At 41.0% G+C, this 57,671-nt stretch carries 58 protein-coding genes, 1 tRNA gene and 1 pseudogene (1 of these 60 running past the window's edge); 51 read left to right on the top strand and 9 right to left on the bottom strand.

The features are described 5' to 3' along the window. Positions 1-31 precede the first annotated feature (31 nt). The gene (locus tag CCK98_RS28085; protein ID WP_088089604.1) at positions 32-631 is read left to right on the top strand and encodes an NADPH-dependent FMN reductase; all 600 of its coding nucleotides are present in this window, start codon (positions 32-34) and stop codon (positions 629-631) included. Between the two features lie 91 nt (positions 632-722). Here CCK98_RS28085 and CCK98_RS28080 read toward each other — a convergent pair whose 3' ends face one another. Both CCK98_RS28080 and CCK98_RS28075 read right to left on the bottom strand, forming a co-directional pair. Next, positions 723-1,067, bottom strand: a complete 345-nt coding sequence (locus CCK98_RS28080; RefSeq protein WP_256942474.1) for a spore coat protein — start codon at positions 1,065-1,067, stop codon at positions 723-725. Positions 1,068-1,091: 24 nt separating this feature from the next. Next, on the bottom strand, positions 1,092-1,367 hold the full coding sequence (locus CCK98_RS28075; protein WP_088089603.1) for a rubrerythrin family protein: 276 nt from the start codon (positions 1,365-1,367) through the stop codon (positions 1,092-1,094). Positions 1,368-1,676: 309 nt separating this feature from the next. On the opposite strand from CCK98_RS28075, the gene CCK98_RS28070 reads away from it, so the two are divergent. Continuing rightward, complete coding sequence (locus CCK98_RS28070; protein ID WP_088089602.1) at positions 1,677-3,173, top strand: RNA-guided endonuclease TnpB family protein; 1,497 nt, start codon at positions 1,677-1,679, stop codon at positions 3,171-3,173. Positions 3,174-3,264: 91 nt separating this feature from the next. Here CCK98_RS28070 and CCK98_RS28065 read toward each other — a convergent pair whose 3' ends face one another. The 3 genes from CCK98_RS28065 to CCK98_RS28055 form a co-directional block, all read right to left on the bottom strand. Next, on the bottom strand, positions 3,265-4,323 hold the full coding sequence (locus tag CCK98_RS28065; protein WP_088089601.1) for an ABC transporter permease: 1,059 nt from the start codon (positions 4,321-4,323) through the stop codon (positions 3,265-3,267). Next, positions 4,320-5,045 carry an ABC transporter ATP-binding protein gene (locus CCK98_RS28060; RefSeq protein WP_088089600.1) on the bottom strand — a complete coding sequence of 242 codons (726 nt, stop codon included), beginning with the start codon at positions 5,043-5,045 and terminating at the stop codon, positions 4,320-4,322. The genes CCK98_RS28065 and CCK98_RS28060 overlap by 4 nt, the downstream gene beginning before the upstream one ends. Positions 5,046-5,206: 161 nt before the next feature. Next, complete coding sequence (locus CCK98_RS28055; RefSeq protein WP_088089599.1) at positions 5,207-5,815, bottom strand: TetR/AcrR family transcriptional regulator; 609 nt, start codon at positions 5,813-5,815, stop codon at positions 5,207-5,209. Positions 5,816-6,254: 439 nt separating this feature from the next. On the opposite strand from CCK98_RS28055, the gene CCK98_RS28045 reads away from it, so the two are divergent. The 11 genes from CCK98_RS28045 (at position 6,255) to CCK98_RS37130 (ending at position 16,304) form a co-directional block, all read left to right on the top strand. Continuing rightward, complete coding sequence (locus tag CCK98_RS28045) at positions 6,255-6,848, top strand: putative ABC transporter permease (RefSeq protein WP_088089597.1); 594 nt, start codon at positions 6,255-6,257, stop codon at positions 6,846-6,848. A 307-nt stretch (positions 6,849-7,155) separates the two neighbouring features. Then, positions 7,156-7,854 (top strand): response regulator transcription factor, encoded by a 699-nt coding sequence (locus tag CCK98_RS28040; protein WP_088089596.1) that lies wholly within the window; start codon positions 7,156-7,158, stop codon positions 7,852-7,854. A gap of 2 nt (positions 7,855-7,856) precedes the next feature. After that, a complete protein-coding gene (locus CCK98_RS28035; RefSeq protein WP_088089595.1) occupies positions 7,857-9,245 on the top strand; it encodes a HAMP domain-containing sensor histidine kinase in 1,389 nt (462 codons plus the stop codon). Next, entirely contained in the window at positions 9,242-9,946 is a 705-nt protein-coding gene (locus CCK98_RS28030) for a polysaccharide deacetylase family protein (RefSeq protein WP_256942473.1), read from the top strand. Before CCK98_RS28035 ends, CCK98_RS28030 begins: the two co-directional genes overlap by 4 nt. An 8-nt stretch (positions 9,947-9,954) precedes the next feature. After that, positions 9,955-10,554, top strand: a complete 600-nt coding sequence (locus CCK98_RS28025) for a DedA family protein (protein ID WP_088089594.1) — start codon at positions 9,955-9,957, stop codon at positions 10,552-10,554. Between the two features lie 194 nt (positions 10,555-10,748). Beyond that, positions 10,749-11,915 carry a galactosyldiacylglycerol synthase gene (locus CCK98_RS28020; protein WP_088089593.1) on the top strand — a complete coding sequence of 389 codons (1,167 nt, stop codon included), beginning with the start codon at positions 10,749-10,751 and terminating at the stop codon, positions 11,913-11,915. A gap of 36 nt (positions 11,916-11,951) precedes the next feature. Further along, entirely contained in the window at positions 11,952-12,554 is a 603-nt protein-coding gene (locus CCK98_RS28015; RefSeq protein ID WP_088089592.1) for an undecaprenyl-diphosphatase, read from the top strand. Between the two features lie 187 nt (positions 12,555-12,741). After that, a complete protein-coding gene (locus tag CCK98_RS28010) occupies positions 12,742-13,572 on the top strand; it encodes a cytochrome c oxidase assembly protein (RefSeq protein ID WP_088089591.1) in 831 nt (276 codons plus the stop codon). Between the two features lie 247 nt (positions 13,573-13,819). Continuing rightward, the gene (locus CCK98_RS28005) at positions 13,820-15,166 is read left to right on the top strand and encodes a cytochrome ubiquinol oxidase subunit I (protein ID WP_088089590.1); all 1,347 of its coding nucleotides are present in this window, start codon (positions 13,820-13,822) and stop codon (positions 15,164-15,166) included. Beyond that, positions 15,163-16,191 (top strand): cytochrome d ubiquinol oxidase subunit II, encoded by a 1,029-nt coding sequence (locus tag CCK98_RS28000; RefSeq protein ID WP_088089589.1) that lies wholly within the window; start codon positions 15,163-15,165, stop codon positions 16,189-16,191. Before CCK98_RS28005 ends, CCK98_RS28000 begins: the two co-directional genes overlap by 4 nt. A gap of 11 nt (positions 16,192-16,202) precedes the next feature. Beyond that, positions 16,203-16,304 carry a hypothetical protein gene (locus tag CCK98_RS37130; RefSeq protein ID WP_373408512.1) on the top strand — a complete coding sequence of 34 codons (102 nt, stop codon included), beginning with the start codon at positions 16,203-16,205 and terminating at the stop codon, positions 16,302-16,304. 174 nt (positions 16,305-16,478) lie between these two features. Here the strand turns inward: CCK98_RS37130 and CCK98_RS27995 are convergent, their stop codons facing one another. From CCK98_RS27995 to CCK98_RS27985, 3 genes are all read right to left on the bottom strand, one after another. Beyond that, positions 16,479-17,222 carry an amino acid ABC transporter ATP-binding protein gene (locus CCK98_RS27995; RefSeq protein WP_088089588.1) on the bottom strand — a complete coding sequence of 248 codons (744 nt, stop codon included), beginning with the start codon at positions 17,220-17,222 and terminating at the stop codon, positions 16,479-16,481. A gap of 15 nt (positions 17,223-17,237) precedes the next feature. Next, positions 17,238-17,897: an amino acid ABC transporter permease gene (locus CCK98_RS27990; protein WP_088089587.1), complete on the bottom strand. Its 660-nt coding sequence runs from the start codon at positions 17,895-17,897 to the stop codon at positions 17,238-17,240. A gap of 63 nt (positions 17,898-17,960) precedes the next feature. After that, positions 17,961-18,737 (bottom strand): amino acid ABC transporter substrate-binding protein, encoded by a 777-nt coding sequence (locus CCK98_RS27985; RefSeq protein WP_179195947.1) that lies wholly within the window; start codon positions 18,735-18,737, stop codon positions 17,961-17,963. Between the two features lie 251 nt (positions 18,738-18,988). Between CCK98_RS27985 and CCK98_RS27980 the strand changes: the two genes are divergently transcribed. From CCK98_RS27980 to CCK98_RS27825, 34 genes and pseudogenes are all read left to right on the top strand, one after another. Next, positions 18,989-19,357, top strand: coding sequence for a metalloregulator ArsR/SmtB family transcription factor (locus tag CCK98_RS27980; protein WP_088089585.1), 369 nt, complete (start codon positions 18,989-18,991; stop codon positions 19,355-19,357). After that, positions 19,350-21,485 (top strand): heavy metal translocating P-type ATPase, encoded by a 2,136-nt coding sequence (locus CCK98_RS27975; RefSeq protein WP_088089584.1) that lies wholly within the window; start codon positions 19,350-19,352, stop codon positions 21,483-21,485. Before CCK98_RS27980 ends, CCK98_RS27975 begins: the two co-directional genes overlap by 8 nt. 95 nt (positions 21,486-21,580) lie before the next feature. Further along, the gene (locus CCK98_RS27970; protein ID WP_088089583.1) at positions 21,581-22,525 is read left to right on the top strand and encodes a cation diffusion facilitator family transporter; all 945 of its coding nucleotides are present in this window, start codon (positions 21,581-21,583) and stop codon (positions 22,523-22,525) included. A 21-nt stretch (positions 22,526-22,546) separates the two neighbouring features. Then, positions 22,547-22,633: pseudogene (locus CCK98_RS34990) on the top strand (sulfite exporter TauE/SafE family protein); the annotation flags it as partial. A gap of 287 nt (positions 22,634-22,920) precedes the next feature. Then, positions 22,921-23,205, top strand: a complete 285-nt coding sequence (locus CCK98_RS27965) for a YhdT family protein (protein ID WP_088089582.1) — start codon at positions 22,921-22,923, stop codon at positions 23,203-23,205. Continuing rightward, complete coding sequence (gene panF, locus CCK98_RS27960; RefSeq protein WP_088089581.1) at positions 23,202-24,653, top strand: sodium/pantothenate symporter; 1,452 nt, start codon at positions 23,202-23,204, stop codon at positions 24,651-24,653. Before CCK98_RS27965 ends, panF begins: the two co-directional genes overlap by 4 nt. 106 nt (positions 24,654-24,759) lie before the next feature. After that, positions 24,760-24,999 (top strand): CsbA family protein, encoded by a 240-nt coding sequence (locus CCK98_RS27955; RefSeq protein WP_256942472.1) that lies wholly within the window; start codon positions 24,760-24,762, stop codon positions 24,997-24,999. 221 nt (positions 25,000-25,220) lie between these two features. Continuing rightward, entirely contained in the window at positions 25,221-27,200 is a 1,980-nt protein-coding gene (gene uvrB, locus CCK98_RS27950) for an excinuclease ABC subunit UvrB (RefSeq protein ID WP_088089579.1), read from the top strand. Between the two features lie 7 nt (positions 27,201-27,207). Then, positions 27,208-30,081, top strand: coding sequence for an excinuclease ABC subunit UvrA (gene uvrA / locus CCK98_RS27945; RefSeq protein ID WP_088089578.1), 2,874 nt, complete (start codon positions 27,208-27,210; stop codon positions 30,079-30,081). Between the two features lie 128 nt (positions 30,082-30,209). Beyond that, positions 30,210-30,347 carry a hypothetical protein gene (locus CCK98_RS35670; RefSeq protein WP_179195946.1) on the top strand — a complete coding sequence of 46 codons (138 nt, stop codon included), beginning with the start codon at positions 30,210-30,212 and terminating at the stop codon, positions 30,345-30,347. A 63-nt stretch (positions 30,348-30,410) separates the two neighbouring features. After that, a complete protein-coding gene (locus CCK98_RS27940) occupies positions 30,411-30,725 on the top strand; it encodes a DUF4870 domain-containing protein (RefSeq protein ID WP_088089577.1) in 315 nt (104 codons plus the stop codon). Between the two features lie 40 nt (positions 30,726-30,765). Next, positions 30,766-31,875, top strand: a complete 1,110-nt coding sequence (locus CCK98_RS27935; protein WP_088089576.1) for a DUF4097 domain-containing protein — start codon at positions 30,766-30,768, stop codon at positions 31,873-31,875. Positions 31,876-31,890: 15 nt separating this feature from the next. Further along, positions 31,891-32,256 carry a phage holin family protein gene (locus CCK98_RS27930; RefSeq protein WP_088089575.1) on the top strand — a complete coding sequence of 122 codons (366 nt, stop codon included), beginning with the start codon at positions 31,891-31,893 and terminating at the stop codon, positions 32,254-32,256. A gap of 166 nt (positions 32,257-32,422) precedes the next feature. Beyond that, positions 32,423-33,358, top strand: a complete 936-nt coding sequence (gene hprK / locus CCK98_RS27925; RefSeq protein ID WP_088089574.1) for an HPr(Ser) kinase/phosphatase — start codon at positions 32,423-32,425, stop codon at positions 33,356-33,358. A gap of 21 nt (positions 33,359-33,379) precedes the next feature. Continuing rightward, positions 33,380-34,198, top strand: a complete 819-nt coding sequence (gene lgt / locus CCK98_RS27920) for a prolipoprotein diacylglyceryl transferase (RefSeq protein WP_088089573.1) — start codon at positions 33,380-33,382, stop codon at positions 34,196-34,198. Between the two features lie 30 nt (positions 34,199-34,228). Then, positions 34,229-35,173, top strand: coding sequence for a nucleoside recognition domain-containing protein (locus CCK98_RS27915; RefSeq protein ID WP_088090567.1), 945 nt, complete (start codon positions 34,229-34,231; stop codon positions 35,171-35,173). Continuing rightward, complete coding sequence (gene ppaX, locus CCK98_RS27910; RefSeq protein WP_088089572.1) at positions 35,166-35,810, top strand: pyrophosphatase PpaX; 645 nt, start codon at positions 35,166-35,168, stop codon at positions 35,808-35,810. The genes CCK98_RS27915 and ppaX overlap by 8 nt, the downstream gene beginning before the upstream one ends. A 5-nt stretch (positions 35,811-35,815) precedes the next feature. After that, a complete protein-coding gene (locus CCK98_RS27905; RefSeq protein ID WP_088089571.1) occupies positions 35,816-36,343 on the top strand; it encodes a DapH/DapD/GlmU-related protein in 528 nt (175 codons plus the stop codon). A 302-nt stretch (positions 36,344-36,645) separates the two neighbouring features. Further along, positions 36,646-40,362 carry a bifunctional 2',3'-cyclic-nucleotide 2'-phosphodiesterase/3'-nucleotidase gene (locus CCK98_RS27900; protein ID WP_088089570.1) on the top strand — a complete coding sequence of 1,239 codons (3,717 nt, stop codon included), beginning with the start codon at positions 36,646-36,648 and terminating at the stop codon, positions 40,360-40,362. A gap of 510 nt (positions 40,363-40,872) precedes the next feature. Next, the gene (locus CCK98_RS27895) at positions 40,873-42,045 is read left to right on the top strand and encodes an ATP phosphoribosyltransferase regulatory subunit (protein ID WP_088089569.1); all 1,173 of its coding nucleotides are present in this window, start codon (positions 40,873-40,875) and stop codon (positions 42,043-42,045) included. Continuing rightward, a complete protein-coding gene (hisG, locus tag CCK98_RS27890; protein WP_088089568.1) occupies positions 42,038-42,676 on the top strand; it encodes an ATP phosphoribosyltransferase in 639 nt (212 codons plus the stop codon). Before CCK98_RS27895 ends, hisG begins: the two co-directional genes overlap by 8 nt. Before the next feature lies 1 nt (position 42,677). Next, the gene (hisD, locus tag CCK98_RS27885; protein ID WP_088089567.1) at positions 42,678-43,958 is read left to right on the top strand and encodes a histidinol dehydrogenase; all 1,281 of its coding nucleotides are present in this window, start codon (positions 42,678-42,680) and stop codon (positions 43,956-43,958) included. Between the two features lie 27 nt (positions 43,959-43,985). After that, the gene (gene hisB, locus CCK98_RS27880) at positions 43,986-44,573 is read left to right on the top strand and encodes an imidazoleglycerol-phosphate dehydratase HisB (protein WP_088089566.1); all 588 of its coding nucleotides are present in this window, start codon (positions 43,986-43,988) and stop codon (positions 44,571-44,573) included. Positions 44,574-44,658: 85 nt separating this feature from the next. Next, positions 44,659-45,285: an imidazole glycerol phosphate synthase subunit HisH gene (gene hisH / locus CCK98_RS27875; RefSeq protein WP_088089565.1), complete on the top strand. Its 627-nt coding sequence runs from the start codon at positions 44,659-44,661 to the stop codon at positions 45,283-45,285. Then, positions 45,282-46,004 carry a 1-(5-phosphoribosyl)-5-[(5-phosphoribosylamino)methylideneamino]imidazole-4-carboxamide isomerase gene (gene hisA, locus CCK98_RS27870; RefSeq protein ID WP_088089564.1) on the top strand — a complete coding sequence of 241 codons (723 nt, stop codon included), beginning with the start codon at positions 45,282-45,284 and terminating at the stop codon, positions 46,002-46,004. The genes hisH and hisA overlap by 4 nt, the downstream gene beginning before the upstream one ends. Before the next feature lie 55 nt (positions 46,005-46,059). Further along, complete coding sequence (hisF, locus tag CCK98_RS27865) at positions 46,060-46,821, top strand: imidazole glycerol phosphate synthase subunit HisF (protein WP_088089563.1); 762 nt, start codon at positions 46,060-46,062, stop codon at positions 46,819-46,821. Continuing rightward, positions 46,818-47,435 carry a bifunctional phosphoribosyl-AMP cyclohydrolase/phosphoribosyl-ATP diphosphatase HisIE gene (hisIE, locus tag CCK98_RS27860; protein ID WP_088089562.1) on the top strand — a complete coding sequence of 206 codons (618 nt, stop codon included), beginning with the start codon at positions 46,818-46,820 and terminating at the stop codon, positions 47,433-47,435. Before hisF ends, hisIE begins: the two co-directional genes overlap by 4 nt. Before the next feature lie 137 nt (positions 47,436-47,572). Then, positions 47,573-49,066, top strand: coding sequence for a tetratricopeptide repeat protein (locus CCK98_RS27855; RefSeq protein WP_088089561.1), 1,494 nt, complete (start codon positions 47,573-47,575; stop codon positions 49,064-49,066). A 221-nt stretch (positions 49,067-49,287) separates the two neighbouring features. Beyond that, positions 49,288-50,244 (top strand): thioredoxin-disulfide reductase, encoded by a 957-nt coding sequence (gene trxB / locus CCK98_RS27850; protein ID WP_088089560.1) that lies wholly within the window; start codon positions 49,288-49,290, stop codon positions 50,242-50,244. A 415-nt stretch (positions 50,245-50,659) separates the two neighbouring features. Beyond that, complete coding sequence (locus tag CCK98_RS27845; RefSeq protein ID WP_088089559.1) at positions 50,660-51,118, top strand: 8-oxo-dGTP diphosphatase; 459 nt, start codon at positions 50,660-50,662, stop codon at positions 51,116-51,118. A gap of 19 nt (positions 51,119-51,137) precedes the next feature. Further along, positions 51,138-52,031, top strand: coding sequence for an RNase adapter RapZ (rapZ, locus tag CCK98_RS27840; protein WP_088089558.1), 894 nt, complete (start codon positions 51,138-51,140; stop codon positions 52,029-52,031). Beyond that, on the top strand, positions 52,028-53,011 hold the full coding sequence (gene yvcK, locus CCK98_RS27835; RefSeq protein ID WP_179195945.1) for a YvcK family protein: 984 nt from the start codon (positions 52,028-52,030) through the stop codon (positions 53,009-53,011). Before rapZ ends, yvcK begins: the two co-directional genes overlap by 4 nt. A 48-nt stretch (positions 53,012-53,059) precedes the next feature. Beyond that, positions 53,060-54,010, top strand: coding sequence for a DNA-binding protein WhiA (gene whiA / locus CCK98_RS27830; RefSeq protein WP_088089557.1), 951 nt, complete (start codon positions 53,060-53,062; stop codon positions 54,008-54,010). 135 nt (positions 54,011-54,145) lie between these two features. Continuing rightward, positions 54,146-54,403: an HPr family phosphocarrier protein gene (locus tag CCK98_RS27825; protein ID WP_066258757.1), complete on the top strand. Its 258-nt coding sequence runs from the start codon at positions 54,146-54,148 to the stop codon at positions 54,401-54,403. Between the two features lie 89 nt (positions 54,404-54,492). On the opposite strand, the gene clpP is transcribed toward CCK98_RS27825, so the two are convergent. Next, the gene (gene clpP, locus CCK98_RS27820; protein ID WP_088089556.1) at positions 54,493-55,104 is read right to left on the bottom strand and encodes an ATP-dependent Clp endopeptidase proteolytic subunit ClpP; all 612 of its coding nucleotides are present in this window, start codon (positions 55,102-55,104) and stop codon (positions 54,493-54,495) included. 204 nt (positions 55,105-55,308) lie between these two features. On the opposite strand from clpP, the gene CCK98_RS27815 reads away from it, so the two are divergent. From CCK98_RS27815 to CCK98_RS27800, 4 genes are all read left to right on the top strand, one after another. Next, positions 55,309-55,380 (top strand) — tRNA-Arg (locus CCK98_RS27815). A gap of 295 nt (positions 55,381-55,675) precedes the next feature. Then, positions 55,676-56,998, top strand: a complete 1,323-nt coding sequence (gene rpoN / locus CCK98_RS27810; RefSeq protein ID WP_088089555.1) for an RNA polymerase factor sigma-54 — start codon at positions 55,676-55,678, stop codon at positions 56,996-56,998. Between the two features lie 14 nt (positions 56,999-57,012). After that, the gene (locus CCK98_RS27805; protein WP_088090565.1) at positions 57,013-57,276 is read left to right on the top strand and encodes a glutaredoxin family protein; all 264 of its coding nucleotides are present in this window, start codon (positions 57,013-57,015) and stop codon (positions 57,274-57,276) included. 128 nt (positions 57,277-57,404) lie between these two features. Next, positions 57,405-57,671 carry the beginning of a sugar-binding transcriptional regulator gene (locus CCK98_RS27800; protein WP_088089554.1) on the top strand. Its footprint extends 756 nt past the window's final position, so only the first 267 of its 1,023 coding nucleotides appear in the window; the start codon lies at positions 57,405-57,407; its stop codon lies beyond the right edge, outside the window.

The raw sequence follows: 57,671 nt of genomic DNA, 5'->3' as shown, positions 1-57,671 counted from the left end.
AGATAAAAAATTTTTATAGGTGGTGTTGAAGTTGGGTTTTTTAGGTAGACTATTTGGTGATTCAACAACAAAGGAGGAAAAAACAATGACAAAATTAAACATTGGTATTATTTTAGGTAGCACACGTCAAGGACGAGTAAGCCCACAAGTAGGGGAATGGGTGAAAGGGATTGCCGACAAACGCGGCGATGCAAACTATGAAATCGTTGATATCGCGGACTTCAATTTACCATTCTTAGGTACAACTGACGGTTCAGAACCTGGGATCGCTGAATGGAATGGAAAACTTGCTAACTTAGATGGTTTTGTATTCATTGTTCAAGAATATAACCACAGCATCACTGGTGCATTAAAAAATGCCCTTGATTTTGCACGTGAAGCATGGAATGACAAAGCTGCTGGAATCGTAAGTTATGGTTCAACAGGCGGAGCTCGTGCAGCTGAACATTTACGTGGAATTCTAGGCGAATTGAAAGTGGCGGATGTTCGTACACACCCAACCTTGTCATTATTTACAGACTTTGAAAACGGCAGTGTATTCAAGCCAGCTGAATTACACCTTACAAATGTAAATAATATGCTGGACGAAGTGAATAGTTGGAGCGGAGCATTAAAAACAATTCGAAAATAACAAAGAGGGGGGATGATGAATCATCCCCCTTTGTTGTATTTTGAAAACAGTTGAATAGGGAAGAACCTGGCATCAAGGATGCCAGGTTGCGTTAATAAGGAAATTGGGTTGAATAATTGCTAAATTGTTGATATGCCTGGTCAAGCTTTTGCTGGTCTTCGGCTTCAAGTTTGTACCAGCCATTTTGGAACATCAGGGTATACAGCTCGCGGCAGCTTTGGTGCGTCTCGTTTAAAATTTGTAGGATATCAGCATGAAGTTGTTCATGACTTGCTTCACGAACGGCAATGTTCAAGCTATCCGTTAAATATTTACAAGTACTGAGCCCATCATTCAAGTAGTCACGGTCATTCATATTAGGTCCTTTAACTTTTGGCAATTGTCCGGTTTGCGGATTAGCGATTTGATTATTGTTTTGCGCTTGTTGGTTTTGCACGGTTGTACCTCCTCATGATGGTGTTTAGTTGACTTGTGAAGGACTTGGTATGTTCGCCATTGCTTGATTATTGTTCACTTGCAGGTGAGGAAGCAATCGATTAAAATGATTCTGGTGCATCCTTCCGGCCTTATCAAGCGCCTGCTTGAAGGTTGGATTTTCGGCGTTTTGTGCTAGGGAATGGAACTTTTTAAACGCCAGAAGCTCCCACGATAACGCATCTTTTATATACATTAGGTCTTTCGTTGTAATCGCTCGCGGCGGATTCGGAATAGGTATTTGTGTCTGTGTTTGATCCATGATAGTCTCCTTTAATTAGATTTATACTTCATTGTTTAGAATGAACAAACGGCTCATCCGTTATTCTGAAACCTTCTAGGGAGATACTTTTTTACATAAAAAAAACCAAAGGATGTGCGTCCTTTGGCTGTCAACTGATTATCAAAAAGCAACGTAAAACCCCTAGCTTTAGATATGGGGATATAAGCTGTATTTTTGTTTGTTTTTTTAGGATAATGCAAGTAATTTTACTATACATTCTTTGAAATTCTTTGGTATAATGAGAATATATATAGAACACTTGTTCTTTTTGAAGAGGGGGTGAATGATATGTATCGATCCTATAAAATTCAAATTCATCCGGAACATGTATTGTTCGACTACTGTGACTCACTCTGTTTTAAAGCGAAAAACTTGTACAATATCACCAACTACTATGTTAGACAGGTTTACACAGCTTTAAAAAATGAAACAAGAAATGAAAATCAACTTCAAGTTCTAACAGATATTCAAGTCCATTTACCTCAAATGAATAAAATTCGTCTAAAAAGTTTTGAGAGAGCCAAATCTAAGCCTCAAAAAGTCGATAATAATGGTCATGTTTTCGAGCCAAAACCAAAGCTATTTGAAATGCCTCATCCAGAGAAAGCGTTCCTTCCCTATACCTTTGTAGAAGCACTGTTTAAAGTGATGAAACAAATCGATTACCTTTCTATGCCCTCACAGTCCAATCAACAAACAATAAAAAAGGTATATGATGATTGGAAAAGTTTCTTCGAAGCCTCCAAGAAATATAAAATTAATCCTACTAACTTTTCCGGAAAGCCAAAGATTCCAAAATACAAACCGAAAAATGGACGCACGACCTGTTATTTAACCAATCAAATTACCAAAATTAAAAATGGAAATATGCTTTCATTACCAGGAACTCCTCTTACATTAAAACTGGGAAAAATCGCACATATAGATGGTAAACTACAACAAGTGCGGATTGTCCCGACTTATGGCCGGTATGTAATGGAAGTCGTTTTTAAAAGTGAACAGGAAAAGGAGATCAAACGATCAGAAAAACAATTAAATGAATGGCTTTTTGAGCCGAAGCGAGTAATGGGTATTGATTTGGGCGTAGATAACCTGGCAACTATCATCGATAACACGGGGCTAAAGCCTCTGCTTATCAAGGGCAAATGGTTAAAATCGATCAATCAATATTATAACAAATTAAGAGCGAAATACATGAGTATCCTTCGAAATGGAAAAGGACCAAAGGAAGGGAAGTTTAACAGCACAACATTAACTTCATTAGACCGAAAAAGGAACAATCGAGTCATGGATTTTTTACATAAGGCCAGCGCAAAAGTGGTGGAGATTGCGAAAGAAAGAACCATAGATACGATCATCATTGGAAAAAATAAGGGTTGCAAGATGGAGGTTGATATGCAAAAAACTAGTAAACAAACCTTCATACAAATCCCATATACCACTTTCATAGGAATGATTCGATACAAAGCAGAGCGACATGGAATACAAGTCATTGTTCGAGAAGAAAGCTATACCTCCAAGTCTAGTTTCTTGAACCATGACCCGATTCCAACATATGAGGAAGAGCACCAAACTAATTTTAGCGGGTATAGAAGCAGTCGAGCTTTTTACAAAATCAAAGGTTCTAAGATTTTGATCCATGCCGATGTGAATGGAGCTTTTAATATTGTCCGTAAACATACCAAGGATATCTTCGAAGGACTGGAGAGAAAACAGTTCCTCCAATCCCCACGAAAAATAATCATCATAAAGAAAAGAAATGCAAAGCTGAGAGCCTCGGTCTGATGTAGTAGCGGGACTTGTGGTAACCCTCGTAAAGACAATGCGGCTTTAAAGCCTATTCTTTCGAAACCCCTAGCTTTAGCTATGGGGATACTCATAAGGATCGATATTTTTTCAATGAAAAGATATTCAAAACAATGAAAATAGCGGCAAAGATTACTAAGGCAAGAAGGTCCCCGCTTATATCACTCAAACTAAACCCTTTATACATCACACCTTTTAATGCGTCACCTGCGTAGTACATTGGCATTACCTTTGCAACTGCCTGTAACCAATCGGCCATCCCTTCAAGCGGAAAAATTCCTGCAAAAAATATTTGTGGTATAACTGCAATCGGGATAAACTGAATCATTTGGAATTCTGAGGCTGCGAAGGTCGATAACAGGATTCCAAGCGAGAGTGCCACCAAAGCTAAGACTAAATTAATGAGGAGCACATTCCATATCGACCCGACAAGGACGATATCTAACACATTGATAGCATAGAATACAACAATAATTGTTTGAATCACCGCGAATAGTCCATAGCCAACCAAGTAGGCGGTAACGATTTCCCATCTCCGAATTGGAGTAGACATCAGCCGTTCCAATGTGCCCGTTGTCCGCTCGCGTAATAATCCAATTCCTGAAATAATAAAGACGAAAAAGAAGACAAAGAAACCAACTAAGATCGGACTTAACACATCAAAAAAGACGGTATCTGAATCACCATAAACGTAGGTTATATCGATACTTTTCGGTGTCATCGCTGGCGCCTTTCCGGAGCTTTGCATCATAATCTGTGCTTGGAACTGTGCCGAGATTACTTGGTTTACCTTCATTTGCAGCGCTTTCGCTTTTGTAGGATCGTCATTCCGAAGTATCAGCTTTATTTTTCCATTCTCCTGCTGCAGCAGTCCGTCAAGGTCGTCATCTAGAATGGTATGGTTTGTTACTGACTTGTATTCTTTAACGTTAATGTCTGCCTTTTTAAAGGCTGTTATTAACCCACTATCAACGCCCGTGACACCTAATTTTGGATCGACGGTGTTGCCATTGAATAAAAAGTACATCAGGGTCAGTATCAGTAGTGGTGCCACAAATAACAAGGCTAAGGTGCGTTTGTCCCGAAACATCTGCTGACAAATTCTTTTAATTAGCGCAAGTACTCTCATGATTGTTTCACCCCTGCCTTCAAAAATACCTCATCAAAATCGTCTGTCCCGTAGAACGCCTTTAATTCTGCGGGCGTTCCACTCGTTAAAATGCGGCCGTCGCGGACCATAGCAACATAATCGCATTTCACCGCTTCATCCATAACATGAGTGGTGACAATGATTGTTTTTTGCTCTTCATTTTTCAAACGTAAGAATTCTTTCCAAATAGACAACTTTAATTCGGGATCAATGCCGACAGTTGGTTCATCTAAGATTAATATTTTAGGGTCCTGAATTAAGGCAATCGCTAGGGATAAGCGCCGTTTCATCCCCCCAGAATAAGCAGCTACCCGTTTCTTTAGGTCATCTGTCAGGTTTACTAAGTTAGAAACATAAGTGATTCGCTTTTTCTGTGCTTCTTTATTTAACCCGAATAGCGCAGCGAAAAACTTCAGATTTTCTTCACCTGTTAATTCTCCATACAAGGCGTCGGCTTGGGCCATATAACCAATTTCCTGAAGTAAAGCAAGATTTGGCATTTTCTTATCTAATACATGAATCGATCCGGTATCCGCCTTATCCATGCCAACAATCATTTTAACAAGGGTCGTTTTCCCGGCCCCTGAAGGTCCAATCAACCCAAATAATTGCCCTTTCTCAATGGATAAGTTGACGTCATTTAAAACGGTTTTTTTTCCAAAGCTTTTGCTGACTTCTTCTACTTTTATGGTTGAATACATCAATCATTCCCCCTAGGATTGTTGACGCGGTTATGATTTTATTTTACAACTCAGTGAGAGATAAGCAATGAACAAAAAACAACAATGTGTTGATTATAGTTCACTAGTTAACAAAGTGTTCATTTACTTTTGAAAAAAGTGCTGCCATGAAAAATGTTATCCTAATTTTTTATCAACCCGGTAACATGCCTAGGTCCTAACAATGTGATCCGCGATAAGATCATCGCCATTTCCCGTGGCGGTTTATCCATCCCGCTTTCTAGCCAGTGCTGAATCACACCGAGGTGGGCAGAGCTGACATAGGAAAATAGATATTCAACTGGGACAAGCATTTCTTCCCCTTTTATCTTTGACGTAACATGTTGGAAAAAGGTCTTTTTAATGATATCTCGCAATTTTCCTTGAAAGGATGCGTCACCTTTGGGACCCAAAATCACTTTCATAAAACTTGAATTCTCATGGAAAAATTCAAATAGGTTAATGATGAAGGGAAATGGATCATTTTCACTATTAAAGTTCAAGAAATCATTTGGATTTATCTCAAGGGTCATTTTTTCAATTTCATTTAATATCTCAGCTTCGCTCTGCTCCAATAAATCATATTTATCACGATAGTGGAGATAGAAGGTACCCCGATTAATATCCGCTTTTTTCGTTAAATCACGAACCGTAATTCCTTCAAAGCCTTTTTCCTCCATTAGCTCTGTTAGAGCATCACGAATTAACCGCTTCGTCCGTAAGATCCGCCTATCTGTTGATTTTTCCGACATGTTAAATCCCTCCCTTTGTATAACTGTATATTGTTTAACGAATTATAATATACATCGTGAATAATAATCAACAATGTGTCTAATTAAATTCATCGGTAAACAGTGGGGACATTCATGAAATGATTTGGCGTAAAAAGTGCCAAATAGAACGGATATATGGAAACGAGAACAATTAAAAATGGTAACAAAAAGGGGTTTGGCGGAATCCCGAGGAGATTCGGCGGAATAAGTTCGGAGTTTGGAGGAAAAACTCACAGTTTGGCGGAAATCAATCCGATAGTTGGCGGAATCCCGGCCCAAGTAGGCGGAATCCTCAGTCCGAGAGTCTGCCTTAAAACGAAAAGCTGATTGTAATTAAGTAGGAATTTTTTTGTATATTTGGATGCATGGCTGTTAAACCTAAAGTGGGAAATTCTTATCCATGAAAGGTGGTTTAGCCATGATCATTAACTTGTTGAATGGTATTGAGTTTCAAAATCCGGATTTTTTTAATCTTGAAGGAGCAGCAACAATCGTTTTTTATTTTACAGTCTACTCATGGTTAGGCTGGCTGCTCGAAAACAGTTATAACTTCTTCACGAAACGGGAGTTTTTTAAGCCGAATTTTCTTTTTGGGCCATTTAAACCGATGTACGGCTTTACCCCTGTGCTCTTGGTTTATCTAATTTCACCAGAAACCAATTGGTTAGTCGTTATTCTCCTTTGCTTCATGATTCCAACCTTAGTGGAATATGTGACCGGAGCATTGCTGCAGAAACTTTTTAACCAAAAATGGTGGGATTATTCCGATTCACCCATGCAGCTTCATGGCCATATTTGTTTGCCTTTCTCGGCCTGCTGGAGTATCCTCTCCCTTCTTTGCATAAAATGGATCCATCCTGCGGTAGCAACAATGTACGGAGCAATTGAACCATATTGGGCCTGGGTCTGGTCTGCAGTAGGATTATACTTCCTTGCCGATCTTGTATTAGCCATCCGGAAACATTCATTGCAGGACCTTATTACCGATGAGCCAACCAATCCAATCCAATAGGGTGCCTGACACCCCAATACCATAAAAAACTCCTTCAACTAAAAAGAAGGAGTTTTTGGCTTGTATAGGTCAATCATAATACATGGCCATGGATGATGAATTTGGGCAAAGATTTGATGTTTTAATAGAATCGACGAATGATTGTGGCAAGTTTGATCTGAATAAAAGATTAAAATTCAATGAAAAAAAGAAAACTAAGCAGAAATCATGCTAAATTGAAGTAGATCATTCCTAGAAAAATAAGATGGGTTTAATAAAACACTTAGATTTGCGACCTATGTTAAGGCAATAAAAAGGAGGGCTGACGATGAAACAGCGGATTTTGGTTGTAGAAGATGAAAAACAAATCGCCAAGATATTAAAGATCGAACTGGAGTATGAGGGATACGAAGTAAATGTTGCTTATGATGGGAAATCGGGATTGCAGGCAGCCCTACATGAAAAATTGGATTTAATTTTATTGGATGTTATGCTGCCTGAAATGAATGGCATTGAGGTTTTAAGAAAAATACGAAAAGAGAATAACCTTATCCCTGTTATTTTATTAACAGCCCGTAATATGACCATGGACAAGGTAGCAGGACTCGATCAAGGGGCGAATGATTATATCACCAAGCCCTTTGAAATTGAGGAATTATTAGCAAGAATTCGCTCTTGTCTCCGGCAAAGTACCATTGCAGTAACGGCTTCACAATCGAATGACTCCTTATTAGAAATAAGGGATTTAACTGTTAATCTGGATACAAGAGAGGTCACCAGGGGAGAGACTTCCATCACGTTAACTCCCAAGGAATTCGACTTACTCGTTTATTTGCTATCCAATAAAAATCGAATTGTCACGAGGGAGAGCATCCTCCTTCATGTTTGGGGCTATGAATATGAAGGGGAAACCAATGTCATTGATGTGTTTATCAGACATTTACGAAAGAAAATTGAAGAAGGTTTTTCTGACCCAACGATTATTCAGACGGTAAGGGGCATTGGTTATACCGTAAGGGAGAATTAACAATGAAGATTACCACAAAAATCAATCTTATTACTACGGCTTGGATTTTATGTATGTTACTTGCTGTGAATGCGGTTGTCTTTTTTTCATTTATGAAGATTACTGTCAATATGGAAGATGGTGAACTACTTCAAAAGGCTGATTATTTGATAAACGAAATCAACAAGGAAGATTCTCTAGCGGTTATTAAAGAAAAATTAACCCCATACCTAACGAACCAGTCTTTTATAAGGATCGTTCAGCCAGATTCGAAAATAGTTAATCAAGTAACGAATGATCCGAAATTAGCTGCTAAAATAAAACCGCAATTCACTACTGAAAAAGGGACGCAAAGGCGGACCATTAGACTTAATCATCAGGAAGAACAAATTGCCATTGTCAGGGTGCCAATCCAATCAAATGGTCATGTAGTAGGAACACTAGAGTTTGGGGAGAAATTAGTAGGATTGGAAACAGGAAAAGACTTATTACTCTCCATTCTTGCCTTTTGTACCATTTTAGGTGCGGTATTATCACTGCTCGGTGGTAGATGGTTGTCCAATCTGATTATGAAACCTATCTCCAATATGATTAACACCATGGAGGATATTGAAAAAAGTGGGATCCCGAAAAAGATTATCATCCAACATGAGACAAAGGATGAATTGCAAAAATTGGCCGTTACGTTTAATCGGATGATTGGCAGATTAGAGGCAAATCTCGAAAAACAGCGGCAATTTATTTCTGATGCTTCACATGAATTAAAAACCCCGCTTACTGTGATCAAAAGTTATGCAGACCTACTGCTTAGACGGGGGTTAAAAAATGAAGAGGTTGCCCATGATGCGATTGAATCGATTCATTCAGAAGCAACAAGAATTCAAAAAATGACAGAAAGGTTTCTGGATTTAGCCGATACAGAATCAGGTAATCTTTTAGAACCAAAAGTAATCAATTTAGTTTCCTTGTGCGAAGATATCTTCAAGCAGCTTAAAAGTGCCTATAAAAGGGAAATTAACCTCCATTACCATGAACCAGCCATTAAGGTTATCGCGGATGAAGTCAAGCTAAAGCAGGCAATGATAATCTTAATCGATAACGCAATTAAATATAGTACAGATAAAATAGATGTGTACTTACAGGATAAAGAACAATTGACGATTATTACCGTAAAAGATTACGGAATTGGGATCCCAGAGTGTGAAATAGAGAATGTCTTTGAACGGTTTTACCGGGTGGACAAGGCACGAAGCAGGGAGACAGGCGGGACAGGGTTAGGCTTGTCGATTGCCAAAAATATTATGAAACAGCATCAAGGAGAAATTATCGTAAAAAGTACGGAGGGAGTGGGAACAGAGGTAGAGTTGTTCTTACCCAAACGGAAAGTTGGAAAGGAAATGTTTTTCGAGTGATTAAAATATTGATAGTAAGTGTTATTCTTTTATTCATTTTTTTTCTTATCTATGCCATATTGCCCACCATCCTCATTCGTAGGAGCGGGCGGGGAATCATCAAAACAATCCATGCACCGGCTATTGCATTAACGTTTGATGATGGTCCCAATCCTGAATACACACCACAATTACTTGACCTTTTGAAAAAGTACGGTGTAAAGGCATCCTTTTTTGTGGTCGGCAGTAAAGTGAAAGCCTATCCTGCCATTATTAAACGGATGAGTCAGGAGGGACATACGATTGGAATTCATCATTATGACCATATTTCAAGTTGGATTCTTTCCCCCCTTCGCTTAAAAAAACAACTGCAAATGACAGAACAGGCAATCAAAGAATGCACCAATGAAAAAGTAACCTTTTACCGGCCGCCATGGGGGAGCTTTAATAGTGCCAGCCTATATTTGAGCAAGCGATATAAAGTGATTATGTGGTCGCATATCTTCGGTGATTGGAAGGTAGCGAAGGGTAAAAACGGCCTGCTTGAAGAGTTGCTCCAAACGACAGAAGCAGGCTCTGTATTGTTGCTTCATGATTGTGGGGAAACCTTGGGTGCCGATAGGCTAGCGCCCCGTTATATGCTAAAGTGCTTAGAAATCTATTTACAGGAAAAGGTAAATAGGGGCACGAAATTTATCACATTAAAAGAAGTGAACTTTTAGAGGCTGCTATGAATGTAGAGACAATTATTAATTATATTAATATATATGGTTACCTAGTCATTTTTCTCTTTTTATTCTTTGGTATTGTGGGTATTCCTGCTCCTGAAGAATCGCTGCTATTTTTAATCGGCGTGCTGAGTTATCATCATAAGCTCTCAATAGGGCTAGCCATATTAAGTTCCATTCTCGGAGCGTTTATAGGAATGCAAACAGCCTATTCGATTGGAAAATATGCAGGATCCCCTTTTATAAAAAAATTCGGAAAGTATGTCGGGATTAGCGATGACCGTTGGGAAAAAGTAAGTCGTATATATACCAAAAATGTACGTAAAACAATCGTTATCGGTTTTTATCTGCCAGGTATTAGGCAGATAAGTCCGTATTTTGCTGGGATTACAAACATTCCATTTCGGAGGTTTTTCCTTTTTTCCCTGCTAGGCACTCTTCTCTGGACCATCCCTTTTATTGTGGGAGGCTATTATGCAGGAAAGGTATTTCATATTAATCCAGACTATATTCCATATTTAGGAATGGTATTTTTCATTCTTTTTCTGCTATTTGTCATACGTAAGTATATAAAAAGGAAAAAAACAGCATCAGCTGAATAGGAGAAAATAATACAAAACCTGAAAAGGCATCTTTTCAGGTTTTTGTTTTTAGACCCAGCTAAAAAAAGGCTAAAGTTAAGATTAAAAATCCATTAAAAAACGAGTTTTTCAAGAAATGAGTGATACATTGAAAGGGTAATTTAGAATTCATCATTTTCAAAGTTCGATTTCTAGTAGAACAGGAGATGGAATAAGTGAAGAAGATTTTGTTTTTACCACTCTTACAAATGCAATCGGGACATCATCAAGTCGCTGAGGCATTAATGGATCTGTTAAAAAATCATACAGATGATCTTACATTTAAAAAAATCGACTTGTTAAGTTATACAAATAAATCGTTAGAAAAAGTGATAACAAGTGGCTATCTCAATTGGATTCGCTATGCGCCAGAAACTTATAATCTTGCCTATAAAAGCTTTTTTTACGTATCACCAACTAAAAAACATTCCTTTAAATGGTATCAACCGCTCTTTTTGAAGAAAATGGAGCAATTGTTAGCGGAGGAAAAACCAGATTTACTTGTTTGTACACATGGGTTCCCTTCTTATCTTCTTAGTAAGTTAAAAATGAAGGGAAAATGCGACATACCGATTATTAACGTTTACACAGATTTCTTTATTAATAGTGTTTGGGGAAGAGAGGGGATTGATCTCCATTTTCTCCCTAGCCAAGAGATCAAACGAAAACTCGGCAGAAAATATCAAGCCACGAACCAACAGATGATGGTCACTGGTATTCCTGTTCATGAAGGAATTACAAAAACCCTTCATCGGAAACAGGATAATGAGCGTCCCAAAATCTTATTATCTGGAGGAAATAGCGGTTTGGGCGGGATTTTGAAACTAGCGGAAGAGTTAAAGCTCTCCTCGAACTTAGACTTCTTAGTATTGTGTGGTAATAACAAGAAGCTTTATGATGAAATTCATTCGTGGGATTTAGATCATATCAAACCATTAACCTATCTTTCTTCAAGATCAGAAATGAATTTACTTTATGAAGAAGTGGATGCGATTATCTCAAAACCGGGTGGAGTCACTATAAGTGAAGCGATCCGAAAAAGACTTCCAATCTTTGTTCATTCTGCACTTCCAGGGCAGGAGAAAATAAATCTCCAATATTTAAAACGGAAAGAGCTAGTATTTGAGCTCGACCAGAGCACTCCATTGGAAAAACAGCTGCTTAGTGTTTTAACGAACCAGAAAAAAATGAAAGGCTGGGAGGATGCTATTGATGCTTACCAGCAGGAAATTGAGTTAGAGAAGCCGGAAAAAATCGTGGAGTTGATAGAAACACTCCTTGACCAAAAGACGAGCAGCAGGCAGTCGGGATTGGTTAGATTTTCTTCTCCTTTGAGAATTTAAGATGGTTGAAACACATGAATCTGGAGGTTAGTTAAGATGTCTCACATAGACTATGGTATCTTTCAAATAATCAATCACCTTGCAATAAGTGAGCGATTTTTAAACCCATTAATGATATTTTTAGCAGAAAAAGCAGAGTATTTATTTTTTGCGGGAATCATTTTTTATTGGTTTTATCATAAATCACAAAACCGAAAAATGGTTATTGAAGCAATCCTGGCCGCGTGCGTGGCGCTAAGTATAAATGGAGAAATAGGTCACTTTTTTTACCGGAATCGTCCTTTTGTCACCCATCATGTAAACTGGTTAATCCCTCATGTGAAAAATGCCTCGTTTCCAAGTGACCACGCGACTGCCGCATTCGTAATCGCGACGGCCATTTGGATTTGGAAAAAACGTGACGGCTGGATGTGGTTGGTCTTAGCAGCAGGCATTGCTCTGTCCCGTGTTTGGACAGGAGTCCATTATCCGTTAGATGTGGTAGCAGGAATGCTCATAGGGACAAGTGTAGCTTTTGCCATCCATTTCTTACTAGTTCGATTCGAGGAAATAAACAAAGTAATCCTTTGGTTAATTGAGTACTATGAGAAAATTGAGAGTAATCTTTTAAAAAAGACCAATCTAGTCAGAAAAAGATAGGCAACTAAACGGACGGGAGGGAGTGATAAATGTTTCTCTCCTATTGCCTGTCTACCTTTCCAGGGAATTCAGGTGGGATTCTTTTTTGTAATAATTCACACATTTTGACATAAAATCTAAAGTTAGTTTCATTGGCTGTAAGGGTTATTTTCTGAAGTCTAAGTGTCCTGAGTGGAAGGAGGATTTCATGTTTTATGCGATGTGGTTGGAAGGTCAATCGTTGTGGAATACCCCATTACTAGCTTGCCTCATTTGTATAGCGGTTGTATATGTAGTCTTAGTACTTTCTTTTACAAAAATAAAGCTTCATCAAAAAAAACCCCTGCTTTTTTTCCTCAGTTTAATCATTATGTACGGAACTTTTGGCAGTCCATTTGAAATCATAAGTCACTTGTCGTATAGTTTGCACATGCTGCAAATGAGCATTTTATACTTTATCATCCCACCTCTATTTTTACTAGGAATTCCAGATGCATTTCTACAGCAAATTCGTCATCTCTCCCTCTTTGTAAGAGTAAGCAAGTTTTTCTTACCGCCAATTGCTGCGCTTTATGCTTTTGGAGCAATGTTCTTGATGTACCATTTTCCAGTTGTTTTAACGACTCTCTCTCAAAATTCGTTTGTCCATAATGGGTACCTATTTGTGCTGTTTGTCCTATCTTTTAGGATGTGGGGGCCAATAGCAACTCCTGACTCGAAGAAGTATGGTTCAAAGGAGAAGAATAAACGTTATCTATTTTTGAGCGGGCTTGTATTAATGCCTGCCTGTTTGCTTTTCATATTAACTGCCTTTATTGGTGGAATGAATAATCCTCTTCTTACACAACTAACCGCAAACCTTTGTATCTCACCTTCCCAATTAAGTTCTCTCAATATACTGCCATCACCATTTAATACAAGACTTGATCAATTGTTTGCGGGAATCCTAATGTTGGGAATGCATAAATTTGGATTAACCTTGACCGTTCGTCTTGGTAAAAAAATGAATAGTGGGAATGTGGTGGGGATTGTTGACTGACCACCACTTCTCACTATTTTTTCTGTGTGCGGATACTTTCCAGTGCAGTTAAATATATTCCGCCATAATTTTGGGAATGGTATGTAAGAAGTGTGCTTAATTAATTAAATTAGCCAAAAGTTAGGTGGGATTTTTATTTACAAAAAACAAGAGCGAAAGCTCATTTGGCTGGCTTTTATTGTTGCATCCATAATGGGACTGTCAATCATTGGACGGCTTTTTTCAGGATAAGAAAGGGGGGAGTTAAATGGGTAATGAGGAAGCAGTATTTTTTAGTCGTGTCCTAACAGAATTGACCTTGTCTTTTCACATCATTTACGCAACCATTGGTGTTGGGATTCCACTAATGATTATGATTGCTCAATGGGTTGGGATAAAGAAACAGGATGAACACTATATTTTATTAGCTCGAAGGTGGACAAGGGGATTTGTGATTACCGTGGCAGTTGGCGTTGTGACCGGAACCGCGATAGGGTTACAACTCTCACTCCTATGGCCCAATTTTATGCAGTTAGCGGGAAATGTGATTGCCCTGCCGTTATTTATGGAGACATTTGCGTTTTTCTTTGAAGCGATTTTTTTAGGTATTTACATATATACTTGGGATCGGTTTAAGGACCAGAAAAAACATCTGCTCCTGCTGATTCCAGTTGCGTTGGGAGCCTCTTTTTCAGCCGTTTTTATTACCATTGTCAATGCATTTATGAATGCGCCCCAGGGCTTTGATGTCGTTAATGGCCAATTAGTGAATGTCAGTCCAATTGTAGCCATGTTTAATCCGGCGATGCCGACAAAGGTAGCCCATGTGGTTGTCACCGCCTATATGACGTCAGCGTTTGTCCTGGCTGCGATTGGTGCCTTTCGTTTACTTAAAGGGTCAAACCATGCGTATCATAAAAAAGCTTTGTTTTTAACAATGAAACTTGGATTCGTCTTTTCCGTAGCAACCGCTCTTTTAGGAGATTTCTCCGGAAAGTATTTGGCCGAATATCAACCAGAAAAATTAGCTGCTGCTGAGTGGCACTTTGAAACAGGGAAAGGTGTACCGCTTGTCTTATACGGTGTCCTTGATAATGGCGAAGTAAAATATGCACTGAAAATTCCCTTTGCACTCAGCATTCTGGCTCATGAAGTTCCTAATGCAAAAGTGATAGGACTTGATCAGTTTCCGAAGGATGAAGTGCCGCCCCTGTATATCCACTATTTATTCGATACGATGGTGACGATTGGGATGTGGATGACCGTTTTGTCCTTGGTATATGTAATAGGTACCTGGCGCCACTGGCGTTTCGTTTTATCCAAATGGTTTCGTTGGCTGCTTGTGCTCGGCGGCCCTCTCTCCATTCTTGCGATTGAGGCGGGGTGGTGGTTGGACGAGGTCGGCCGTCAGCCATGGGTTCTGCGTGGAATTTTACGAACTAAAGATGCAGCGACGACAAGCGGTCAAGTGGATATCATGTTGGTTTTATTTGCGGGGCTTTATCTTGTCCTCGGGGTTGGCAGTGCAGTTGTACTCTGGCGAATGTTCCGGAAGAACACAGTGGAACAGGAATTGGCCGATAGAGCCTCCGAGAAAGCGGGTGATGTGCTATGACACTGGAAATCGTCGGAATAAGCGCATTGGGGGTGTTTCTCTTTGGATATATTATCATTGCGTCCATTGATTTTGGGGCAGGATTTTTTAACGCGTTTAGTACATTAACCGGGAAACAGCATATTTTGACGAAGATTATTCAACGCTATTTATCGCCAGTTTGGGAAGTCACCAATGTCTTTTTAGTATTTTTCTTCGTCGGGATGGTTGGTTTTTTTCCAAAAACGGCTTATTACTTCGGCACAACTTTACTTGTGCCGGCAAGCATTGCGATTATTTTGCTAGCGATTCGGGGAGCTTATTATGCCTTTACAACCTACGGAGGACTCAAACATAAGCGCTATACCATCTTGTATGGGTTGACGGGATTATTTATTCCAGCATCGCTGTCGAGTGTCTTGACGATTTCAGAAGGCGGCTTTGTGTCAATGGAAAGTTCTGCGCCTGTGCTTGATTATTGGGCTTTGTTTACCAGTCCTTTATCGTGGAGTATTGTGGTCCTTAGTCTGACTGCCGTATTATATATCTCCGCTGTTTTCTTGACATGGTATGCCCATCATGCAAAGGATGAAGCTGCAACGAACCTTCTACGTAAATATGCGCTTAGTTGGGCAGGACCTGCCATTATCACAGCTGCGGGTATTATCATAGAAATGAGGACGCACAATCCGGAACATTATCAGCGCTTACTCGACCTTTGGTGGTTGTTCGGATTGTCCGTCGTTTTCTTTGTTGGAACCGTTTATTTGATCTGGAAGCGGCGTTCTTACGGTCTTGCTTTCTGGTTATTAGTCGGGCAATTTGCGGTTGCCTTTTTGGCCTATGGTGCTTCCCATTATCCCTATTTGTTGTATCCCTATCTCACCTTATATGATAGTTTTACAAATCAATCGATGGCGATTGCCCTGATTGTTGCCTTCATTGCAGGGTTAGGATTACTCCTGCCATCGCTGTATCTACTGCTAAAATTGTTTCTGTTTAACAAGGAATATGTACAAGGGAATCGAAATGATGAACATGCTTAGGGGGGATGAACGTGGATGATTTCTTACTCTTTTATGCCCCGTTTCTTGTGATGATTGTGACGATTGTAGTGGCGTTCTGGATTGCTCCGAAAGATGATTCTGTGGATAAATAACAACTGACTGCAAAATCGGTATGGAGTGTTCATAAGGACAATACTAAGGATGAAAAAGTAAAAACTGTCCTCATGGAGTGTTCATGAGGACAAAACTCAGCATGGAAAAGTGAAGATTGTCCTCATGAAGCTTCGATGAACTCCGAAACCCGCATTTATTATCCAATCATACTCTTATAAGCTACGCTTCAAGAAAGCCTTCGTTCGTTCATTCTTAGGGTTTGTAAACAACTCGGCGGGCGAACCAGATTCCACAATCTCCCCATTGTCCATAAAAATAACCCGGTTTGCTACTTCCTTGGCGAAGCCCATCTCATGTGTCACAACAATCATCGTCATGTGTTCTTCGGCCAGATCCTTCATCACTTGTAATACCTCACCAGTTAATTCGGGGTCCAATGCAGAAGTAGGCTCATCAAAAAGCAGAATTTCTGGGTTTAACATGAGCGCTCTGGCAATGGCGACTCGTTGTTTTTGCCCGCCTGAGAGATTGGCTGGATAGGCTGATGCCCGGTCAGTAAGCCCGATTTTCTCGAGTAGTTCATTACTTCGTTGCTGAATTTTAGCGGGCGCTTCCTTCTTCAGCATTTTTGGAGCAAGTTCCAAATTTTCTTTCACCGTAAGATGCGGAAAGAGGTTAAAATGCTGAAAGACCATCCCCATTTTTGCATTGATCTCTTTTATCTCCAGGGGTTTTGCATAGACGCCGTCCTTTACTAAATGCTTACCGGAGACACAAATCGTGCCACCGTCTATTTTTTCAAGATGGACCAAACTGCGGAGCATCGTACTTTTCCCGGAACCAGAGGGACCAATGACGGCTACCACATCATTTTTATTTACATCAAAGCTAATCTGTTTTAGGACATCCAAATTCCCATACGATTTTTTGAGGTTAGCTATTTCCATGATAGGCATAGTTACCACTCCTTCTTATTCAAATTTGAACCGTTTTTCGAGCCATTTAAACACCATCGTTAAGAGGAGCGTCATGATCAAGTAAATAATACCGGCGACGAAGAAAGGAACGATGGTAAAGTCGCGGTTTACAGCTGTCTGCGCAAAATGTAACAATTCCGGTACGGCAACCGCATAGAGCAGTGCGGTATCTTTGACCAATGTCACGGATTCGTTCGCGACAGCGGGAAGGGCGATCCGGAACATCTGCGGAAGGATGACCTTTGTTAACGTCTGCCATTTATTCAGGCCGAGCACTTGCGATGCCTCAAATTGACCTTTATCAATCGCAAGAAGCCCGCCGCGAAAGATTTCGGCGAAATAGGCAGCATAGTTCAAGATAAAACCTAAACAGGCAGCGACAAAGCGGTCCAAAACTAAGTATTCTCCAACTACTGGTATCATCGGCAGCCCGAAACAGATAAATAACAGCTGAAGCAAGAGCGGTGTACCGCGCATCACGTAAATATATCCTTGTGCAAGCAGGGACACAGGCTTAAAACGGCTGCCGACAGCCAGAGTTAATATAAACCCAAGTGGAATCGAAACCACAATCGCAATGACAAACAAGAGGACTGTCATCTGGGCGCCTTCGAGCATTGGTTTAAGTATGGAAATCAGATAATCAAAAGACATATAAGTTCCTCCAAAAGCAAAACAGGGTTCCCAATGGAAATCCTGTTCGCCTTATATTCGGTATTAGTTTAATACTTTATTTTCGCCAAACCACTTTTCAGAGATACCTGCTGCTGTGCCATCCTCATTCATCTCATCGAGTGCTTTTTGCAGCTTTTCAAGTAATGCTTCATTCCCTTTTTTAACACCAATTCCGTATTCTTCGGGAGCAAGTGATTCTTGAAGTACTTTAAAAGACTCTTTTTCCTTTTTCATATAATAATCGATAACAACTTCATCAATTACTACTGCATCCAAACGACCGCTTTTTAAGTCAGTTAAGGCCTGGACATTATCTGCAAATTCGGTAACCGTCTTAATTTTAGTTTTAATAGGTGCGGCATCCAAAGCATCAGCTGCAGAAGATAGTGTTTGCAGTCCAACAACCTTCCCGTTTAAATCATCTAATTTAGTAAGCTTTGAATCAGCCAATGTAACAACCACTTGTGCATTTTTTAAATATGGCTTCGTGAAAAGAACTTTCTTTTTACGTTCATCCGTAATAGTGTATCCGTTCCAAATTAGGTCAATCCGTCCACTGCTTAATTCCGCTTCTTTTGTGCTCCAATCAATTGGTTGAAACTTGACCTTTTTCCCCATCTTTTTAGCAGCAGCATTCGCGTAGTCAATGTCAAAACCAACAATTTTATTGTTCTCATCGCGAAAACCCATCGGGGCAAATTTATCATCAATCCCAATCACGAGCGTGTTGTCCTTTGCTCCTGATGATTTAGACGAACATCCTGTAAGGATCGAGAATAGTGCTGCTATTACTAGAATCATAGGTATTAACCGTTTCATAATAGAACTACCACCTTAGCAATTTATTTTAATTCCCTTTAGTACGTTAACGAATTATCACACTGCCATATTATAACGCTATAATATTATTTAATACAATAGCATTATAAATAATATGAAAATTGAAATTCCTTTTAATTGAGGAAATTCCTTGAATAGACTAAAAAACATTCAAATAATCATTTGACCATTTTTTTGAACCAACATATACTAATAATCAAATAGACATTTGAATAATGGGCGGTGAAAAAATGAAGCACGATGATGTATGTGAAGTAACCTGCGTGGATGAAGACAAAGTAAAACGTTTAAAAGGTTCTATTTCACAGCAAGATACTCTGTCTGTATCACAAATATTCAAAGCCTTATCTGATGATACTAGAATTAAAATTGCCTTTGCCTTAAGTGAAGAAGATGAATTATGTGTATGTGACGTGGCAAACATTGTAGGAAGTTCAACGGCTACTGCTTCCCACCATTTACGACTTCTTCGAAATTTAGGATTAGCGAAATATCGAAAAGAGGGCAAATTAGTTTTCTATTCATTGGATGATGATCATGTAAAACAATTGATTAAGACTGCATTTGAACATCAACAGGAGGTGAAATCTCATGAGTAACGCTTTAGAACAAACCAATGAAAAAACCGTTTACCGTGTACAGGGATTCACCTGAGCGGGCTGTGCGACAAAGTTCGAAAAGAACGTACAACACCTGGATGGTGTTGCTAATGCAAGTGTAAATTTCGGTGCTTCTAAACTTACAGTTTATGGTGAAACGACTATAGAGGAAATAGAGAAAGCAGGGGCCTTTGAAAAGATAAAAGTCATACCTGAAAAACAAAAATTTGAAGAGAAAAAAGAGCCGTTTTTGAAAAAACATTCATCTGTTATCGCCTCATTGGTTTTCTTGATCATTGGCTGGATGTCAGGACAAATGTATGGTGAAGAGAGTACCTCATCGATTTTAGCGTTTGGGGCTTCTATTTTAGTAGGCGGTCATCGCCTGTTTACGACAGGATTGAAGAACTTATTCCAATTAGAGTTTGATATGAGAACCTTGATGACGATCGCCGTTATTGGAGCAGCAATTATCGGTGAGTGGGGAGAGGGAGCAACGGTTGTCATCCTGTTTGCCATTAGTGAGGTTCTAGAATCCTATTCAATGGATAAAGCCAGACAATCGATACGTTCCTTAATGGATATTTCTCCAAAAGAGGCCTTAATACGAAGAGGTAATCAAGAATTTACAGTAGAAGTGGACGATATTCGGATTGGGGATATTTTAATTGTAAAACCAGGACAAAAAATTGCCATGGATGGAAAAGTAGTTAAAGGATTATCCGCTGTGAATCAAGCTGCGATTACAGGTGAATCTGTTCCAGTTTCGAAAACCATAGATGATGAAGTGTTCGCAGGAACACTAAATGAAGAAGGAATGCTTGAAGTAAAAGTTACTAAACATGTGGACGATACGACTATTGCAAAAATTATTCACCTTGTAGAGGAAGCTCAAGCAGAAAGGGCTCCATCTCAAGCATTTGTCGATCGCTTTGCTAAGTATTATACACCTGTAATCATGTTCATATCGTTGTTAGTGGCCGTACTTCCACCACTTTTATTTGATGGGGACTGGAGCAAATGGGTTTATCAGGGTCTTGCTGTATTAGTGGTTGGTTGTCCTTGTGCTCTTGTCATTTCCACTCCAGTGTCCATAGTTACTGCGATCGGTAATGCTGCACGAAACGGTGTTCTGATCAAAGGTGGGATTCATTTAGAGGAAATGGGAGCCATTAAAGCCATTGCCTTTGACAAAACGGGTACCTTAACAGAAGGAATACCTGTTGTAACGGATTATCTACCTCAACCAAATGCAAATTCGAATGAACTTCTTTCCATTATCGCAGCTTTAGAAAAGGGTTCTCAGCATCCCTTGGCTTCAGCAATCATGAAGAAAGCAGAGTCGGAAAACTTACCTTATCAAGATTTAGTGATTGAAGACTTTACTTCCATTACAGGTAAAGGCATCAAAGGTAGGGTCAGCGGTAAAATGTATTATGTGGGAAGCCCTAATTTATTCGATGAAATCCTATCAAATAAAATTCCATCGAATCTAAAAGCAACCATTTCTGACTTGCAAAATAAAGGTAAAACAGTGATGGTTGCAGGTACTTCAACTGAAATATTGGGACTACTCGCAGTTGCAGACGAAGTGAGAGGGAACAGTAAATCAGTGATACAGAAACTTCACTCATTAGGTATTCAAAAAACCATCATGTTAACGGGTGATAACAAAGGGACTGCCAATGCGATAGGAAAGCAGGTAGGGGTTTCTGATATACATGCGGATCTTTTACCTCAAGATAAATTAACACTTATTAAAGAACTCAGAACCAAATTTGACCGTGTGGCAATGGTCGGAGACGGTGTAAATGATGCACCAGCTTTAGCTGCATCGACAGTCGGAATAGCGATGGGTGGGGCTGGAACGGATACAGCTATAGAAACAGCTGATATAGCTTTAATGGCAGATGATTTAGGGAAACTACCATTTACGTTTATACTAAGCAGGAAAGCATTATTTATCATCAAGCAAAATATCACTTTCTCATTAGGAATTAAACTTTTAGCATTATTATTAGTGATTCCAGGTTGGTTAACCCTGTGGATTGCGATATTCGCAGACATGGGAGCAACTCTTATTGTGACTCTAAATGGTTTACGACTTCTCCGAGTAAAAGACAAATAAAATTGGGCTTCCTCAAGTGGGAAGCCTCTTAATGGAAGGGTACAACAAGCAATTAGCATGCTTGTCATAATAAAATTTAAGTAGGAGAGATCGGAATGGGACATAATCATAGCCATGGTCATAACCATGGTCACAGTCACGGTCATGGACATAGCCATAGTCATGCACCAGCCAACTATGGCTTTGCATTTGGATTTGGGATTATTTTAAATACCATTTTTATTATTGTTGAAATTATATACGGTATCCTAGGGGATTCTTTAGCACTGCTTGCGGATGCAGGACATAACATAAGTGACGTTCTAGGTTTAATTATTGCTTGGATTGCCGTTTGGTTAGGAAAAAAAGCACCTACTAAAAAGCGGACTTATGGATATAAAAGAAGTTCCATCTTAGCTGCGCTATTCAATGCTGTTTTTTTATTAGTAGCAATTGGTGCTATTGCCTGGGAGGCTATCCAACGATTTTCTTCTCCAGAACCAGTTGCTGGAAAAACGGTTATCATCGTAGCAATCATTGGTATTGTGATTAACACTATTACAGCTTTACTTTTTATGTCTGGAAGAAAAAACGATTTAAATATCCGTGGGGCTTTCATGCACATGGCTGCAGATGCATTAGTTTCACTTGGTGTAGTGATCGCAGGGTTTATAATTCTTTGGTCAGGATGGCAATGGCTTGACCCTCTAGTAAGTCTTTTAATTTCCATTGTCATTCTATTTGGAACTTGGGGATTATTAAAAGAATCCATTAACTTATCACTTGATGCCGTACCAGAAGGCATTGATATTAGTAAAATTAAGGATTACTTAAGTGGTTTACCAACGATTTTGGAAATTCATGACCTGCATGTTTGGGGAATGAGTACGACAGAGGCTGCCCTAACCGTTCATATAATTCGATCTGAAATAGATGATAATGATGAGCTGCTTCAAAAATTAACAAAGGAATTGCATGACCAATTCGGCATTGAACATGCCACTATTCAAATTGAAAAAGGAACTTATAGTTGTTCCTTGCAACCTGAAGGTACAATATAACGACTAAGCCAAAACAGCTGTGAAAATCCATTCGGTTCTTTTATGTTAGGATTTAGTTTTTCACTAGCATTCTGTCCGACTATGTTTCTACTATTCTTTGTTACATTAACTTATTGGTCTTTATAACCCTGATACAAAACAAAAAACAACGAATGAGAATCGTTGTTTTTTTGTTTTGTAAGTATTATTAAATAAAGAAGTTTATTACTATTTAGGATTGTTGCATCATTCCCAAATTTACATATGGCATCCCTTATTTTCTAATAGGACGGAAACTTTACGCAAGGGGATAGATTATTATATGATATTTTGATTGTTTTCAATTGGTTATTTTTTCATTATTGGGTAAAATAACTTGATGATGTTAGAGAGAATTTTCACCCTGGAGGAATCAAATGAAAAAAAGCAGCAATCCACTGGACAAGCGTTTCAAGATCGCTCACAGAGAAGCCCTAATTGGAATTATTCTTGTTTTGATTAATTTTATCTGGTGGTACGGTTTTGCGTATGGGCTTGGTTCGGCCAAAGTAGAACAATATTCGTACATATATGGTTTGCCAGCATGGTTTTTTTACAGCTGTATTCTTGGCTTTATTGTTATGGTTACACTCGTTATTTTTGCCGTAAGAGTTTTATTCAAGGATGTTCCCTTTGAAGTGGAAGAGGGGGAAATCAAGTGAACTGGGCCGTCATTACACCATTACTTATTTTCTTATTGATTATCTTCGCTGTTGGGATGTGGTCAAACAAATTTGTTATTAAATCCAATTCTTTCTTGGAGGAGTACTTTTTAGGGGAACGTCAAATGGGCGGATTCATCCTGGCAATGACGATGGTTGCGACGTATGGAAGTGCCAGCAGCTTTATCGGAGGGCCCGGGGTTGCTTATACGCAAGGATTAGGCTGGGTCCTGCTTGCTATGGCCCAGTTAGCAACCGGTTATTTTACATTAATGGTATTGGGGAAGAAATTTGCGATTATATCCCGTCAGTACAAGGCAATCACCTTAATTGACTTTCTAAAAGAGCGCTATAAAAGTAAAGCGGTTGTGTTATTCTCAGCCGCAAGTATTATCATCTTTCTGTTTTCATCGATGACCGCCCAATGGATTGGCGGAGCACGTTTGGTAGAAAGTTTAACAGGTTTGCCATATACGACTGCTTTATTAATCTTTGCTTTTTCAGTCCTCGTCTTTGTTATTGTAGGCGGCTTTCGTGCGGTTGCGATCACAGACACCATCCAAGGTGTAGTCATGTTTGGGGGAACGTTAATCCTTCTCATTGCAACGATTAAAGCAGGCGGTGGAATTCCGAAGATCATATCAGATTTAGCAGCGGAAAATCCTAATTTAATCAGTCCCTATGGTGCAGAACGTAGTTTAACGCCATCCTTTGTCTCTTCCTTTTGGATTTTAGTAGGAATTGGCGTCGTCGGCTTGCCGCAAATTGCTGTCCGAGCGATGTCTTATAAAAATTCAAAGGCCATGCATAGTGCGATTATTATTGGAACTATTGTCGTCGGTTTTATCATGCTGGGTATGCATCTCATTGGCGTGTTCGCAAGACCGGTTCTGCCAGGTGTGAAAATCGGCGATACTGTTATGCCTTTGTTATCGATGAAAGTACTGCCGCCCTATGCTGCGGGCATCGTTCTCGCTGCACCGATGGCAGCCATCATGTCGACGGTGGACGCTCTATTAATTTTGGTTAGCTCTGCTATTGTAAAAGATGTCTATTTAAATTACATTAAGCCGGATGCAGGGAACGACCTTGTGAAAAAGGTTAGTTTCAGCGTGACGGCGATTATTGGAATTGTAGTCATTCTGTTCTCGTTAAGTCCACCTGATTTAATCGTTTGGTTGAATCTGTTTTCTTTTGGGGGACTCGAGTCGGTCTTTATTTGGCCGGTTATTTTAGGATTATATTGGAGTAAGGGCAATAAATACGGAGCAATCACTTCGATGGTTTTAGGGATGGGGTCTTATATTTTATTAGATCAATTTTATCCAAATGCATTTGGGTTTCATACGGTGGTCCTCCCTATTCTGCTTTCTCTCCTGGGATTCGTGGTAACTAGTTTATTTACACAGCAAAACGAAGGTATGATCAATGTTAGAATGGAAAAATAAGCTAAGACGCTTCGAAAGGCAGTTCATGTATCATTTTTGTTGCAATTATGTGCAATAATTTCTAGAATGAATTAACAGAGATTAATGTATGAATGAGGTGTACTCATTGGAAACCGTTATTCGATATTTTTCAGCACTTATTCTTCCAGGGCTGCTGGTCTTGCTTTTTACAAGGGTTACTTACAACCGGGTCATCGGGCTAATTTTAACCGTTGCCCTGATTGCTACTTCTGTATATAAAGGATATACCAATACATTTATGCTCATCGTAGTGGATGCCTTTTCGTTAACAGCAGGGTTTTGGATGGCTGAAAAAATGAAGCAGAGGGTCATTAATAAGAGTTAATATATTCGAAGTTTTAGTGAGTCTGTCAGGAAAATGGCAGGCTTTTTGTGTTGAAATTTAAAAAAACGAATATTCGTTCGCATATTATTGGTTTGTTTTTAGGGGAATGTGGTAAAATGTTAATATGAATTTTAGTGGATACACTTGAAAGCAACCATCCCGGTCCATGAACAAGGTACATATGCTGAAAAGTGATTGATATTTCGGGAGGGGGAATATTTGTGAAAGACCAATTTGAATTAGTTTCAAAGTACTCGCCACAAGGGGATCAGCCCGAGGCAATCAGACAATTAGTCGAAGGTATTCGAAACAATAAACGCCAGCAGACGCTGCTTGGCGCTACAGGTACGGGTAAAACATTTACGATTTCCAACGTGATTAAAGAAGTAAATAAACCTACCCTTGTCATCGCCCACAACAAAACACTAGCTGGACAGCTCTACAGTGAGTTTAAAGAATTTTTCCCAAACAACGCAGTCGAGTATTTTGTCAGTTATTATGATTACTTTCAGCCAGAGGCTTACGTCCCACAGACCGATACCTTCATTGAAAAAGATGCTAGTATCAACGATGAAATTGATAAACTGCGGCACTCAGCGACATCTTCCCTATTCGAACGGAAAGATGTGATTGTGATTGCGTCTGTTTCCTGTATTTATGGATTAGGTTCTCCTGAAGAATATAGTGAAATGGTGTTATCGCTCAGAACGGGAATGGAAGTGGAACGCAATCAACTATTGCGCCGATTAGTCGATATCCAATACGACCGAAACGATATCGATTTCAAGCGCGGAACTTTCCGTGTCCGTGGCGATGTTGTTGAGATTTTCCCTGTTTCTCGTGATGAGCACTGCATGCGTGTCGAGTTTTTTGGTGATGAAATTGATCGGATTCGAGAGGTCGATGCATTAACCGGAGAAATCATTGGGGAACGAGAACATGTAGCGATTTTTCCAGCATCCCACTTCGTTACAAGGGAAGAAAAGCTGAAAATTGCGATTGAAAATATTGAAAAAGAACTGGAAGGTCGTCTGGAAGAACTGCGAGATGATAATAAATTGCTCGAAGCACAGCGACTTGAACAGCGGACCCGCTATGACCTGGAAATGATGCGTGAAATGGGTTTTTGCTCTGGGATTGAAAATTACTCGCGCCATTTAACCTTAAGGGATGCGGGCTCGACACCTTATACACTGCTTGATTATTTTCCAAAGGACTTTTTGATGGTGATTGATGAGTCGCATGTTACCTTACCGCAAGTGAGAGGGATGTTTAACGGGGATAAAGCGCGGAAACAAGTGCTTGTTGATCATGGCTTCCGTCTGCCATCGGCGCTTGATAACCGGCCGTTAATGTTTGATGAGTTTGAAAAGCATATCGAGAATATCATTTTTGTTTCGGCTACACCTGGACCATACGAGCTTGAGCATACGCCGGAAATGGTTTCGCAGATTATCCGCCCGACAGGACTTTTGGATCCAACACTTGAGGTCCGTCCAATTGAGGGGCAAATCGATGACTTGATTGGTGAAATTCACGAACGGGTTAGGAAAAATGAACGTGTCCTGGTTACCACTTTGACGAAAAAAATGTCCGAGGACCTAACCGATTATCTAAAGGAAATCGGTATCAAAGTTCAATATTTACATTCGGAGGTTAAGACACTCGAACGAATTGAAATTATCCGAGAACTGCGTCTCGGCAAATATGACGTTCTCATCGGAATTAACCTGCTCCGAGAAGGACTGGATATACCAGAGGTTTCGCTCATCGCGATTCTGGATGCCGACAAGGAAGGATTCCTTCGTTCCGAACGGTCGTTAATCCAAACGATTGGCCGTGCCGCCCGGAATGCCCATGGACACGTCATAATGTATGCAGACAAAATCACAAACTCGATGGAATTAGCAATAAGTGAAACGAAACGCCGTCGTGCCATCCAGGAAGAATATAATCGCAAGCATGGAATCACGCCAATGACGATTCAGAAAGATATTCGCGATGTCATCCGTGCCACCCATGCAGCAGAAGATCAGGAAGATTACAAACCAGCGGCATCATTTAGTAAAATGTCGAAGAAAGAAAAAGAAAAACTAATTGCCACGATGGAAAAAGAAATGAAGGTCGAAGCCAAGGCGCTAAATTTTGAACGCGCAGCTGAGCTTCGTGATTTAATATTGGAACTTAAGGCGGAAGGATGACGTTACAATGGCAATGGAAAAACTGATTGTGAAAGGCGCCAGAGCCCACAATTTGAAAAATATAGATGTCACCATTCCGAGAGATAAGCTTGTTGTACTGACGGGACTTTCCGGCTCAGGAAAGTCCTCGCTTGCCTTTGATACGATTTATGCAGAAGGACAAAGGCGCTATGTCGAATCCCTGTCTGCCTATGCGCGGCAATTCCTTGGACAGTTGGATAAACCGGATGTGGATGCGATTGAGGGTCTCTCTCCGGCCATCTCCATCGATCAAAAAACAACAAGCCGGAACCCTCGTTCAACGGTCGGTACGGTGACAGAAATCTATGATTATTTACGGTTATTATTTGCGAGGGTCGGACACCCAACCTGTCCAATTCATGGAATTGAAATTTCCTCGCAAACGATTGAGCAAATGGTCGACCGTATTTTAGAATACCCGGAACGGACCAAAATGCAAATCCTTGCCCCTGTTATTTCAGGCCGTAAAGGATCACATGTGAAGGTGTTCGAGGATATCAAGAAACAAGGATTTGTCCGTGTCCGTGTGGATGGGGAAATGATTGACCTTGGTGATGACATCGAACTTGAAAAAAACAAAAAGCATTCGATTGAGGTTATTATCGACCGGATCGTTGTCAAGGAAGGGGTATCGGCAAGGATTGCCGATTCACTCGAGACAGCGCTGAAACTGGGCGAAGGTAAGGTTATTGTTGACGTTATCGGACAAGAAGAACTGTTATTTAGTGAAAATCATGCCTGTCCGCACTGTGGTTTTTCAATTGGAGAACTAGAACCTCGGATGTTTTCCTTCAACAGTCCGTTTGGCGCCTGCTCAGAATGTGATGGGCTTGGCTCTAAGCTTGAAGTCGATCTCGATCTGGTTATTCCTAATCGTGATTTGACACTAAAAGAGCATGCGATTGCCCCGTGGGAGCCAACAAGTTCTCAATATTATCCGCAGTTGCTTGAGGCCGTATGCAATCATTTCGGTGTGGATATGAATACCCCTGTTAAGGAAATCCCTGAACACTTGTTGGAAAAAGTCCTCTATGGGGGTGGGCGTGAAAAGATTTATTTCCGCTATGAAAATGATTTTGGCCAGATTCGTGAGGGCAATATTGAATTTGAAGGTGTCATCCGAAATGTTGAGCGCCGATACAAAGAGACAAGCTCAGATTACATCCGTGAGCAAATGGAAAAATACATGGGCGAGCAGGCATGTCCAACTTGTAAAGGATATCGTTTAAAAAAGGAAACCTTGGCTGTCCTAATTAATGGACGTCATATTGCCCATGTTACCGACCTTTCGATTGAAGAAGCGAATCAATTTTTTGCAGAATTGAAGCTATCAGAAAAAGAAATGCAAATTGCCAAATTGATTTTCCGTGAAATTAGTGAACGGCTAGGTTTCTTAATTAATGTCGGTCTCGATTATTTAACACTGAGCCGGACAGCTGGTACGCTTTCAGGCGGGGAAGCCCAGCGGATTCGCTTGGCTACACAAATCGGTTCGCGTTTAACGGGTGTCCTATATATCTTGGATGAACCGTCAATCGGACTGCATCAGCGGGATAATGACCGCTTAATCGGAGCATTGCAAAACATGCGGGATATCGGCAACACCTTGATTGTCGTCGAGCATGATGAGGACACCATGCTTGCTGCCGATTATTTGATTGATATCGGCCCAGGTGCCGGGGTGCATGGCGGTGAAATCATATCGGCTGGTACACCTGCTGAGGTGATGGCTGACCCGAATTCACTGACAGGTCAATATCTATCAGGGAAGAAGTTTATTCCACTGCCACTCGAGCGCCGCAAACCGGATGGACGTTTTATTGAAATCAAGGGTGCTTCTGAAAATAACTTAAAAAATGTCAATGTGAAGCTTCCGCTTGGTATGTTTATTGCAGTAACAGGTGTATCGGGTTCGGGGAAAAGTACCCTTATCAATGAGATTCTCCATAAATCACTTTCACAAAAGCTGCACCGTGCAAAAACAAAACCTGGTGAACATAAAAGCATTAAAGGAATTGAGTATCTAGAAAAAGTCATCGATATCGATCAGTCGCCAATCGGCCGAACACCCCGTTCGAATCCTGCCACCTATACCGGGGTTTTCGATGACGTCCGTGATGTGTTTTCGAACACAAATGAAGCGAAAGTCCGTGGTTATAAAAAGGGCCGCTTCAGCTTTAATGTGAAGGGCGGACGCTGCGAAGCGTGCCGCGGTGATGGGATTATCAAAATTGAAATGCACTTTTTACCCGATGTGTATGTACCTTGCGAAGTCTGCCACGGCAAGCGATATAATCGTGAAACCTTAGAAGTAAAGTACAAAGGAAAAAACATTTCAGATATCCTCGATATGACCGTGGAAGCTGGAGTTGAATTTTTTGAAAATATTCCAAAAATCAGCCGCAAGCTGCAAACCATTTATGATGTTGGCCTCGGATACATTAAATTAGGGCAGCCGGCGACAACTTTATCTGGAGGAGAAGCGCAGCGCGTCAAGCTCGCTTCTGAACTGCACCGTCGCTCGCAAGGGAAATCCTTTTACATTTTAGATGAGCCGACAACAGGTCTTCATGTCGATGACATTTCACGTTTGCTCGTTGTGCTGCAGCGCTTGGTTGATAATGGCGATACTGTGTTAGTGATCGAGCACAATCTCGATGTCATTAAGGCAGCCGATTACCTTGTCGATCTTGGACCTGAGGGCGGCGAAAAGGGCGGAACGATTGTGGCAACCGGAACACCTGAAAAGATAGCCGAAGTTCCTGAATCATATACGGGCAAGTACTTAAAACCAATTCTTGAACGTGACCGGTTACGAATGAAACAGGAAATTGAAGATAAGAGTACCATAAAAGCATAGGTAGTATAGAAGAGCCGAAATTCGGAGGGGATGCCTTCTTAATTCGGTTCTTTTTTATAAACTTATTTAGAAGCTGGAGCCGTAAATGTGGGTTTGGCTTAATCATCGCTGGAATCGGCGGAATAAGTTTGAGAGTTCGCGGAATAAATAGTGAGGTGGGCGGAATAAATTCAAAGTTTGGCAGAAATCCGGATCAAGTTGGCGGATTCCAAACCAAAAAGCTGCCTAATTCAAACGCCAACCAAGAAGGCACCCACTTTTTCTAAAAATATACGAAACTTTCTCCTCTCCCATTTCGTAAATAAACGATAAAGGAGTTGGGCTCAAAAATGGAAACGAGAAAGGTTCTTTCAAGCTTGTGCTATTTTAGTATTTTTTTCGCTGGGTTTATTTTTCCGCTGATCGTGTTTATCGCGACGGGAGATGAAGTCACAAAAAGACATGCCAAAAAGTCACTACTATCTCATTTAATTCCACTTATTCCAACACCATTTATTGTTTTCGGTATCTACTATGATTTCGCCACTATTCAAGACAGAGTGCCTGCTTTTACCATTATAAGTATGGTTGTCCTTTTGATTATCTGGCTTGTTGTCGTCATATGGAACATTATCAAAGGCGTAAAGGTCTTAGTTTCTGAATAAGTATAAAGTGAGACAAATTTATGATTCTGGGGTGGAAAAGATGAAAGAAGAAAAAAAGCGGATCTTAAAAATGGTTGAAGAAGGCAAGTTGACCGTTGATGAAGCAGTAACATTGCTTGATGAACTCGAACAGGCCCAGCAGACGATGGAGCAGAAGCAAGAGCAAATAGTGAATGAACTCTCGACAGCTGTGAATTTTGAAGAAACGAAAAAGGAAGACCCCTTACAGGCGAAATACCAATCGACAAAGGAGAAGATTTTTGATTTTGTCGATTCAGCATTAAAAAAAATCAAAGATTTTGATTTTGATTTGAACTTTGGCCAATCCATTGAAATCTCTCATATTTTCCACCAAGGTGATGTCGACCTGACAAATATGGACATTGATGTAGCTAACGGGTCCATAAAGATTGCTGCATGGGACCAGCCGGATGTACGAATTGAGTGCCAGGTGAAGGTATTTAGGGTTGAAAACTCAGACCAAGCGAGGCAGAACTTTTTAAGAGATGTCGTTTTTTCTGTTGAGAATCAGAGATTACGTTTTATGACACAGCAAAAGTGGATGAAAGTTGAATCCGTTATTTATGTGCCAAAATCTGAGTATGAGCGCGTGCGCATTAGGATGTTTAATGGCACAATATTAGGGGAAGAAATGAATGTAGCTGACCTAAGGGTGAAAACCGCAAATGGGAAAATAAACCTTGAACGGATAAAAGGAAAAAAAGCAGAGGTTGAAACAGCGAACGGAAAAATCAAGATTATCAACAGTCAAATTGATGATCTTGAAGCAGAGACCATTCACGGGGGAATCAAACTTGATGGTGATTTCAAAAAAGTTGAAACGCAATCCTTTAATGGAAACATCAGCTATAATGTAAACGGAAATCGCGCAGAAGTAATACAAGTAAAAGCGACCACTGGCGGGATCGACCTATTCGTTCCTGAAGGGTTGCCAGTAAATGGAGAGCTAAAGACCAATCTTGGCGGTTTTAATTTGCACCTAGTCGGTGTGCAGGTACTGGAGGAGAAAAGCGAGATGATTCAGAAATTGCTCCGCTTCCAATCTATTAATCATCCTGATAAAATGGTGAAAATCTATGCTGACACAAAAACTGGTTCCATCGCGATTCATAAATCACAAGATGTATAACTAGGAGAGCCGAAAATGAGATGGCTGATTGGATGTTTAATTAATGCGGTTTTATTTATGGCACTTGCGGGTTATTTTCACGAAAGCTTTCAATTAACTGGATTTAGCGCCGCACTTCAGGCAAGCATTTTATTGTCTATATTAAATGTTTTGGTGCGCCCGCTCCTGGTTTTATTTACTTTGCCAGTAACAGTTTTAACCTTAGGGTTGTTTCTATTTGTCATCAATGCCATTACGCTTGAACTGACGGATTATTTGATGGGTGAAGCCTTTGAGATTTCTAGTTTTGGCATGGCATTCTTTTTCGCTCTACTTATGTCACTTGTAAACTTGATTATTCAAAAAACGCTTCTGCAACCATCAAGAAAATCGAAGGATTAATGGGAAGGGTGTTCACCTAATTAATAGGTGTGCACTCTTTTTTTTGAAAAAAATATCCAAATCAATTTTTTAGACAGGAAAGTATGGTTATTCATTAAAAAATGCTAAAATGAATGGAAATGGAATTTTTAGAATAAAACTTAATCCGTTTAAGGAGGATGTTTCCATGCCGAAAGTTCGTACCAAAGATATAGTAGAGAAATTTAATCTTGAATTGGTCAGCGGTGAAGAAGGAATTAACCGCCCGATTACTATGAGTGACATCTCCCGTCCAGGAATTGAAATTGCTGGATATTTTGAATTTTATCCCGCGGAACGTATTCAACTCTTAGGAAAAACAGAACTATCATTTTTTGAAATGCTTTCCGAAAACGAACGGATTTCAAGAATGGAACGTTTATGTACCGATATCACTCCAGCGATTATTGTCACCCGAGATATTGAGGTACCCAAAGAGCTGATTGAAGCATCAGAGCGTGAATCAGTTCCTGTTCTACGTGTGGGCATGAAAACGACCCGTTTCTCCAGCCGCCTAACCAATTACTTAGAGAGCAAGCTGGCGCCAACGACGGCTGTCCATGGTGTCTTAGTGGATGTTTATGGGATTGGTGTGTTAATTACAGGAAAAAGCGGTGTTGGTAAAAGTGAAACCGCATTAGAATTAGTCAAGCGCGGTCATCGTCTCATCGCGGACGATTGCGTGGAAATTCGTCAGGAAGACCAGGATACCTTAGTTGGAACGTCTCCGGATTTAATCGAGCATTTACTAGAAATCCGCGGTTTAGGGATTATCAATGTGATGACTCTGTTCGGTGCAGGTGCAGTCCGCAGTAATAAACGCATCACGCTCGTTATGAATTTAGAAATTTGGGACTCCAAAAAACAATATGACCGTCTTGGTTTGGATGAAGAGACAATGAAAATTATCGACACGGATGTACCTAAGTTAACCATCCCCGTTCGTCCGGGACGAAATCTCGCGGTTATTATTGAAGTAGCGGCCATGAATTTCCGTCTGAAACGAATGGGCGTGAATGCTGCGCAACAATTTACCGAGCGCTTGTCTGATGTCATTGAAGACGGTGACCATGAAGAGATTTAAAGGGGAAGAGGAGATAGACAGATGAACGAAACAATTCAACCGCTAAATCCGATTGCCTTTACACTTGGGCCTATATCGGTGCATTGGTATGGGATTATTATTGGATCAGGTCTGGCACTTGCCTTGTACCTTGCCATAAGGGAAGGTAATCGAAGGGGACTTGATAAAGACACGTTTGCAGATTTAATGCTATGGGCCATTCCGATTGCGATTATTTCGGCCCGAATTTATTACGTTATTTTTGAATGGGATTATTATGTCAAACATCCGGCGGATATCCCGCAAATTTGGAATGGAGGCATCGCCATTCACGGTGCATTAATTGGCTCCGTCCTGACCGCCTATGTGTTTTCCAAAAAACGCGGCCTTTCTTTCTGGAAGATTGCTGACATTGCCGCACCAAGTATTATTCTCGGACAGGCAATTGGCCGCTGGGGTAATTTCATGAACCAGGAAGCCCATGGCGGAGAAGTAACAAGAACCTTCCTAGAAAACTTACACTTGCCTACATTTATTATTGATCAAATGTATATTAACGGAACCTACTATCATCCAACGTTCCTTTATGAATCTCTCTGGGACTTTGCAGGCTTTTTCCTATTAATTTTCTTACGTCGAGTCAATTTCCGGCGCGGGGAACTGTTCCTAACCTATGTGATTTGGTATTCGATCGGCCGCTTTTTTATCGAAGGTTTACGGACCGATAGTTTAATGCTTGGAAGTCTTCGGATGGCGCAAACGATTTCGATTGCATTAGTGATTGGTGCACTAGCCATTCTCATTTATCGTCGAACAAAGCAAATTTCGGGGAGACGTTATTTAGATCAAGAGAATCTCTAACAGGAATTCTTAAAGGAGAGTATGGGGGAAATGCTATTTAATTCATTGAAAAAGGGGTTGCTGGTTGGCTTTAAGACAACATGGACATTGGGAAAAGTTATCTTTCCTGTGACCCTGATCGTGGCCGTACTGCAGTATACACCCGTACTGCCATGGATCATTAAAGTGATTTCCCCGCTTATGAAGCTGATCGGCTTGTCAGGGGATGCGGCCATTCCGCTTGTACTTGGGAATTTTCTCAACCTTTATGCGGCGATTGGAGCAATTTTAACGCTTGATTTTTCGGTAAAAGAAGTGTTTATTTTAGCAGTAATGCTGTCATTTTCACATAATTTATTTATTGAATCAGGCGTTGCCATGAAAGCCGGTGTAAAGCTGTGGATTGTTCTCGTCACAAGACCAGGTCTTGCCTTGCTTTCCGCAGCAGTGATTAATCTTGTCTGGCATGGCGGCGGAGAAACTGCTAAATATGGATTTATTGAGCAGAGTGCTGAACCTGCAGTGGGAGTCGGCGGAATTCTCCTTGAAGCCATTCAAAAAGCAGGGCTGGGTATATTGCAGTTGGCCATGATCGTCATTCCGCTTATGATCGTGATTCAAATCTTAAAAGACTTACAATGGTTAAATAAGTTTTCAAAAACGATGGCTCCGGTTACCAAAACCTTGGGCATGCAGGAGAACACTTCGACCACGATGGCAGCCGGCCTATTGTTCGGCTTAGCCTATGGTGCGGGTGTGATGATTCAGGCAGTTAAAGAAGATGGAGTCAGCAAAAAGGATATTACCTTGGCGTTTATTTTTCTAATGGCCTGCCATGCGGTTGTTGAGGATACGTTAATCTTTATTCCGCTTGGTATTCCGGTATTGCCGTTGTTTCTCATCCGGATCGGGGTTGCAATTGTGTTAACCTTAATTGTCGGTACGATTTGGAAACGCTCGGGGCTTGTGAAAAGAAAGGAAGCAACCTATGACTAACAAAATTACCACGATTCTATTTGATTTAGACGGAACATTAATTGACACGAATGAATTAATTATTACGACCTACCTGCATACACTGGAAAAATACTACCCAAGCAAGTACCAGCGTGAGGATGTGCTGCCATTTCTCGGACCTACGCTGCACGAGGCGTTTGGCAGTATCGACCCTGATCAGGTCGAGGAAATGATTTTAGAATACCGCACCTTTAACATTGCTAATCATGATAGGCTAGTGAAGGAATTTATCGGTGTCTCGGAAACGGTTCGATCCTTAAAAGAAAAAGGGTATAAGCTCGGAGTTGTAACGACGAAACGTCATGATGTGACATTGAAGGGTCTGCGTCTGATGAACCTTGAATCATTTTTTGAGGTAATTGTTGCTTACGAACATGTCAGCAAGACCAAGCCTGATCCAGAACCGATAGTTAAAGCATTAGAACAGCTGGATTCTTCGCCTGAAGAGACGATGATGGTCGGCGATAATTACCACGATATTTTAGCAGGCAAAAATGCTGGGACTGTAACGGCTGGCTGTGCGTGGTCGATTAAAGGTAGAGAGTATATTGCAAAGTACGAACCAGATTATATTCTAGAGAACATGGCCGACTTATTAACCATTCTCGGGGAGTGAAATGAGTGAGAAATACGACCCGCTATCCCGTTGAAGGGGCAAATTCCTTATGGCACGTCTACAAGACTGTGCCTTTTTGGAAGGTTGTCAGAAATTTTATTGTGATCCAACTGGCACGCTATACGCCATTCTTGGGGATGAAGAATTGGCTCTATCGTGTTTTTCTGGGCCTTAAAGTGGGTGAGCAGACCTCCTTTGCCTTAATGGTTATGCTGGATGTCATGTTCCCAGAAAAAATCAGCGTCGGCCGCAATACCGTCATCGGCTATAACACGACCATTCTTGCGCATGAGTATTTAATTAAAGAATACCGGCTGGGTCCGGTAGTTATTGGCAGTGAAGTGATGATCGGTGCAAATTCGACAATACTTCCAGGCGTGACGATTGGTGATGGGGCGATTGTCTCGGCGGGAACTTTAGTTCATAAGGATGTTCCTCCTGGATGTTTTGTTGGTGGAAATCCGATGCGACTTATTTACACGAAAGAAGAACTAGAAAAGCGTTGGGCAGAAGACCCGATTTATAGAAAGTAGATGAACCTGGTCAATTTTGACTAGGTTTTTTTTTGATATTTTTAAAATACTTCAAAAAAACAGTATTTAAGGCACATTTTTGTTCTTGATGCAGAACTTTATAATAGTAGTGCATCTATACGAAAAGATTCAGTCCCGTTTCATAGAATAGGTATCGGCAATTTTTTAATAGTTTACATTTCTATTAAAAATTTGCCGTTTTTTGTCGGGATCTTTAGAAAAGGAGAGGATGACCTTTACATAATCTCGTGGCCTGTGTTCTTAGTAGAAAGAATAATCCAAAGGGATAGGTGAATAAGCGTATGAAGAAAAAGAAAGATATTAGTAAATTAAGCAAATTGGCTGCCACAGCTTTGATACTTAGTACTATTGTCTCGCCCGCAATTCCTTATAATGTAAAGGCTGCTTCCGGAAACACAGCCACTCTACGAATCTTAGAAACTACTGACCTACATTCTAACGTTTTACCATATGATTATTTCAAAGATGCACCAGTAACGAATTATGGATTAGCTAAAACAGCGACATTAATTCAACAAGCTAGAACTGAAGTTGACAACTCTATGCTATTCGATGCGGGTGATACGATTCAAGGAAATCCACTTGCAAGTTATGTAGCAAAAGTAAATAAACTTGGCCCAAATGATACCCATCCTATTTACAAGGCAATGAACTATTTAAAATATGATGCGGGTATTGTGGGTAACCATGAATTTAATTATGGTTTAGATTACTTAAAAGATGTTCAGGAAGAAGTACAATTTCCGATTGTAAACGCAAATATCTATGAAGATGATCATGATTCCAACCCTGATAATGATGTAAACTATTTTACTCCATACCAAATTATTGATAAAACGATTAAGGATAGCGCTGGTAATGTATCAACCATTAAGGTTGGGGTCATCGGTTTCGCTCCACCGCAAATCATGCAGTGGGATAAAGATAACCTAACAGGTCATGTCATTACAAAAGATATTGTTGCCCAAGCTAATAAATTTATCCCGCAAATGAAGGCGGATGGAGCAGATGTAATTGTTGCCATAGCACACTCTGGCTGTGATATCGCTGCGGAAGGCCAAGAAGCAGCAGAGAATGCCGTGTACGATTTAACAAAAGTACCTGGCATTGATGCCATGCTGTTCGGACACGCTCACGTAAACTTCCCTGGCGATGCATCATTTAACGGCAAGACTGGAATCGATAACACAAATGGAACAATTAATGGTGTTCAAGCTGTTGAAGCCGGCTTCTGGGGCAATAACCTTGGTGTGCTTGACTTAGCGCTTGTTCAGGATCCAAATGGCAAGTGGACTGTTGATAAGGCTAATTCTAAATCGGTTAACCGTGCCGTTACGGCTGATACTGCTTCAGACGCGACAATTGTTAGGGATACACAAGCTATTCATGACCAAACACTTGCGTATGTACGTGGAAAAATCGGTACGACGGAGATTCCAATGCACAGCTTCTTCACACGTGTAATGGATGATGCTTCCACACAAATTGTTAACAATGCGCAAATGGATTACGTGAAAAAAGCGATTGCGAATACAGAATATAAGGATTATCCAGTCTTATCTGCGGCAGCGCCGTTTAAGGGCGGCCGCGGCGGTGTAGCTGACTACACAAACATTGCAAAAGGCGATGTAACTATCAAAAGTGCAGCTGATTTGTACTTATTCGATAACACCTTAAAAGCGGTTGAAGTAACAGGTGATCAAGTAAAAAGATGGCTTGAAGAATCAGCTAAACAATTCAATACAATTGATCCTAATAAAGCAGGAAATCAAGATTTACTTGATTACGATTTCCGTCCATACAATTATGATGTCATTGACGGTGTTAAGTATCAAATTGATGTAACCAAGCCAAAAGGAGAGCGCGTTGTTAATTTAACAATGATGGATGGGACACCTGTTCAGATGGACCAAAAATTCATCGTTGCGACGAATAACTACCGTGCGGGTGGAAGCGGCGGTCTAGCTGAATTGAAGAATGCTAAAGTGGTAGTTGATTCTCCATTCGAAAACCGTCAAATTTTAATGGACTATATTTCGACTAAAGGTACAATTAACCCTGTTGCAGACAACAACTGGAAGATCGCACCGGTTGGCGGTATTGCCAAAGTAGTATTCCACTCTGCTCCGGATGCTACGGCATACCTTGGGCAACAACCGGAGGTAAAAGACCTCGGAGCATCAACAACTAAAGCAGGATACGAGTTATTTGAATTAGACCAAAACGTTCATGTTCAATTATTAGGAATCAATGACTTCCACGGTCAATTGGACTATTCCACTAAGGTTTCTGGCCGTGATGTCGGCGGAATTGAATACTTAGCTGCTTACCTAAAACAAAGAGAAGCAACTAACCCCGCTAATACCTTAATGGTACAAGCTGGAGACTTAGTAGGGGCAAGCCGTCCAGTTTCTGCGCTATTACAAGATGAGCCAACCATCCGTTTTATGAACGAAATCGGGATGGACATTGGTACCATCGGTAACCATGAATTTGATGAAGGCGTAACAGAAATGAAGCGTTTAATCAATGGTGGTGCCCATCCAAAAACGGTTGAAAAGTATGGTGAATTTGAAGGAGCCGACTTCCAATATGTTGTTGCCAACGTGGAGGATGAAAAAACAGGCGAATTAATTTTACCTCCATATGCAATCAAAGAAGTGGATGGGGTAAAGATTGGCTTCATCGGTGTCGTTACAACAGAAACACCAAGTATCGTTACGGCAAGCGGTGTCGCAGGCGTTAAATTCACAGATGAAGTTGAAGCAGTCAATAAATATGCGGCTGAGTTAAAAGGCAAAGGTGTAGAATCTATCGTGGTTCTTGCCCATGATCCTGGAACTTCAGCAACAAATGGGGACAATCCAACAGGTAAAGTTGTCGATATGGCCAAAGCAATTGATGATGAAGTTGACGTTATCTATGGTGCCCACGACCATAAGTATTTGAATTCAACAGTTGATGGTAAATTGTTAGTTCAATCCTATTCTTATGGTACAGCTTTTTCTGATGTTGATTTGACCATTGACCCAGTCACACAAGACATTGTCGAGAAACATGCTGAGGTTGCATCCACCTTCAGAGATGCCATTACTCCTGATGCACAAATCAAAGCAGAACTTAATGAATACCAGGCAGATATTGCCCCAATCACAGGCCAAGTAGTTGGGGAAGCGGCTGCTCCGATTTCTCGGACTGCAAATGCAGACGGAGAAACGGCACTTGGTAACCTGATTGCTGATGGAATGAAAGCAGCTACAAACACCGATTTTGCCTTTATGAACGTTGGCGGTATCCGTGATGAAATTAAAAAGGCGGGTCCAATCACTTGGGGCGATCTATTCGCCATCCAGCCATTCGGAAATGATATCGTGACAATGAACCTTACTGGTGAGCAAGTAAGAACATTATTAAATCAACAGTTTGCAGCAGACAGAAACCGTATCATGCAAATTTCAGGCTTAAAGTATACTTGGACCAATAATTTACCGCTTGGGCAAAAGGTGCTCGATATTTACCTGCCAAATGGTTCGAAAATTGATCCAAATAAAGTTTATTCTGTTACGGTTAATAACTTCATGGCTGACGGCGGCGATGGCTTTGTTGTTCTGAAACAAGGAACAGAGCGCGTTACTAGGATGACTGATATAGACGCGTTTATTGATTACGTAAAATCCTTTACCGGATCAATTTCAGCAAAAATTGAAGGTAGAATTATGATTGATAATGTGGCACCTAACGCGCCGCAGGTTGGACAAATCATTGCCCCTGCTAAGAACGTTACAGGAAAAGCAGAGGCTGGTTCAACGGTTAAAGTTTTTGAAGGAGAAACAATGCTAGGCAGTGCGGTAGCTGATAAAAACGGAGTATTCACTATTTCATTTAAATCAGCACAAACACAGGGGAAAGTCCTAACCTTCACAGCAACGGATGCAGCTGTGAATACAAGCAACGCTACTTCCGTTACTCTTGTTAAAAGCAATTCAAAGTTTTGGTAAAAAACTAGCGTAGTAATCTGAAGCGCCTCTGAAACTTGTCAGAGGCGCTTCTTTATTATGGTCGAAAAATAAATAGGATGAAATATTGAAGTCTGGTTTTCGCAACCAGGCTTTTTTTGTAGTAAACTTACTATTAAATTACTCTTTCGCGGAATAAATCAGGAAATTGGCGGAATTCATGGTCTTGTTGGCGGAAATCCACTAAAGTTTGGCGGAATCCTATCCAAGTTTGGCGGAAATCCCTCAAACTTTGGCGGGAATCTCTTCCGAGTCAAATCAAATTCCAAAGCTATAGCAATAATTTTCTGAGTTTTGGCGGAATTCAATCAGAGTTTGGCGGAAAACTATCTAGATTTGGTCCATTCCTTCAAAATTTCATTGACGAATAGTTTCACTAAGGGTAAACTAAAAATACTTTAATTCATTATCACATTAGCAGACTAAAGCATTTAGAAAATATGCAATATGCAATATAAAAACAAAGTAATCTAACGATAAAGGATGAGCAGGATGAGTCGCTTGTTTATGTTTGAAAAGCCTTTAGGCATGAGAGACACGCTGCCGGAGTTATATGAAAAGAAACATCGTGTTCGGACCTTAATGGAGGATACGATCAAACTTTGGGGCTGCCAATTTATTGAAACACCTACACTGGAATACTATGAAACCGTTGGAACCGCATCAGCCATTCAGGATGCCCAGCTTTTTAGATTGCTTGACAAAGAGGGTCATACGCTCGTTTTGAGGCCTGACATGACAGCACCAATTGCCAGAGTAGCAGCATCGAAACTATTGCAGGATGACATGCCGCTTCGGTTAGCATACTCTGCGAACGTTTTCCGGGCGCAGCAACGTGAGGGCGGCCGCCCTGCTGAGTTTGAGCAAATCGGTGTAGAATGCTTGAATGACGAAACGGTTTCTTGTGATGGAGAGGTCATATCATTACTTATTTCTTCATTGAAAAAAGCAGGATTATCGGAGTTCCAAGTATCTATCGGCCATATTGGCTTTGCCCAGGAATTATTTTTACAAATCCTCGGCACAGATGAGCGGGCCGATTCGTTAAGAAGATTTCTCTATGAAAAAAATTATGTCGGCTACCGCGAGCATGTGAACTCCCTATCGCTATCATCGATTGATAAGCAAAGACTTCTGCAGTTCCTTGATCTTAGGGGCGGGGTAGAAATAATTGGAACAGCACTCGACCTAATAGAAAATGAAAAAGGCAAGCAAGCTATTTTACAACTAAAGGAATTATGGGATTGTATAAATGATTATGGTGTACAGGATCAAGTCAAATTTGATTTAACCATCGTCAGCCATATGAGCTACTATTCTGGTATTTTATTTGAAGTTTACGCAGGGAATGTTGGCTTTCCAATTGGGAATGGCGGTCGATATAGCTTAATGGAGAAATTTGGAAAAAAAGCAAGTGCAACCGGGTTTGGGGTTCACCTTGATCGGCTTTTAGAGGCACTCGGAAGCTATGATATCGAAAACACAGTGACCTGCATCTTTTTCAGCCAGGAGCAACGAAGAGAAGCCTTTCAATTAGCCGAAAAAATGCATCAACAAGGTAAGAGGACAGTGCTTCAGGATATCAATGGTGTCAAAAATCTGGATGCCTATACAAAGAAATTTGCGGATACTACCTACTTATTAGGAGGGCGTGCCGATGAATAATATACTAACGATTGCGATGCCGAAGGGGCGGATTTTTGAAGAAGCGGCCGAACTGCTTAGGAAAGCTGGTTATCAGCTTCCGCCGGAATTCGATGATTCACGAAAATTAATTATAGAGGTTGAAAATGAGGGTCTAAGGTTTATCTTAGCGAAACCGACAGATGTTCCTACCTATGTCGAGCATGGCGTTGCTGATATTGGTATTGCTGGCAAGGATGTATTGCTTGAGGAAGAGCGCGATGTTTACGAACTCCTCGATTTACGTATCAGCGCCTGCTATTTGGCAGTAGCGGGTCTTCCCGATACGAAAATGAATGATGTTGCACCGAGAGTGGCCACTAAATATCCGAATGTGGCCGAGGCTTATTTTCGTGAGCAGGGGGAGCAGGTCGAGATTATTAAATTAAATGGTTCGATCGAACTGGCCCCAATCATTGGTTTATCAGATCGAATCGTCGATATTGTGTCGACTGGACGGACGATGAGGGAAAACGGTCTCGTCGAGTACGAGAGAATTGTCGATGTAACATCGCGGCTGATCGTCAATCCTGTCAGCTATCGGATCAAAGACAATCAGATCGACGATTTAGTGACACGACTTAGTGAAGTAGTTTCAGTGGGGGATTATTAACATGAAAATACTAAAAGTGAGTGAACTGATTTCGATTAAACGTTCGATTGAAGCTGGTACCTCAGAACAGCAGGATGTTGTCAAAAAAATTATTGCGGAGGTTCGCACTCGCGGTGACGAAGCGTTAAGAGAGTATACCGAAAAGTTCGACCGTGTGAACTTATCTTCTTTTTCCGTAACAGATAAAGAAATCGAGGCAGCCTATCAGCGGATCGATCAGCATTTTATCTCGATCGTCCAGGAAGCAGCGGAAAATATTCGAGCATTTCATGAAAAGCAGCTCCGGCCATCATGGATGACCACCGAAGAAAATGGAACCGTTCTTGGTCAAAAAATAACGCCGCTTGATTCGGTTGGCGTGTATGTGCCAGGTGGAACGGCTGCCTATCCATCATCCGTCCTAATGAATGTGATTCCGGCAAAAGTCGCTGGTGTGAAACGGATTGTGATGGTGTCACCTCCAGACGACCAAGGTCAATTGCCAGCAGCGGTACTTGTGGCTGCAAAGGAAGCAGGCGTCGAAGAAATCTATAAGGTTGGCGGGGCTCAGGCGATTGCGGCACTCGCCTATGGAACAGAATCGATTCGCTCCGTCGATAAAATTACCGGTCCGGGAAATATCTTTGTGGCGCTGGCAAAACGAGAGGTTTTCGGGGATGTGGACATCGACATGATCGCCGGTCCAAGTGAGATTGCCATTTTGGCAGATGAAACGGCAAGAGCGGACGAATTGGCGGCTGACCTGCTATCACAAGCGGAGCACGACCCGCGGGCCTGCAGTGTTCTCGTGACTCCATCGATAACTCTAGCTGAAGCAGTTGCTTTGGAAGTCGAAAAGCAGCTGGAACTTCTACCGCGAAAAGACATCGCCGCCCGCTCGATTGCCGACTATGGTGCGATTTACGTAACATCAGATATGGACGAAGCGGTCGAAACCGTAAACCAGTTAGCACCGGAACACTTAGAAGTCATCACAGAAAATGCGATTGAGTTGCTTGGGAAAATTCGTCACGCAGGAGCAATCTTTATTGGTCGTTACAGCTCTGAACCCGTGGGAGACTATTTTGCAGGTCCCAACCATGTCCTGCCGACAAACGGAACCGCTCGCTTTTCCAGTCCACTGAATGTGGACGATTTTCAAAAGAAATCGAGCGTGATTATCTACAGTGAAAAGGCTTTAACCGAGAATGGCGCAAAAATTGCCGAGTTTGCCCGGATGGAAGGGCTCGAGGCCCATGCCAGAGCAGTGGAAATTCGTTTAAAAAATGACGGAAAGTTATAGCTTTCATAAAATAAGGAGGTCCCGTTCGTGGAAAGAATCGCAAGTGTTGAACGAAATACAAATGAAACGCAAATACAATTGAAATTAGAAGTAGATGGTGACGGACAGTCCAATCTTGAAACGGGTGTCCCATTCATGACGCATATGCTTGATTTATTCACAAAGCACGGGCAATTCAACCTTACCGTGGATGCCAAAGGTGATACCGAAGTGGATGACCACCATACAACAGAAGATATTGGCATTTGTTTAGGGCAGGCGCTTCGTGAAGCACTAGGGGACAAGCGCGGCATTAAGCGCTACGGGAATGCCTTTGTACCGATGGATGAAGCTTTGGCACAGGTAGTCGTCGATCTCAGTAATCGTCCGCATCTCGAAATGCGTGCCGAGTTTCCAGGACAAAAAGTTGGCACCTTTGACACCGAGCTTGTTCATGAATTTTTATGGAAGCTGGCATTAGAGGCTCGGATGAATCTTCATGTTATCGTACATTACGGACAAAATACACACCATATGATCGAAGCCGTCTTTAAAGCACTCGGACGTGCCCTAGACGAAGCAACGACCATCGACCCGCGCATCAAAGGCGTGCCATCGACAAAAGGGATGTTATAAAAACCTTGGTGTCAGGCACCATGTGGATGACAAAATTGGTTGGTGTCAGGCACCATGAAAAGGCACCAGGAAAGGGATGTTTTCGATGATTGGCATTGTTGATTATGGGATGGGGAATTTGTTTAGCGTGAGTAAAGCACTTGAGCGACTGGGCGCTGATTATTTCATTTCCGCCAATAAGAAGGAATTGCTTCAAGCTGATGGATTGATTCTTCCTGGGGTTGGTTCCTTTCGTGATGCGATGGAACGCTTGCCAGTGGAGACGATCAAGGAATTTGTGGCAACGGGGAAACCGCTCCTCGGTATCTGCCTTGGGATGCAGCTGTTGTTTGAGCAAAGTGAGGAAAATGGCCCAACGAAAGGTTTAGGATTGTTACCAGGAAGTGTTCGCCGTTTTCCAGGCAGAACACCAGAGGGAGCGACTTACAAGGTTCCTCACATGGGTTGGAACCGGCTTGAATTTGTTAACAACTCACCTCTTTTGAAAAATGTAGAAGAGGATTATGTGTATTTCGTCCATTCCTATTATGTGGATGCAAAAAACAGCGATGTTTTACTGGCAAAGGCGGATTACCACGAACAAGTTTCGGCGGTTGTTGGCAGAGACAATGTGATGGGGATGCAATTTCATCCTGAAAAAAGCAGCAAGCTTGGGATGTCCCTTCTTGATAACTTTTTACAAATGGTGGAGGAAAGGAAGGCAGTCCGATGAGTTTAACAATATATCCGGCAATTGATATGCGTGGCGGCAATTGCGTCCGTCTCCTCCAAGGGGACTATGATCAAGAAACGATTTACGGGAACTCACCGTTTGATATGGCCAAGAGTTTTGCCGCTGACGGCGCAGATTGGATCCACATGGTGGACCTTGACGGGGCAAAGGATGGCAAGCGGGTCAATGACCGGTTTGTGATTGAAGCGGCCAACAAACTTGATGTAAAAATTCAAATTGGCGGCGGGATTCGTTCGGAAGAGGACATCGTTCACTACCTTGAAAATGGGGTGGATCGTGTCATCATTGGAAGCATTGCTGTATCGAATCCGGAGTTTGCAATTGAGATGATTAAGAAATACGGTGGAAAAATTGCGGTTGGCATTGATGCGAAAAATGGCTATGTCGCCACACACGGATGGCTGGATACCTCAGAACTAAAGGCGGTCGATCTTGGCAAGCGCTTTGCAGAAGCAGGTGCTGAGACGTTTATTTTTACCGATATTGCCACTGATGGGACACTTGCAGGTCCTAATATTGCTGCAGTTTGTGAAATGGCAAAAGTGACTGGAAAAAATGTTATTGCCTCTGGCGGAGTAAGCAGTCTTGCAGATTTAAAGGCGATAGCAAAAAACGGGATAAGCGGTGCAATTGTAGGTAAGGCGCTATACGAAAATCGTTTTACCCTGAAGGAAGCATTGGAACTGGCAGTAGTATAACACAGGAGTTTACATAGTATTCCCTGCAAAAAGAGGCATTGGAAGGTGAGAGTATATGACATTAACAAAACGAATCATTCCCTGCCTTGATGTAAAGGACGGTCGAGTGGTAAAAGGCATTCAATTTGTCCAGCTGCGGGACGCGGGGGACCCGGTTGAATTGGCACGATTTTACGATGAGCAAGGTGCAGACGAGCTCGTTTTCCTAGATATCTCAGCATCAGTTGAAGGCAGAAAAACGATGGTGGAAGTAGTCAAGGCTGTCGCTTCCGAGCTGGCGATTCCGTTTACGGTTGGCGGGGGAATCAATGCCTTGGAAGATATGAAGAGAATTCTTCGAGCCGGGGCAGATAAAGTGTCACTGAACACAGCTGCCGTCTTGAATCCGGAGGTCATTAAGGAAGGCGCCAGTTACTTCGGTTCGCAATGTATCGTCGTTGCGATTGATGCAAAATTTGATGAAGAAATCGGGACTTGGCGTGTGTTTACGCACGGCGGCCGGACTCCTACAGACAAACTAGTGGTTGAGTGGGCAAAGGAAGCAGCCGAGCTTGGAGCAGGTGAAATTCTATTAACCAGTATGGACAGTGACGGCGAGAAAAATGGATTTGATCTAGAACTAACGAAAGCAGTTAGTGAAGCCGTTCCGATTCCGGTCATCGCTTCGGGAGGAGCAGGGAATTCGGAACACTTCGAAGAAGCATTTTTAGCAGGAAAGGCAGATGCTGCCCTTGCTGCATCTATCTTTCACTATAAAGAGACATCAGTTCATGAAGTAAAAAGCTATTTACGGGAAAAAGGAGTGACGGTTCGATGAATGTACGGTTTGATGAAAAAGGGTTAGTGCCGGCCATTATCCAGGATGCTGGAACGAAAGAAGTATTAACGCTCGCATATATGAACGAGGAATCACTCGCGAAAACAATTGAAACGGGAGAAACCTGGTTTTTCAGCCGTTCTCGTCAAGAATTATGGCATAAAGGAGCGACAAGCGGTAATACGCAAACGGTTGTCAGCATTAACTATGACTGTGATCAAGATGCATTATTAGTGCTTGTCTATCCCAAAGGTCCTGCCTGCCATACGGGTGCGGTGAGTTGTTTTTCTGAACGGGGCTTTAAGGGGACTTCGAGCTTGGCCGACTATCAGATCCTACAATCGCTTGAAAAAGTGATCGTTGAACGTGAACGTGAGCGTCCAGAAGGGGCATACACAACCTATCTTTTTGAAAAAGGCGTCGATAAGATTTTGAAGAAAGTCGGCGAAGAAGCGGCTGAAGTGATTATCGCTGCTAAAAACCGTGACCCCGAGGAGCTAAGGTGGGAAGCGGCTGATTTGCTTTATCACTTGCAGGTATTGCTGGTGGAACAAGGCCTCCCATTCAAAGATATTTTGAGAACATTAGAGGAAAGACACAAGGACCGGTCGTAAAAAGACCGGTTTTTTGCGTTGATTTATAGATAAAGTTAAATTTTTGTATATATCTTAGTCAAAAACCTCAATCCCTTCTCGAACAACTCCATGATGTGGTATACTACCTTAGTTATGTTAAAAATGTGGAGGACTTCATGGGTAAAGACGCGAAAGCAAGAATGCATATGGGAAAATTACTTTCATTTGTTCCTACGGGGGAATATTATTTCACGAAGGGTTTAAAGGCATTCCATCGACGTGATTTTATAAAAGCAAAAAAATATCTTGGGCGAGCGATGCAGCTTGAGCCGGGTGAACCGATGATTATATGCCAGTTGGCGATCGTGTCAACAGAACTTGGCGAGTTTGAAAATTCCAACCGGCTCTTGCACCTCATCCTTGAAGAACTAGATCAAGAAATGGTGGAATGCCATTACTTTTTGGCGAATAATTATGCCCATTTGGGATTTTTTAAAGATGCTTATCACCACGCCAAGCTGTATTTACAGCTAGATCCGGATGGTGATTTTAGCGAAGATACAGAGGATTTGCTTGATGTACTAACATTTGAGTCAGAGGATCTTGAGGATGAACTCTATCCGCAGGATGACCTGATAGTCAAACAAGAACAAGCTCGTGACCTGCTGGAGTCAGGTTACTTTCCAAAAGCAATTGAGCTGTTAAATGATGTGGTCAAAGATTATCCAGAGTACTGGTCGGCTTACAATAACTTGGCACTCGCTTATTTCTATCTAGGCAAAACAGAAAAGGCGGAATCCATCTTAGACGATGTATTGGAGCGAAATCCGGGAAATCTCCATGCTCTTTGTAACAGACTTGTATTTGCTCATTATCAGGGCCAATCAAAGAATGTGGCTGGGTTGAGTGCAACATTGAAGAAAATTCAACCGCTTCTTAGTGAACAGCAATTTAAGCTGGGTGCCTCGTTTGCTTTGGTTGGTGAATATGAACTTGCCTATTTATGGCTGAAAAAATTATATAAACATGGCTTTGATGGCGATGGCCCGTATTATTATTGGCTTTCTTATTCGGCCTATTTCACAGGCCATGAAAATTTTGCAAAAAGCATTTGGAAAAAGGTGCTGGACCTTAATCCTGACAAAGAAGGCTCTGAACCATGGAATAAAGAAAACGCATCAGCTAATGGTTTTGAGGACCTTTCCGGATCTATTTTTCAAAAGCTTGAAAGTGACTATGTAGAAGAGCGCTTATTTGCCCTTTTCCTAACGACCGTTTCAAGCAAAAAAGAGGAAATTATCACCTCTAAACGGCTTTTTAAAAACCAAAAATTTACGGCCTTGGAAAAGGATTATATCTCGTTAATCAGATCCGGAAAACCATCCAAAACTTCGGATGCACAAGAAATTGCCGAGCTTTTTTATGAAACCCATCAACCAATTGGCACCATTGAGGCTGGTTTATACCTCATGTGGTTTTCCGTGTATGTCGAGGTTTCCAAAGCTAAGCTTCGTTTGAAAAATAAACGTGCCTGGGCTGGCGCAGTTGAGTATATGTGGCACAAGCTGCGCAGTGAAAAGGTATCCCAGCAGGAAGTTGCTGAGCGCTATGGGATTTCCTCAGCAACGATTGGCAAATATGTAAAAATAGTGAACAACTATTTGAATTAAGCATATTGGTGGACGATAAAACGATTGTTATATACGATTAAGTAAGGGAACAATATACTTAATCGTATTTTTTTATATTACTGTCTAGCTGCAGCGCCTAGGGGCTCGAGGTCATAAGCCAATCCGACGGGAAGGTAAAGAACAACCTTCCCGCCGGCTCGTCTTATGCTTGTCGCCCCTGACCAAGGCGCTTCCGCTTTTCTATTAAGGAGTGACAAAATATGTCTGAAGAAAAAATTTATGACGTCATTATTGCTGGGGCTGGCCCTGCGGGGATGACAGCGGCTGTTTATACATCTCGTGCAAACCTTTCGACACTAATGATTGAGCGCGGGATGCCGGGCGGCCAAATGGCCAATACCGAGGACGTTGAAAATTATCCTGGCTTTGAAAGTATTTTAGGTCCGGATTTATCAACAAAGATGTTCGAGCATGCTAAAAAGTTTGGCGCTGAATACGCTTATGGCGATATTAAGGAAATCATTGATCACGGTGACTATAAAATCGTCGTTGCTGGGTCAAAACAATATAAAGCTTACGCGGTTATCATTACAACGGGTGCAGAGTATAAGAAAATTGGTGTTCCAGGTGAAAAAGAACTGGGCGGCCGCGGTGTATCGTATTGTGCTGTATGTGATGGGGCCTTCTTTAAAGGAAAAGAGCTTTATGTGATTGGCGGCGGGGACTCTGCCGTTGAAGAAGGGGTTTATTTAACCCGTTTCGCTTCCAAAGTAACTATCGTTCATCGCCGTGCTGAGCTTCGTGCTCAAAAAATTCTTCAAGACCGAGCTTTTGCCAATGAGAAAGTGGATTTTATTTGGAATCACACGATTAAGTCGATTAATGACAAAGATGGCAAAGTTGGAAGTGTGACATTGGTTTCCACAGAAAATGGCGAAGAGCAAGTATTACCGGCTGACGGAGTCTTTATTTATATCGGCATGGTGCCATTATCCAAACCATTTACTAGCCTAGGAATTACCAATGAAAATGGTTATATCGAAACAAATGACCGCATGGAAACGAAGGTACCGGGAATTTATGCAGCTGGTGATATTCGGGAAAAAACGTTACGCCAGATTGTGACTGCAACGGGAGATGGCAGTATTGCCGCACAAAGTGCCCAGCATTTTGTTGAGGAGCTTAAAGAAGAATTAAAACAAAAAAGCAGAAGCTAAAAAATCTTCCGTTATTTTTTACAAAACCGTAACTCTGTTTTAATTCTCTTGTAACAGTAGTGAAATATTGTTAGGGTATGATAAAAGCAGTAATTGACCCCCTTTAAAAATATATACCTTTCATGCACAGGCCCGTAGCCTGTGCTATTTTTTTAGTCTGATCTGCGCGTAAGTATATTTATAAAAAGTATGTTAGCAATAGTGACAAACTATAATAATAATAATAGAAATATCAAATTTGTATTCATTGTGACTGTATCCTAAAAATAGTATAATAAAAGGAATGAATTTAAAGTTATAGAGGGTTCTTTGGTATTTCGAGTAAACTTTGAAAGGTCCTTTTTCAAAAGGGACAAGCGAATGCTTTTTCGAAGACTGCTAAAAACATGTATGCTTTATTAAGAGGGTGAGTGTTGTGCAGCGTGTCACCAATTGTGTATTGATAAGAGACGAAAAAATATTGCTGCTGCAAAAACCACGCCGCGGCTGGTGGGTTGCTCCTGGTGGGAAAATGGAGCCGGGCGAATCGGTTCGAGACTCTTGCATCAGGGAATATCGTGAAGAAACGGGAATCTATTTGAAAAATCCACAGCTAAAAGGGATTTTTACAATGATTATGAAGGAAAACGACCAGCTTCTTTCCGAGTGGATGATGTTTACGTTTGTAGCAACTGATGCGGACGGCATCGATTTAGACGAATCTGAGGAAGGTAAGCTTGAATGGCAAATGATTGATCAATTGAAAAATTTGCCAATGGCTGCTGGCGATTATCATATTCTTGATTATATGATTCATGGAAAAGGAATTATTTACGGTACTTTTACTTATACAAAAGACTTTCAACTAATCAGTTATCGATTAGATCCAAGCTAACTAATAGGGGGAATTAATAATGAGTACCGGTGCTGCAAGTGACATTCAAATGGTGATTATTACAGGAATGTCTGGTGCAGGAAAAACTGTAGCCATTCAAAGTTTTGAAGATTTAGGTTTCTTTTGTGTCGATAATTTGCCTCCAACATTGCTTCCAAAATTCCTCGAACTTATGAAGGAATCCGGGAATAAGATGAATAAAGTTGCCCTTGTTATGGACCTGCGAGGAAGAGAATTCTTTGATCATCTCTTTAAAGCATTGGATGAACTGGCAGAAACTTCATGGGTGGCCCCGCAGATCTTATTTTTAGATGCGGATGATTCAACATTAGTGCGCAGATATAAAGAGACGAGGCGGTCGCATCCGTTAGCACCGACAGGTCTGCCACTTGAAGGAATTACACTTGAGCGTGAACTTCTTGAAGAACTTAAAGGCAGGGCCCAATTAATTTACAATACTTCCCAGATGAAACCACGGGAACTTCGTGAGAAAATATTAACGGAATTTACGGCGAATAAACAATCACTCTTTACTGTCAATGTCATGTCATTTGGCTTTAAGTATGGAATTCCTATTGATGCGGACCTTGTGTTTGATGTGCGTTTCTTACCAAATCCTCATTATATCGAGCATATGAGACCTAAAACGGGGCTTGATGAGGATGTTTCCAGTTATGTATTAAAGTGGAATGAAACGCATAAGTTTTTGGAAAAAGTAACCGACCTGCTTTCTTTTATGCTGCCTCATTATAAAAGAGAAGGAAAAGCGCAGTTAGTGATTGCGATTGGCTGTACAGGCGGACAGCACCGTTCAGTGACGCTTGCTGAACATCTAGGTAAATTTTTCCAACAAGACTATAAGACATGTATATCCCATCGTGACATTGAGAGGAGAAAGGAAAAAACAACATGAGCATTTACGGACAGCCTCGAATTGTCGTCATTGGCGGGGGAACAGGATTGCCAGTTTTATTGCGTGGATTAAAACAGTTTCCTGTGGATATTACCGCCATTGTGACAGTCGCGGATGACGGCGGCAGTTCAGGACGCTTGCGTGAAGACTTGCATATTCCACCTCCTGGAGATATTCGCAATGTGTTAGCATCCTTATCAGATGTCGAACCGCTCGTTGAAGAAATGTTTCAACATCGGTTTAAAACATCGAATGAGCTTTCCGGACACTCGCTTGGAAATTTAATCTTGGCGGCAATGACCTCAATCACGGGTAATTTTGTTCACGCGATTCAGGAAATGAGTAAGATCTTAAATGTTCATGGTAAAGTCCTGCCTGCAGCAAATCAGAGTGTCGTCCTTCATGCTGAAATGGAAGACGGAACGATTGTCTCAGGGGAATCAAAAATTCCATACTCGGGTAAGAGAATTAAAAAAGTGTTTATGACGCCGGAAAATATTCGTCCCTTACCAGAGACCATTCAAGCCATCCGTCAGGCTGATTTAATCATCATTGGGCCAGGGAGCCTATATACAAGTATTCTGCCAAACCTCCTAGTTCCAAGAATCGGGGAGGAGTTGTGCCGGTCACACGCTAAAAAGGTGTATATTTGTAATTTGATGACCCAGGCTGGGGAAACCCATGGCTTTACTGCGAGTGATCATGTAAAGGCCTTATATGATCATATGAGCTGTGCTTTTATTAATACGATTCTTGTAAATAATGAAGAGATACCACAGGATATTCAGCTACGATATAATGAAGAACTGGCTGACCCTGTTCTATATGATCTGCCGCGCCTTTTTGAATTAGGACTAGAAGTCGTTCATGCAGACATCGCTTATCAGGAAAATGGTGCGCTAAGACATGATCCGAAAAAGGTTGCAAAAATTTTATATAATTTGCTTTTAATTGAAACCAAAAAGCGTTATGAAACGTAAATATAGTACTTACTAAAAACGCTTTGTTTTTTTTAGGGGGGTGAAGGGATGTCTTTCGCTTCGGAAACGAAAAAAGAATTAACTAACTTGGAAGTGAAAACATGCTGCATTCAAGCGGAACTATCCGCTTTAATCCGGATGAATGGTTCCCTTTCATTCTCAAATCGTAAGTTAGTTGTTGATATTCAAACCGAAAATGCTGCGATTGCCAGAAGAATCTACACATTATTAAAAAAGAGTTACGATGTCCAAGTAGAATTGCTTGTTCGGAAAAAGATGCGTCTGAAAAAGAACAACGTCTATATTGTCCGATTATCTCATCAGGCTAAAGAAATTCTCGAGGATACAAAAATTATTGGTGAGGGTTTTACCATCATCCATGATATTTCACCAGAACTTGTAAAAAAGAAATGTTGTAAGCGTTCTTATCTACGCGGTGCATTTCTAGCTGGCGGTTCCGTCAATAACCCGGAAACATCTTCGTATCATTTGGAAATTTTTTCGCTCTATAAAGAACATAATGACTCTTTATGCGAATTGATGAATACATTTGGACTAAATAGCAAAACTCTCGAGCGCAAAAAAGGGTATATCACCTATTTAAAAGAAGCGGAAAAGATTACCGAGTTTTTAAATGTTGCAGGTGCCCATAACGCCCTTCTCCGCTTCGAAGACGTAAGGATTGTTCGAGATATGCGGAATTCAGTCAATCGCCTTGTAAACTGTGAGACCGCCAACCTTAATAAAACGATCGGTGCTTCGATTCGGCAGGTAGAGAATATCCGCTATATTAATGCAACGGTCGGGCTGCAAATTTTACCAGAAAAGTTGAGAGAAATTGCCGAACTCCGTTTGAATTATACCGATGTGACCCTTAAGGAATTGGGGGAAATGGTTTCCGGTGGTGCGATCAGTAAATCAGGGATTAATCATCGCTTGAGAAAAATTGATGCGATTGCTGAGAAATTGCGCGCAGGGGATATGGTTACTCGAGGGTAGATAATCCTTTAGTACAATAACAAGATAACATGTGAAAAACATAACATGTATCGAGTAAAGACTAACCTGAAGATAATAATTATGTACAAAGCTCCAAGAAAAATAGAGTAAAAAACCTAGAGGAGGAATTGTGTAATGTTAGTGAAACAAGTGGAAGTAAAATTAAAAACGGGTCTTCAAGCACGACCTGCGGCTCTTTTTGTTCAGGAAGCTAACCGATTTTCTGCGGATATTTTCCTAGAGAAGGATGGCAAGAAAGTAAATGCAAAGAGCATAATGGGCTTAATGAGCTTGGCTGTTGGTTCAGGTGTCATGATTGATATTGTAGCAGATGGCGATGATGAAGCATCTGCTATTGAAGCGTTAGCTGATTTTATCCAAAAAGAACATTGATCTGAAAGAGGACCGGAGCCAATTGGAACCGGTCTTTTTTGTTTTTAATAAAAAAAACAACCGGCTGGATGCCGATTGTTTCTTTGTACTTATTTGTTTTTATTTTTCTCATCTTCGATTAAATTACGAGTGATGATATGGTCGATCAGACCGTATTCTTTTGCACGTTCTGCTGTCATGAAGTTGTCGCGGTCTGTATCTTTGCTGATTACTTCAAGCGACTGTCCAGTCCGTTCTGCTAAAATTCCATTTAATTTTTCGCGAAGGAAAAGGATACGCTTTGCAGCAATTTCGATTTCAGTTGCTTGTCCTTGTGCACCGCCTAGTGGCTGGTGAATCATGACTTCAGCATTTGGAAGCGCATAACGCTTGCCTTTTTCACCTGCTGCTAGCAAGAATGCACCCATGGATGCAGCCATACCGATACAAATAGTTTGTACCTTTGGTTTGATGAATTGCATTGTATCAAAAATAGCCATACCTGCGGTGATGCTGCCGCCTGGGCTGTTGATATATAAAGAAATATCTTTTTCAGGGTTATCCGCTTCAAGGAATAATAATTGTGCTACAATGCTGTTCGCCACATGGTCATCGATCGCACTACCAAGCATAATAATCCGGTCTTTTAACAGACGGGAATAAATGTCATAAGCACGCTCGCCCCGGTTTGTTTGTTCAATAACTGTAGGGATCAAATTCATTTTTCTTCCTCCTTTGATTGTAAAGATAAAAATAATATGTATAGTTATCATACACTGATGGTCAATAAAGGTCAAACAATACCTCTTTAAAAATGTTCGACAACTTTCCCTAATCCAGCATAACCATTTCTGACTATTTTAAACCAATTCTTTGCTTGCAATGTGAATGAACCTGGCATATAATATGTAAGTCGCAACAATTTAGCGCTCGTGGTGCAACGGATAGCACGTAAGCCTCCGAAGCTTAAAATGTGAGTTCGATTCTCGCCGAGCGCATCATGAAAGCCTCCTGTTTTTTTAAACAGGGGGTTTTTTATTTTGAAAAAAGGTTCTGATTTTCCAATAAAAGGTTAAATGCACAAAACACTTCCAAAATGGCACAAAACCTTTCAAAAATGACACATAAAACGGAAAATCGGCACAAAACCACCGGAAATCGACACAAAACCAAAACTTCATCCCAAAACCACTTCGCTTTATGCCTCAAAAAGGGTTACTTCCATCCTTGAATATCATTTTTCATTCCCGAAATTCCCTCTATCGTGTAAAATAGAAAACAGGGGGGATACGAATGAACTTGAAGGCCGGTTTATGGCAGCAGCAAACATTAAAATTGGCGATGACACAGGAGCTATCACAGGCCATTGCATTGTTGCAGTACTCTGCCCATGAGTTAACTGCTTTTTTAGAAGATAAGGCACTTGAAAATCCCCTATTGCAGGTTGAAAATGGCAATATCAAGCCAATGAATCCGCTCATTGACCGTAATCGTCGCAAACACCAAAAAGCGGAAAAGGACTGGATTGATCAAATAGCTGACAAACCATTTTCGCTTGAAGATTATTTACTGTCTCAATTAAAAATAACGAACTTATCGGTGGAACAATTAAGTGTGATACGCCATCTTATCCAAAATTTAGATGAAAACGGTTACTTTATGGGAGACCTTAGTGAAATCGCCAAAAACCTAAGGGTAATGGAAGATTCAGTTGAAGAATGCTTGGCCATTATCCAAACACTGGAGCCAGCAGGCATCGGGGCAAGAAACCTTCAAGAGTGCCTATTGATGCAAATATATTATCTAAATCCAGATAACGAACTCGCGCAAAACATAATCGGCGATCATTTCATTCCATTCGCCGAAAAGAAGTGGAAGAAAATTGCTAAAGAACTGAAGGTAACCCTTAAGGATATACAAGATGTTTACGATCAAATTCAAACATTGAATCCTAAGCCTGGGGCCATTTTAGGAAAAGAAGCAACCACGTATATTATCCCAGATGCAATCGTTGAGCAATCAAGCGAGGGACTAACCGTACGGATGTCTGATGAATCGCTGCCAAGGATTAGCCTCAATGAGCAGTATTATCATAAATTCAAAGACCAAGACCAACAGGTAAGCCGCTTTCTACAGGATAAACTCCAAGATTACCAGTGGATCCAAAAAAGCATTGAACAGCGTAAAGAGACGCTGACAAGGGTTGTAGCAAAAATCATTGAAAAACAGGCTTCATTTTTCCAAAAAGGGTCACAATACTTAGTGCCGATGACGATGAAGGAAGTTGCTGGAGAACTTGATATCCATGAATCCACCGTCAGCAGAGCAGTCCGGGAAAAGTATGTGCAAACACCGATTGGGACGTTCGCTTTGAAAACATTTTTTACAAGTACCATACAAACCGTTTCAGATGATGAAAATACATCTTCCACACAGGTAAAGAAGAAAATTGCGACTTTAATAGAAAAAGAGAATAAACAAAAACCGCTATCTGATCAAGAAATTGTCGAACATTTAAAAATAGAGGAAGGTATGGTGGTTTCAAGAAGGACGATCGCGAAGTACCGGGATCAATTGGGAATTCCCTCCTCTTCGAAAAGAAAAAGGTTTGAATGAAAGGAACAAAAACGATGGAGCAAACAACAATCACATTATATACAAGGAAAAGCTGCCCGCTATGTGACAAGGCAAAGTCTACTCTTCTAGAGCTAAACAAAGACTGGGAGTTTGCCTTAGAAGAAATTGATATTGAATCCAGTGATGAATTAATCGAACAATACGGTTTAATGATTCCAGTTGTTTATATTGACGGAGTAGAAGCAGGATTCGGTGTAATTAACAAATTTGACATAAGTAACCGTTTGCATGAAAAAAAAACCAATTTTAATAGTTGAAATAGATTTTCACTCCTGTTACAATAAAAAACGTAGCAGGGGTGATTTTTTTTGAATGTAGTGGGACATAATTTGTCTATGGTGGACATTTTGAGACCAACTACATATAATAAAGGAGCATGAGATTCATGCAGTCATTAATCGATATCCAAAAAAGATTATTACCCGACCTCCTGCAGGTCCTACAGAAGAGATATTCTATCCTAAGGTACATTGGTTTTATGCAGCCGGTAGGAAGACGGAGTTTAGCAGTCAGTCTCGGGTATACCGAAAGAGTCCTTCGTGGTGAAGTTGATTTCCTAAGGGAGCAAGATTTAATTTACACGAATAATGTGGGAATGAGTTTAACACCTGAAGGGAAAAATTTGCTTGAAGACTTGGAAGGCTTTATGCGT

This window comes from Bacillus sp. OV166, from assembly GCF_900177675.1.
Classification (GTDB): Bacteria; Bacillota; Bacilli; order Bacillales; family Cytobacillaceae; genus Neobacillus.
The sequence above is the reverse complement of the archived record's forward strand: the minus strand, read 5'-3'. Positions and strand labels throughout refer to the sequence as shown.

Excerpts from the sequence above, each read along its gene's own strand:
- CCK98_RS28075 (WP_088089603.1), bottom strand. The coding sequence starts at position 1,367 with ATGGATCAAACACAGACACAAATACCTATTCCGAATCCGCCGCGAGCG.
- CCK98_RS28070 (WP_088089602.1), top strand. The coding sequence starts at position 1,677 with ATGTATCGATCCTATAAAATTCAAATTCATCCGGAACATGTATTGTTC.
- CCK98_RS28065 (WP_088089601.1), bottom strand. The coding sequence starts at position 4,323 with ATGAGAGTACTTGCGCTAATTAAAAGAATTTGTCAGCAGATGTTTCGG.
- CCK98_RS28060 (WP_088089600.1), bottom strand. The coding sequence starts at position 5,045 with ATGTATTCAACCATAAAAGTAGAAGAAGTCAGCAAAAGCTTTGGAAAA.
- CCK98_RS28055 (WP_088089599.1), bottom strand. The coding sequence starts at position 5,815 with ATGTCGGAAAAATCAACAGATAGGCGGATCTTACGGACGAAGCGGTTA.
- CCK98_RS28045 (WP_088089597.1), top strand. The coding sequence starts at position 6,255 with ATGATCATTAACTTGTTGAATGGTATTGAGTTTCAAAATCCGGATTTT.
- CCK98_RS28040 (WP_088089596.1), top strand. The coding sequence starts at position 7,156 with ATGAAACAGCGGATTTTGGTTGTAGAAGATGAAAAACAAATCGCCAAG.
- CCK98_RS28035 (WP_088089595.1), top strand. The coding sequence starts at position 7,857 with ATGAAGATTACCACAAAAATCAATCTTATTACTACGGCTTGGATTTTA.
- CCK98_RS28025 (WP_088089594.1), top strand. The coding sequence starts at position 9,955 with ATGAATGTAGAGACAATTATTAATTATATTAATATATATGGTTACCTA.
- CCK98_RS28015 (WP_088089592.1), top strand. The coding sequence starts at position 11,952 with ATGTCTCACATAGACTATGGTATCTTTCAAATAATCAATCACCTTGCA.
- CCK98_RS28010 (WP_088089591.1), top strand. The coding sequence starts at position 12,742 with ATGTTTTATGCGATGTGGTTGGAAGGTCAATCGTTGTGGAATACCCCA.
- CCK98_RS28005 (WP_088089590.1), top strand. The coding sequence starts at position 13,820 with ATGGGTAATGAGGAAGCAGTATTTTTTAGTCGTGTCCTAACAGAATTG.
- CCK98_RS28000 (WP_088089589.1), top strand. The coding sequence starts at position 15,163 with ATGACACTGGAAATCGTCGGAATAAGCGCATTGGGGGTGTTTCTCTTT.
- CCK98_RS27995 (WP_088089588.1), bottom strand. The coding sequence starts at position 17,222 with ATGCCTATCATGGAAATAGCTAACCTCAAAAAATCGTATGGGAATTTG.
- CCK98_RS27990 (WP_088089587.1), bottom strand. The coding sequence starts at position 17,897 with ATGTCTTTTGATTATCTGATTTCCATACTTAAACCAATGCTCGAAGGC.
- CCK98_RS27985 (WP_179195947.1), bottom strand. The coding sequence starts at position 18,737 with ATGAAACGGTTAATACCTATGATTCTAGTAATAGCAGCACTATTCTCG.
- CCK98_RS27980 (WP_088089585.1), top strand. The coding sequence starts at position 18,989 with ATGAAGCACGATGATGTATGTGAAGTAACCTGCGTGGATGAAGACAAA.
- CCK98_RS27970 (WP_088089583.1), top strand. The coding sequence starts at position 21,581 with ATGGGACATAATCATAGCCATGGTCATAACCATGGTCACAGTCACGGT.
- CCK98_RS27965 (WP_088089582.1), top strand. The coding sequence starts at position 22,921 with ATGAAAAAAAGCAGCAATCCACTGGACAAGCGTTTCAAGATCGCTCAC.
- uvrA (WP_088089578.1), top strand. The coding sequence starts at position 27,208 with ATGGCAATGGAAAAACTGATTGTGAAAGGCGCCAGAGCCCACAATTTG.
- CCK98_RS27940 (WP_088089577.1), top strand. The coding sequence starts at position 30,411 with ATGGAAACGAGAAAGGTTCTTTCAAGCTTGTGCTATTTTAGTATTTTT.
- CCK98_RS27935 (WP_088089576.1), top strand. The coding sequence starts at position 30,766 with ATGAAAGAAGAAAAAAAGCGGATCTTAAAAATGGTTGAAGAAGGCAAG.
- CCK98_RS27930 (WP_088089575.1), top strand. The coding sequence starts at position 31,891 with ATGAGATGGCTGATTGGATGTTTAATTAATGCGGTTTTATTTATGGCA.
- hprK (WP_088089574.1), top strand. The coding sequence starts at position 32,423 with ATGCCGAAAGTTCGTACCAAAGATATAGTAGAGAAATTTAATCTTGAA.
- lgt (WP_088089573.1), top strand. The coding sequence starts at position 33,380 with ATGAACGAAACAATTCAACCGCTAAATCCGATTGCCTTTACACTTGGG.
- CCK98_RS27915 (WP_088090567.1), top strand. The coding sequence starts at position 34,229 with ATGCTATTTAATTCATTGAAAAAGGGGTTGCTGGTTGGCTTTAAGACA.
- ppaX (WP_088089572.1), top strand. The coding sequence starts at position 35,166 with ATGACTAACAAAATTACCACGATTCTATTTGATTTAGACGGAACATTA.
- CCK98_RS27900 (WP_088089570.1), top strand. The coding sequence starts at position 36,646 with ATGAAGAAAAAGAAAGATATTAGTAAATTAAGCAAATTGGCTGCCACA.
- CCK98_RS27895 (WP_088089569.1), top strand. The coding sequence starts at position 40,873 with ATGAGTCGCTTGTTTATGTTTGAAAAGCCTTTAGGCATGAGAGACACG.
- hisG (WP_088089568.1), top strand. The coding sequence starts at position 42,038 with ATGAATAATATACTAACGATTGCGATGCCGAAGGGGCGGATTTTTGAA.
- hisD (WP_088089567.1), top strand. The coding sequence starts at position 42,678 with ATGAAAATACTAAAAGTGAGTGAACTGATTTCGATTAAACGTTCGATT.
- hisH (WP_088089565.1), top strand. The coding sequence starts at position 44,659 with ATGATTGGCATTGTTGATTATGGGATGGGGAATTTGTTTAGCGTGAGT.
- hisA (WP_088089564.1), top strand. The coding sequence starts at position 45,282 with ATGAGTTTAACAATATATCCGGCAATTGATATGCGTGGCGGCAATTGC.
- hisF (WP_088089563.1), top strand. The coding sequence starts at position 46,060 with ATGACATTAACAAAACGAATCATTCCCTGCCTTGATGTAAAGGACGGT.
- hisIE (WP_088089562.1), top strand. The coding sequence starts at position 46,818 with ATGAATGTACGGTTTGATGAAAAAGGGTTAGTGCCGGCCATTATCCAG.
- CCK98_RS27855 (WP_088089561.1), top strand. The coding sequence starts at position 47,573 with ATGGGTAAAGACGCGAAAGCAAGAATGCATATGGGAAAATTACTTTCA.
- trxB (WP_088089560.1), top strand. The coding sequence starts at position 49,288 with ATGTCTGAAGAAAAAATTTATGACGTCATTATTGCTGGGGCTGGCCCT.
- rapZ (WP_088089558.1), top strand. The coding sequence starts at position 51,138 with ATGAGTACCGGTGCTGCAAGTGACATTCAAATGGTGATTATTACAGGA.
- yvcK (WP_179195945.1), top strand. The coding sequence starts at position 52,028 with ATGAGCATTTACGGACAGCCTCGAATTGTCGTCATTGGCGGGGGAACA.
- whiA (WP_088089557.1), top strand. The coding sequence starts at position 53,060 with ATGTCTTTCGCTTCGGAAACGAAAAAAGAATTAACTAACTTGGAAGTG.
- CCK98_RS27825 (WP_066258757.1), top strand. The coding sequence starts at position 54,146 with ATGTTAGTGAAACAAGTGGAAGTAAAATTAAAAACGGGTCTTCAAGCA.
- clpP (WP_088089556.1), bottom strand. The coding sequence starts at position 55,104 with ATGAATTTGATCCCTACAGTTATTGAACAAACAAACCGGGGCGAGCGT.
- rpoN (WP_088089555.1), top strand. The coding sequence starts at position 55,676 with ATGAACTTGAAGGCCGGTTTATGGCAGCAGCAAACATTAAAATTGGCG.
- CCK98_RS27805 (WP_088090565.1), top strand. The coding sequence starts at position 57,013 with ATGGAGCAAACAACAATCACATTATATACAAGGAAAAGCTGCCCGCTA.